Raw genomic sequence first — 56,247 nt, forward strand, 5'->3', positions numbered from 1 at the left:
GAGCTCAAGCACACCCTGCTCGGCGTCGACGCCGAGCTGCTGGCGGCGCAGGGGCCCGTGCACCCGGAGGTGGCGCGCCAGCTCGCGTCCGGCGTCCGCGCGCGCCTGGCCGTCGGCGGCAGGGCCGCCGACCTCGGGGTCGCGACGACCGGCGTCGCCGGTCCCGACCCGCAAGGCGGTCGGGCCGTCGGAACGGTCTACATCGGCATCTCGTCGGCCGCGGGGACGCGCGCGGTCGAGCTCGCGCTCGCCGGCGACCGCGCTGCCATCCGCGAGCAGACCGTCGAGCGCGCGGTCGCGGAGGCTCTGGCCGAGCTGCGGAACGCGGCGCCGGGGACCGCGGAGTGACGCGGGAATACCCACTGTTACGGTCCCGTTACACCCATCGGCATTAACAACAAAAGCCCAGTCGTCACCGATATCGTGTGGGACACGGATGCGGTACATTGGCATCCACCGATTCGTCGGCAGGGTAGAGAAGGAGGCTCCGAATGATTCTTGTACGTCAGGAAATCGGCGACGTGCTCAGGGACTTCCGCCTGCAGAAGGGGCGCACGCTGCGCCAGGTCGCCAGCAAGGCGAGTGTCGCCCTCGGCTACCTCAGCGAGGTCGAGCGGGGACAGAAGGAGGCGTCCAGCGAGATCCTCGCGTCGGTCGCCGAGGCGCTGGACACGCCGGTGTCGGTCATCATGCGCGAGGTCGGCGACCGCATCGCCGTGCTCGAGGGCATCGAGCCGGTCATCCCGGACACCGTCCCCGACGAGTTCGTCTCGGCTCTCGACGCGAACCTCGTCGCCCGCTGATTCCGATAACAAGCTCGCGAACGCCCCGCCTCGTGCGGGGCGTTCGTCCGTCCGAGGTGGTTTCATGAAGCTCAGCGAGTTCCAGCGCGCGATGGCCGACGAGTTCGGCGGCGGCTACGGACAGGCGCTGCTGTCCGACCTCGTGCTCCCCGAGCTCGGCGGCCGGACGGGGAAGGCCGCGATCGACGCCGGCATCCCGCCGCGCGAGGTCTGGCTCGCGCTCTGCAAGGAGATGGGCGTCCCGCAATCGCACTGGTACGGGGCCGGGAAGCCGGCGCCGAAGCGCTGATCGGGCCGACACGCCGTCCGAAATGTCTCGAAGATATGTTCGGAAACTGAGTAGACTCCTGCACAGCGGCAATCGAAAACGAGTTGTCCACGAATCGGGCATCCGGCTCTTCGGGTGTCGGACGTTCCCCATACAGTCGAACTCGTCAGCGAAGCCCACGAAGGAGAACCGCAATGCCATCACCCGCAGACCGCGAGAAGGCGCTCGAGACCGCACTCGCGCAGATCGACCGTCAGTTCGGAAAAGGCTCGGTCATGCGACTGGGCAGCGACGAGCGCGCGCCCGTCGAGATCGTCCCGACCGGGTCGATCGCGCTGGATGTCGCGCTCGGCATCGGCGGTCTGCCGCGTGGCCGCATCGTCGAGATCTACGGCCCGGAGTCCTCGGGTAAGACCACGCTGACGCTGCACGCCATCGCCAACGCCCAGCGGGCCGGCGGCATCGCGGCGTTCATCGACGCCGAGCACGCGCTCGACCCGGAGTACGCCCGCAAGCTCGGCGTCGACATCGACGCGCTCCTCGTCTCCCAGCCGGACACCGGTGAGCAGGCGCTCGAGATCGCCGACATGCTCGTGCGGTCCGGCTCCATCGACCTCATCGTCATCGACTCCGTCGCGGCGCTCGTGCCCCGCGCCGAGATCGAAGGCGAGATGGGCGACGCGCACGTCGGTCTGCAGGCCCGCCTCATGTCGCAGGCGCTGCGCAAGCTGACCGGTGCGCTGAGCTCCACCAACACCACGATGATCTTCATCAACCAGCTCCGCGAAAAGGTCGGTGTGTTCTTCGGCAGCCCCGAGACCACCGCCGGTGGTAAGGCGCTCAAGTTCTACGCGTCCGTCCGGCTCGACATCCGTCGCATCGAGACGCTCAAGGACGGCACCGACGCGGTCGGCAACCGCACGCGCGTCAAGGTGGTCAAGAACAAGATGGCTCCGCCCTTCAAGCAGGCCGAGTTCGACATCCTCTACGGCGTCGGCATCTCCCGCGAGGGCAGCCTGCTCGACTTCGGTGTGGAGCACGGTCTCGTGAAGAAGTCCGGCGCCTGGTACACGTACGAGGGCGACCAGCTCGGTCAGGGCAAGGAGAACTCGCGCAACTTCCTCATCGCCAACCCGGACATCGCCGCCGAGATCGAGACCAAGATCAAGATCAAGCTCGGCATCGTCCCCGACCCGAACGCCGTGGCGGAGACCGCCGCGCCGGTCGGCTCGATCGAGGAGAAGCTGCAGGCCCGCAAGGGCGCCTGATGAACCGGGTGACGCGCACGAGGAGGTCTTCATGGTCGTGAGGTTCCCGTCCGGGTCACAGGGAGACCCGGGGGAGGACGCCGTTGGTGCGTCCGCCCCGGGCTCCGACGCCGACGAGCGTCTCGCGCCGGTCACGCCGCTGCGTCGCGCGGCGGGTGCCGGCTCGGGCTCGGGAGCGGCGGCCGGTGCGGCACGCGGCGCCAGGCGCGCGTCCTCACCGCGGCCGGTTGCGGAACTGCCGTTCGGCGGGGGCGCAGGCACGGGTGTCTCGGGAGCCTCCGACCGCGACGACGCTGCCGCGTCCGCTCCGCGCGGACGGCAGCGCGGGGAGGTGGCGAGCGGGCATCCGGCCGGCCGCGGCCCGCGCTGGAACAACACGTGGGGCGAGGACGCCGGCGCGGGCGGCGCTGCCGAGACGGCTGAGACCGCGGCGCCCGGGCCGACGGACGAGGAGAGCGAACGGCTGAGCCGCAAGGCGAACGCGGTCACCATCCGTCAGCTCGCCCGGCGCGGCATGTCCCGGTGGGAACTCGAGCAGGTGCTCCGCAAGCGCGACATCGAGCCGGAGGTCTTCGGTCCCGAGCTGGATCGGCTGGAGGCTCTCGGTGTGATCGACGACGCGTCGCTCGCGACCAGCCTGGCGTTCACCCAGCACAGCAGGAAGGGCCTCGGCCGCTCGGCGATCGAACTCGACCTCAAGCGCAGGCACATCGCGCCGGAGCTGATCGAGGCTGCTCTCGCCGACATCGAGGACGAGGACGAGCTGGAGATGGCGACCGAGCTCGCGATCAAGCGGATCGGACAGCTCGCGTCATACGACGACGAGACCGCGCGGCGTCGCCTGCACGGCTTCCTCGCACGCAAGGGCTACGGGTCCGGCGTCGTGCGCCAGGCGATGGACGCCGCCTTCGCGACGCGTCGCCGTCGCGGCGTGCGCTTCGAGTAGCGTCCCCGCGGGTGGCGGGGAGCGGCGCGTGCGGCTGGGGGCGATCCCGGTTCGTGCGCGCGGAAAGGCGAACGTAGAATTGTCCGCATCATGAGCATCATCGAACAGCGCAGCGTCATCGAGCCGTCCTCCGCGGCGGTCGCGCCGGACGGGCGGCCCCGGACGTACGAGGTGCGCACGTTCGGGTGCCAGATGAACGTGCACGACTCCGAGCGGCTGAGCGGTTCCCTGGAGGCGGCCGGTTACGTGCCCGCCGACGGTGCGGAGCCGGACATCGTCGTCATCAACACGTGCGCCGTGCGCGAGAACGCGGACAACAAGCTCTACGGCAATCTCGGCCACCTCGCCGGGGTGAAGCGCCGCCACGAAGGGATGCAGATCGCCGTCGGCGGCTGCCTCGCCCAGAAGGACAAGAACGTCATCCTGGAGAAGGCGCCGTGGGTGGACGTCGTCTTCGGCACGCACAACATGGGCTCGCTTCCCAGCCTGCTCGAGCGCGCGCGGCACAACGACGCCGCCGAGATCGAGATCCTCGAGTCGCTGGAGACCTTCCCCTCCACGCTCCCCACCAAGCGCGACTCCTCGTACTCGGGCTGGGTGTCGATCTCGGTCGGCTGCAACAACACCTGCACCTTCTGCATCGTCCCGTCGCTGCGCGGCAAGGAGAAGGACCGCCGCCCCGGCGACATCCTGGCCGAGATCCAGGCGCTGGTCGACGACGGCGCGATCGAGGTCACCCTGCTCGGCCAGAACGTCAACTCCTACGGCGTCGAGTTCGGCGACCGCCAGGCGTTCAGCAAGCTGCTGCGCGCCGCGGGCGAGATCCGCGGGCTCGAGCGCATCCGCTTCACCAGCCCGCACCCGGCGGCGTTCACCGACGACGTGATCGACGCGATGGCGGAGACCCCGAACGTCATGCCGCAGCTGCACATGCCGCTGCAGTCCGGCTCCGACCGCATCCTGCGCGCCATGCGCCGGTCCTACCGCTCGGAGAAGTTCCTCGGCATCCTCGACCGGGTGCGCGCCAAGCTGCCGGACGCCGCGATCAGCACCGACATCATCGTCGGCTTCCCCGGCGAGACGGAGGAGGACTTCCAGGAGACCCTGCGCGTGGTCGAGGCCGCCCGGTTCGCCTCGGCCTTCACCTTCCAGTACTCGATCCGGCCCGGGACGCCCGCGGCGACGATGGCCGACCAGGTGCCGAAGGAGATCGTCCAGGACCGCTACGACCGGCTCATCGCCCTGCAGGAGCGCATCTCGCTCGAGGAGAACGAGAAGCTCGTCGGCCGCGAGGTCGAGCTGCTGGTCGCCAACGGCGAGGGCCGCAAGGACGCCGACACCCGGCGCCTCAGCGGCCGCGCGCGCGACAGCCGCCTGGTGCACTTCGAGCTGCCGGAGGGCGCGGAGGCGCCGCGACCCGGCGACATCGTGACGGTCCGCATCACCCAGGCCGCGCCGCACTACCTGATCGCCGACTCCGACGGCTCGCCCCTGGTGGTCCGCCGGACGAGCGCCGGCGACGCCTGGGACCGGGCCGAGGCCGAGTCCTGCGCGGTCCCCGCGCACGGGTCGGGACAGGCCGCGGAGGGCGGCCGCGTCTCGCTCGGGCTGCCGACCCTGCGCACGCGCGAACCGCTCACCTCGCCCGGCGTCGGGACGATGCCGATCTACGACCCGACGGACGGGCAGCGCTGACCGCGGAGGAGCCGCCCGCCGACGGCCCCGGGATCGTCGCGATCGTCGGGTCCACCGGCACGGGCAAGACCGAGCTGTCGCTCGGGCTGGCGGAGGCGATCCGGCGGCGCGGCGGCGAGGCGGAGATCGTCAACGCCGACGCCATGCAGCTCTACCGGGGCATGGACATCGGCACCGCGAAGCTGCCGCCGTCCGAGTGGCGCGGCATTCCGCACCACCTCTTCGACGTGCTCGACGTCACCGACGAGGCGACCGTCGCCTGGTACCAGCCGGAGGCGCGCCGGATCGTGGACGGGATCCGCGGACGCGGCGCCACGCCGATTCTGGTCGGCGGCTCCGGCCTGTACGTCTCGAGCGTCGTGTTCGACTTCCGGTTCCCCGGCACCGATCCCGCGGTGCGGGCGCGCCTGGAGGCGGAGCTGGCCGCGGTCGGGCCGGGGATGCTCTACCGCCGCCTGCGCGAGGTTGATCCGGAGTCGGCGCGGCGCATCGGCTCGACGAACGGCAGGCGCATCGTGCGGGCGCTCGAGGTCGCGGAGATCACCGGGGAGCCGGTCAGCGGCGCCCTGCCCGACGAGCCGCAGCCGTGGCGACCGCTGACGCTGATCGGCCTCGCCGCGCCCCGCGAGCAGCTCGTGCGCCGGCTCGACGAGCGCGTCGAGCGGATGTGGCGGGACGGCCTGCTCGACGAGGTCGAGCGGCTGCGGACGCTCGGGCTGGAGCGCGGCGTCACCGCGAGCCGCGCCATCGGCTACGCGCAGGCGCTCGGCGAGCTGCGCGGCGAGCTCGGCCGCGCGGAGGCGATCGCGCAGACCCAGCAGCTCACCCGCCGCTACGCGCGCCGCCAGGTCAGCTGGTTCAAGCGCTACCCCGGCATCCACTGGCTCGACTACGACCGCGCGGACCTCGTCGCCGCGGCGCTCGATAGGCTGTGAGCATGGCGACGCTCCACTTCACCAAGGGTCAGGGGACCGGGAACGACTTCGTGCTGTACGCGGACCCGGACGGACAGCACCCGCTGAGCGCCGCCCAGATCGCCGAGATCTGCGACCGGCACTTCGGCGTCGGCGCAGACGGCGTCATCCGCGCGGTCCGCTCCACGCACCTCTCGGAGGGCGCGGAGGCGCTGGCGGAGGACGAGGCCGCCGAGTGGTTCATGGACTACTACAACGCCGACGGCTCGCCGGCGGAGATGTGCGGCAACGGCATCCGCGTGTACGTGCGCTTCCTGCTGGAGACCGGGCTCGTCCAGCTCGCCGACGGCGACACCCTCCCGATCGGCACGCGCTCCGGCGTCCGCGATGTGCAGCGCAACCTCACCGGGTTCCAGGTCGACCTCGGCCGGTGGCGGCTCGACGGCGGCGAGCCCCTGGTGCGCGCCAAGGAGCTGCCGGTCGCGCGTCCCGGCCTCGGCATCGACATGGGCAACCCGCACGTCGTCGTCGCTGTGGCGGACGAGTCCGAGCTGGAGGCGGCGGACCTCAGCTACATCCCGCACGTCGAACCGACCCCGGAGCACGGTGCAAACGTCGAGTTCGTGGTGCCGCACGAGCCGCTCGTGAAGGACGGCATCGGCCGGATCCGGATGCGCGTGCACGAGCGCGGCAGCGGCGAGACGCTCTCCTGCGGCACGGGTGCGGCCGCGGCGGCGCTCGCTGTGCGCTACTGGGCCGGCGCCGGTGCGCCCGACCAGTGGCGCGTCGACGTGCCGGGCGGCACGGTCGGCGTGCGGATGTTCCCGACCGAGGACGGCGAGCACGTCGCCCTCTCCGGTCCCGCCGAGCTCGTCTACACCGGCACGCTCGAACTCGCCTGACCGGCAGCGCTACCACGCCATCCGTTCCGGAGTTCTTCACGCAACACGCCGTGCGCGAGCGTGCACAACTCCGGACGCGATGGCGGGGGAGTTGCGGAAGCGAAGACGGGGAGTCGTCAGGAGGCGCGACGGGCGCGCAGCACCCGGAAGCCCTTCGAGATCGCGGCGCGGGTCGTCGTGAGCTCGGGGAAGGTCGCCTCCATCCAGCGGTGCAGCGAGTCGCTGCCGAGGTTCCGCTGCACGACGAGCCACGCGTCCGAACCCGGCTCGAGCCGCGGCAGCCAGCGCTCCAGGATGGCGTGCAGCTCGTTCTTGCCGACGCGGATGGGCGGATTCGACCAGATCGTCGTGAAGGCGACGTCGTCGGGAACATCCTCCGGCGCCACCGCGTTGATATTGTCGAGACCGAGCTTCTGCGCGTTCCTGCGCACCACATCCAGGGCTCGGGTGTTGACGTCGACCGCCCAGACGGTCGCATGAGGGGATTCGAGAGCAAGTGTGAGAGCCAGCGGCCCCCAGCCGCAGCCGAGGTCGAGGAACTGACCGCCGGGCGGTGCGGAGGGCACATGGTCCAGGAGCACTCGCGTACCCGTATCGATGCGCTCGGGGCTGAAGATCCCGTTGGCCGTCACCAGCTCGTACGTCTGGCCCGCCAGGCGCGCGGTGAACGGCCGCAGATTCAGTTCGCTCCCGGGCGCCGGGGAAAAGTAGTGATCTCCCGAAGCCATAAGAGGACCGTACAGGACAGACACGAACAGACAAACTAGGGTTGACCCGGATCGGGGACGATATATGACCGAACGAACGAACATCGAAGAACACACCGCGGACGACGTCGTCGCGCGGGTTCTGGCGACCGAGGACAGCCGGGCGGCGGTGACGCTGTTCGGCGCGGACACGCAGGGCAGGCGGGCGCAGGCACTGCAGGAGCAGGACGCCGACGGCGGCCTGCACGACGGCGAGCAGTTCGACAGGGAGGAGCGCGCGGCACTGCGCCGCGTCTCCGGCCTCTCGACCGAGCTCGAGGACGTCACCGAGGTCGAGTACCGCCAGCTGCGGCTCGAGAACGTCGTGCTGATCGGCGTCTACTCGCAGGGCTCCCTGCAGGACGCCGAGAACTCGCTGCGCGAGCTCGCGGCGCTCGCCGAGACCGCCGGCGCCGCGGTGCTGGACGGGCTGCTGCAGCGCCGTCCGCATCCCGACCCGAGCACGTACCTCGGCCGCGGGAAGGCGCAGGAGCTGGCGGGGATCGTCGCCTCGCTCGGCGCCGACACCGTGATCGCCGACACCGAGCTCGCCCCGAGCCAGCGCCGCGCGCTGGAGGACGTGGTGCGGGTCAAGGTGATCGACCGCACGGCCGTGATCCTGGACATCTTCAGCCAGCACGCCAAGAGCCGTGAGGGCAAGGCGCAGGTCGAGCTCGCGCAGCTGGAGTACCTGCTCCCTCGCCTGCGCGGCTGGGGCGAGTCGATGTCCCGGCAGGCCGGTGGCCAGGTCGGCGGCGCGGGAGCCGGAATGGGCTCGCGCGGTCCCGGTGAGACGAAGATCGAGCTGGACCGCCGCCGCATCCACTCGCGGATGGCGAAGCTGCGCAAGCAGATCGCCGGGTTCAAGCCCGCCCGCGAGGCCAAGCGCGCCAACCGCAACCGCAACGCGGTGCCCTCCGTGGCGATCGCCGGCTACACCAACGCCGGCAAGTCCAGCCTGCTGAACCGCGTGACGAAGGCCGGCGTGCTGGTCGAGAACGCGCTGTTCGCGACGCTGGACGCCACGGTGCGCCGCTCGGTGACGGCCGACGGCCGGCTCTACACGCTGGCCGACACCGTCGGCTTCGTGCGCAACCTGCCCCACCAGCTCGTCGAGGCGTTCCGCTCGACGCTGGAGGAGGTGGCCGACAGCGACGTGATCCTGCACGTCGTCGACGGCTCGCACCCGGACCCGGCGTCGCAGCTCGCGACCGTGCGGGACGTGATCGGCGAGGTCGGCGCCAGGGACATCCCGGAGATCGTGGTCTTCAACAAGGCCGACCTGATCCCCGCGGACGACCGGCTGGTGCTGCGCGGCCTGGAGCCGGGCGCGATCTTCGCGTCCGCGCGCACCGGCGAGGGCATCGACGAGGTGCTCGCGGCGATCGCGCGACTGCTGCCGGACCCGTCCGTCGAGGTGGAGCTGGTCGTGCCGTACGACCGCGGCGACCTCATCTCCGCGCTGCACGAGCGCGGACGGGTGCTGGAGACGGCGTACGTGGAGGAGGGGACGCGCGTGAAGGCGCGCATCCTGCCGGAGTACCAGGCGGCGTTCGAGCCGTTCGCCGTGTAGCGATCACGCGCTGCAGCGCGCCGCAACAGGCGCCGGACGAAGGCCGGGCGGACCCAACGTGTCGGAAGATGACACGAGGGGTTTCCGCCCGGCCTTCCGCGTTGCTAGGGTGCCGTATCAACGCGAAGCGGGCGACCGCTGACGTGGTGCGACAGCCGAGCCCGGCACCCGCTGACTGAATCCCCGCCGTCCGGCCGGACGGCGGGAGTCCGTGCCGCTGATCGACCACCTGAGGACGCCATGAGCTGTACCACCGCGCGGTTCTCGTTCGAGCTCTACCCGCCCCGCTCCGAGCGAGCCGCAGCCGCCCTGCCCGCGACGATCGACCGTCTGGCCGCAGCCGGTCCCGACTTCATCTCGGTGACCTACGGCGCGAACGGATCCTCGCGCGGTTCCTCCCTCGACGTGCTCCGCTACATCCTCGAGAACACCGACGTGAGCCCGATGGCGCACCTCACGTGCGTCGGATCGTCGCACGAGGAGACCAACCGGCTGATCCGGGAGTTCCTGGACGCCGGGATCCGGCGCTTCCTCGCGGTGCGCGGCGACCCGCCCGCCGGGCTCGCGGCGGGGGACGAAGGCCTGGGCGACATCCGCAGCTCCGCCGAGCTCGTCCAGCTCATCCACCGGGTGCAGGCCGAGCGCGTCCCCTATGGCGAGCTCCCTGTCCCCGGGCTGCCGGCCAGGACGGTGCTGGAACACCGCGAGCACGTGCAGATCGCCGTCGCGGCGTTCCCGAACGGGCACCCGGCGTCGCGCTCGGTCTCTCAGGACATCGATGCTCTGCTCGCCAAGCAGGCGGCCGGTGCGAACCTCGGGATCACACAGCTGTTCTTCCACGCCGAGGACTACCTGCACTTCGCCCAGCGCGCGAAGGAGGCGGGCGTGACGTTCCCCATCCTGCCCGGCATCATGCCGGTGACCTCGCCCGCGCGCCTGAACCGGATGCTGGAGCTCAGCGGCGAGGACCTGCCGAGCGACCTGGCCATCCAGCTGGAGGTCGAGCCCACGGAGGAGGGCCGTCACGAGATCGGCGTCGCCTGGGCCGCTGGGCTCGCGCAGCGCCTGCTCGACGGCGGTGCCCCCGGCCTCCACCTCTACACGTTCAACCAGCACGCCGCCGTGCTGTCCGTCCTCGAGCGCGTGGGCATCGGGCCCGTCGCCGCCGACACCTCCACCACCCCAACCGAAAGCGAACCAGCATGACCGACACCACCACCCGCTCCGCCTTCCCGGTCGGGACGATCATCGGATACCCGCGCATCGGGCGGCGCCGCGAGCTCAAGAAGGCCGTCGAGAGCTTCTGGGCGGGGAGCATCGACGAGGCCGAGCTGGAGGCGACCGCGGCGTCACTGCGCGCGGCGACCCGCGAGCGGCTCGCGGTGCTCGGCCTCGGCCGCGACGACGCCGCCATCCCGGAGACCTTCAGCTACTACGACCAGGTGCTCGACGCCGCCGTCGCGGTCGGCGCCGTGCCGAGCCGCTTCGCGGGCCTCGTCGGCGCGGACGGCTCCGTCGACCTCGCCGGCTACTTCACGATCGCGCGCGGCGAGGGCGAGAACGCTCCGCTGGAGATGACCAAGTGGTTCGACTCCAACTACCACTACCTGGTGCCGGAGATCGGTCCGGAGACCCGGTTCCGCCTGGCCTCCGACCGCATCGTCCGCCAGTTCGAGGAAGCGAGGGAGGCCGGCTTCGTCACGCGGCCGGTCATCGTCGGCCCCGTCACGTTCCTGCTGCTCAGCAAGGCGTCGGACGAGGCGCCGGAGGCCTTCCGCCCGCTGTCGCGGCTCGACGACCTGCTCCCGGTCTACCGGGAGCTGCTCGCCCGCCTCGCCGCCGCCGGCGCGCCCTGGGTGCAGCTGGACGAGCCCGCGCTGGTGAGCGAGAGCATCGAGGACGAGCGCGCCGCCGTGCTGGCGGCCACGCGTCGCGCGTACGCGGAGCTGGGGGGCGCCGCCGAGCGTCCCGGCCTGTTCGTGGCAGCGCCGTACGGCAGCCTGGACGACGCGCTCCCCGTGCTCGCCGGCTCTCCGGTGGAAGCCATCTCGCTCGACCTGGTGCGCGGCAGCATCCCGAGCGGGCTGGACGCGGAGACCGCGAAGGCGCTCGCCGGGAAGACGATCGTCGGCGGCGTGATCGACGGGCACAACATCTGGCGCGGCGACCTGGAGGGCGCGTTCGGCGCGCTCACCGAGCTGCTGTCGCTCAGCCCGGACGTCGCGGTGTCCACCTCCACGTCCCTGCTGCACGTGCCGCACGACGTCGAGGACGAGCCGGAGCTCGATTCCCGGCTGGTGAGCTGGCTCGCCTTCGCCGATCAGAAGGTCGCCCAGGTCGCGACGCTCGCCCGCGGGCTGGTCGACGGCCACGAGGCCATCCAGCCGGAGCTGAGCGCGGCGACGGCGGCGCTGGCCGACCGCGCGGGCGCGCCCGGCGTGCGCGTGCCGGCGGTGCGCGAGCGCGAGGCCGCGCTCACCCGCGCCGACTTCCGCCGCGGCCACTATGAGGACCGGCTGGCGGCGCAGGAGCAGGCGCTCGGCCTGCCGTTCCTGCCGACGACGACGATCGGGTCGTTCCCGCAGACCTCCGACATCCGCCGGGCACGGGCCCAGCTCGCCGCCGGCGCGCTGAGCGAGGCGGAGTACCTCGGCCGGATGCAGGCGGAGATCAAGCGGGTCGTCGACCTCCAGGAGGAGATCGGGATCGACGTCATCGTGCACGGCGAGCCGGAGCGCAACGCCATGGTGCAGTACTTCGCCGAGAACCTGGCCGGCTTCGCGGTGACGAAGAACGGCTGGGTGCAGTCGTACGGGTCCCGCTGCACGCGTCCCTCCATCCTGTGGGGCGACGTCTCGCGGCCCAAGCCGATCACGGTGGACTGGTCGACGTACACGCAGTCGCTCACGGCGAAGCCGGTCAAGGGGATGCTGACCGGGCCGGTCACGATCCTCGCGTGGTCGTTCGTGCGCGACGACCAGCCGCTCGGCGAGACCGCGCGGCAGGTCGCGCTCGCGCTGCGCGACGAGATCGCCGACCTGGAGGCGGCGGGCATCCGCGTCGTCCAGGTGGACGAGCCGGCGCTGCGCGAGCTGCTGCCGCTCAAGCGTGCGGCGCAGCCCGAGTACCTGGAGTGGTCGGTCGGCTCGTTCCGGCTCGCGACCTCCGGTGTCGCGGACGCCACGCAGATCCACACCCACCTCTGTTACTCGGAGTTCGGCGTCGTGATCGACGCGATCAGGAACCTGGACGCCGATGTCACGAGCATCGAGGCGGCGCGCAGCCGCATGGAGGTCGTGCATGACATCCAGCGCTCGGGCTTCGAGCACGGCATCGGCCCCGGCGTGTACGACATCCACTCGCCGCGCGTGCCGTCGGTCGCCGAGGTGACCGAGCTGCTGCAGACGGCGCTCAGCGCGATCCCCGGCCGTCAGCTCTGGGTGAACCCGGACTGCGGCCTGAAGACGCGCGGCTACGACGAGACGGTGGCGTCGCTGCGCAACATCGTCGAGGCGACGCGGGGCGTGCGGGCGACGGCGGGCGCGCAGGTCTGACCTCCGCGCGTTCCACGCGTGCCGTGATCCGCGCCGTGCGTCAGGATGGACGCATGGTGCGGATCACGGACGCCGAGTTCGAGGCGCTGGTGGGCGAGGTGTTCGACGCGCTGCCGGAGGACATGGTCCGGCCGCTGGAGAACGTCGCCATCCTGATCCAGGACCAGCCGGCGGGCGCGAGGCCGCGGCTGTTCGGGCTGTACAGCGGGCACCCGCTAACGCGGCGCGGGGTGTACGGCTTCGGCGAGCTGCCGGACCGGATCACGCTGTTCCGCAACAACCTCGAGGCCAGCTGCTCCACCGTCGAGGAGCTGCGCGGCCGGGTGCGCGTCACCCTCGTCCATGAAATCGGCCACTACTTCGGCCTCACCGACGCCCGCCTCCACGACCTCGGCTGGGCCTGACGCGGGCGAGTACGCAGAAAGTCCGGACCTGAACCGATTCAGATCCGGACTTCCTGCGTACTCGACTGCTAGACGGCGCGGAGGACGGCCACGACTTTGCCGAGGACCTGGGCGTAGTCGCCGAGGATGGGCTCGAAGTTGGAGTTGCGGGGCAGCAGCCAGGTGTGGCCGTCGCGCTGGCGGAACACCTTGACCGTCGCCTCCTCGTCGAGCATGGCGGCGACGATGTCCCCGTTCTCGGCCGTGTTCTGCGCGCGGACGACCACCCAGTCGCCGTCGCAGATGGCCGCGTCGATCATCGACTCGCCGACCACCTTGAGCATGAACAGCTCGCCGTTCCCGACCAGCTGACGGGGGAGCGGGAAGACCTCGTCCACCTGCTGCTCGGCGGTGATCGGCACGCCGGCGGCGATGCGGCCGACCAGAGGGACCATCGCGGCGTCGCCGACCGGGGTCTGGTTCTCGAAGTCCGGAGTGGGGGCGGACGGCAGGTCGATCAGGATCTCGAGGGCGCGCGGGCGGTTGGGGTCGCGGCGCAGGTAGCCGCTCAGCTCGAGCTGGTTCAGCTGGTGGGTGACGGAGGACAGGGAGGAGAGGCCGACGGCGTCGCCGATCTCGCGCATGCTCGGCGGATAGCCGCGCTGGCTGACCGAGCGCTGGATCACGTCGAGGATCGCGAGCTGCTTCTCGCTGAGGTTCTTGCGCCTCCTGGTGCCCCGCGGAGCCTGATTCTCGTTCGACACGCTCGTCCCTTCGTGACCGTCGCCGCACCCGGCGGACCCGAATGTCGGTGGTGCCTGGTTACCTGAACCCCAGACAATCGAAACTGTATCCACGATGCAGCGGCAGAACAAACATGTGTTCGAGTGTGTCTCGAAATTCATGCGGAATTCCTTCGCGGCCTCGCTCTTGCGGTTTCGAACATTCGAAGATACATTCGGAACAAAGCTTCGCAAGAGGCCTGAGGAGGTCACGACCATGAGCAGCACAGCGCTCAGCCACGGGGCGGTCATCGACGCAGCGTTTCTCTCCGCCGCGGATGCCGCTCCGGCCCGCACCACCGCCCAGCCGTCCGGCGCACGCGTCCGGCTGCGCCTCACCCGCCGCGGCCGCGCGGTCCTCACCGCGCTCGTCGCCCTGCCGATCGTCATCGGCGCCTTCGTCTTCGCGCTCAACGGTGGCGGAGCCGCCGCCTCCGGCGACCGCACGCACGTCTCCTTCCAGCACGTCACTGTCGAGTCCGGCGACTCCCTCTGGACCGTCGCCGAGCGCATCGCCCCCAACGCCGACCCGCGCGACGTGATCGCCGCGCTCGTCACCCTCAACGGCCTGGACTCCGCGGTGGTCTCGCCCGGCCAGGACCTCGCCATCCCGACGCAGTACGCGCACTGAGCGCGCTGCCCGGCCGGAAGGCGCCGAGGGGCACGTACTTGTCGCTTTCGCGGTCCGGAAGCGACGACGACTCGCCCCTCGCGAGCCGGTGGGGGAGCGCGGCGTAACGCGGGGGCGGCGCTGACTACCATGGAACGGTGACCTCTCTCTCCGATCTCCCGATCCGCGACGACCTGCGCGGTCGCACCCCGTACGGTGCGCCGCAGAAGGTCGTCCCCGTCGCGCTGAACGTGAACGAGAACACGCATCCGGTTCCCGAGGACGTCGCCGCCGACATCGTCGCGCGGGTCGCCGCCGCGATCGGCGGGGTCAACCGGTACCCCGACCGCGAGTTCACCGAGCTGCGGACGGCCTTCGCCGGCTACCTCGGCCACGGGCTCACCGCCGAGAACATCTGGGCGGCCAACGGATCCAACGAGGTCCTGCAGCACATCCTGCAGGCGTTCGGCGGCCCCGGCCGAAGCCTCCTCGGCTTCGCGCCCACGTACTCCATGTACCCGCTGCTCGCCTCGGGCACCGGGACGGACTGGATCGCCGCGCGCCGCGACGCCGGGTTCGAACTCAGCCCCGAGACGGCGGCCGAGCAGATCGCGCGGCTCGACCCGGACATCGTGATCCTGTGCTCGCCGAACAACCCGACCGGCACGCCGCTGTCCCTCGCCACCATCGAGGCCGCGTACGACGCCGCCCGCGGCATCGTGATCGTCGACGAGGCGTACGCGGAGTTCATGCCGGAGGGCGAGCCGTCCGCGCTCACGCTGCTGCCCGGCCGCCCGCGCCTGCTGATCTCCCGCACCATGAGCAAGGCGTTCGCGTTCGCGGGCGCCCGCGTCGGCTACCTCGCCGCCGACCCCGCCGTCGTCGACGCGCTGCGGCTCGTCCGCCTGCCGTACCACCTGTCCGCCATCACGCAGGCGGCCGCCCTCGGCGCGCTCGCGCACGCGGACGAGATGCTGGCGATGGTCGGCGAGATCCGCTCGCAGCGCGACCGGCTCGTCTCCGAACTGGCCCGGCTCGGCTACACGCCGCACCGCAGCGGGAGCAACTTCGTCCTGTTCGGGAACGTCGCCGACCCGCACGCGGTGTTCGAGGCGCTGCTGGAGCGCGGCATCCTCATCCGCGACGTCGGCATCCCGAACCACCTGCGCGTGACCGCGGGCACCGAGGCGGAGACGACCGCCTTCCTCGAGGGCCTCGCCGCGCTCGGCCGCCCGGCGCCTGTGGATGCGGAGCGGACGTCCAACCCGGCCCCAGTAAACTCGCAGTCATGACGAATCGCACCGCCACGCTGCAGCGGGAGACCAGCGAGTCGAGCATCGAGCTGAGCCTCGACCTCGACGGGACCGGCTCCTCCGACATCTCCACGTCGGTGCCGTTCTACGACCACCTGCTCACCGCGTTCGCCAAGCACTCGCTCACCGACCTGCGCGTCCGCGCGACCGGCGACACCGACATCGACGTGCACCACACCGTCGAGGACGTCGGCATCGTGCTCGGCCAGGCCATCCGGCAGGCGCTCGGCGACAAGTCCGGCATCTCCCGGTACGGGGACGCGCTCGTCCCGCTGGACGAGGCGCTGGTGCAGGCCGTCGTCGACATCTCCGGCCGCCCGTACCTCGTGCACACCGGCGAGCCCGCCGGCTTCGAGCTGCACCTGATCGGCGGCCACTTCACCGGGTCGATGGTGCGTCACGTCTTCGAGGCGATCTCCTTCAACGCCGCCATCACCACGCACGTCACCGTGGTCGGCGGACGCGACCCGCACCACATCGCGGAGGCCGAGTTCAAGGCCTTCGCGCGCGCGTTCCGGCAGGCGAAGGCGTTCGACCCGCTGGTGTCCGGCATCCCCTCGACCAAGGGCGCGCTGTGAGCGCCCCCGACGTCGTCGTCTTCGACTACGGCAGCGGCAACGTCCACTCGGCCGTCAAGGCACTCGAGGAGGCCGGCGCGAACGTCGAGCTCACCGGCAACCGGCGCCGAGCGCAGGAGGCGGACGGCCTGCTGGTGCCGGGCGTCGGCGCGTTCACCGCGGTGATCGACGCGCTGCGCGCCTCGCACGGCGATGAGGTCATCGACCGCCGGCTCGCGGGCGGGCGGCCGGTGCTCGGCATCTGCGTCGGGATGCAGGTGCTGTTCGAGCGCGGCGTCGAGCACGGCATCCAGGCCGAGGGCCTCGGCGAGTGGCCGGGACAGGTCGACCTGCTGAAGGCGGACGTCGTCCCGCACATGGGCTGGAACACGGTGCAGGCGCCGGAGGATTCCGTGCTGTTCGACGGCATCCGCGACGAGCGCTTCTACTTCGTGCACTCCTACGCCGTCCAGGACTGGACGCTGGAGGTCACCGGCCCGTTCCCGAAGCCGCGCGTGACGTGGGCCGAGCACGGGGCCCCCTTCGTCGCCGCGGTGGAGAACGGCCCGCTGACCGCGACGCAGTTCCACCCGGAGAAGTCCGGCCAGGCCGGACTGCGCCTGCTGCGCAACTGGATCGGCTCCCTGTAGCCGTCTCACGCCCCACCCGTCCGCGCCGCGGACCAGAGCGAGGAAACACATGAGCGAATTCAACACGACGCCCCGGCTCGTCCTGCTGCCGGCGGTCGACGTCGCCGACGGCAAGGCGGTGCGCCTCACGCAGGGCGAGGCCGGCAGCGAGACCAGCTACGGCGACCCGGTGGACGCGGCGGCCGAATGGGCGGACGCCGGTGCGGAGTGGATCCACCTGGTGGACCTGGACGCGGCGTTCGGGCGCGGCAGCAACCGCTCGCTGCTGAAGAAGGTGATCCGGCAGACCAAGGGCGTCAAGATCGAGCTCTCCGGCGGCATCCGCGACGACGAGTCGCTGGAGCAGGCGCTGGAGATCGGCGCGACGCGCGTGAACCTGGGCACCGCCGCGCTGGAGAACCCGGAGTGGGCCGCCAACGTGATCGGCCGGTTCGGCGAGGCGATCGCTGTCGGGCTGGACGTGCGCGGCACGACCCTCGCGGCCCGCGGCTGGACCCGTGAGGGCGGCGACCTGTGGGAGGTGCTGGAGCGGCTGGAGGACGCCGGCTGCGCCCGCTACGTGGTGACCGACGTCACCAAGGACGGCACGCTCAAGGGCCCGAACCTCGACCTGCTGCGCCAGGTGATGGACCGGACCGCGCGTCCGGTGGTCGCCTCCGGCGGCATCTCGAGCCTCGACGACATCGCCGCGCTGCGCGAGCTGGTGCCGCAGGGCCTCGAGGGCGCGATCGTCGGCAAGGCCCTGTACTCCGGCGCGTTCACCCTGCCGGAGGCGCTGGATGTCGCCGGAGACTGACCCGGCGGACGACCGGGCGGCCGGCGAGGCCGTCCCGCCGCGCGCCCACGGCGTCCCGACCGAGACCGGCGCGGGCCGGCTCGCCGGTTTCGCGGCGTCGCTCGCCGACTCCGCCGGCCAGCCCTGGGCGGGGCGCGCGTTCGACGACAACCCGTTCGGCGACGACGACGGCTCCGCTCCGCTGCCGCTGCTCGGCGCGCTCGCGGCGTTCCGCGCCGGGGAGGCCGGGCCGGAGGCGGTCGTCGACGCCGTGCGCACGTCGCGGCTGCTGATCCCGCTGGTCGCCGAGCTGGGCGACGAGGGGGTCAGCGACGCGGGGCTCACGGTGGACAAGACCCAGGAGCTGTCGATCGTGACGGTCGCCGGACCCGATGGCCGCACGGTTCTGCCGGTGTTCTCGTCGGTCACGGCCATGCAGACCTGGAACCCGCAGGCGCGGCCGGTGCCGGCCGCGGGTCCGCGGGCCGCGCTGGCGGCGGCGTCCGAGGGCACGGAGCTCGTGGTCCTCGACCCGACGTCGGAGACCGAGTTCGTGCTGCGCCGGCCGGCCGTCTGGGCGCTCGCGCAGGGGCAGCCGTGGCTGCCGAGCGACAGGGACCCCGAGGTCCTCGCGGCGTTCCGCGCGTCCCTCGGGTCGGAGCTCGGGGTGCTCGACGTGGAGCTGGTGGCGGGGGACCCCGCGAGCCGGCTGACCGGTCCCGAACTGGTGGTCCGGCTGGTGCTGGCGACCGGGCTGACCAGGGAGGAACTGGACGCCGTGCTCGCACGGCTCGCCCAGCGCTGGGCGGCGGACGACGTGATCGCGACGCGCGTGGACTCCCTGCGCGTGCAGCTCGTCGCCGCGGAGTAGCGAGGGTCGCTCGCGCCGCGTGCGGCCTCGCGACCCGTGCCCGCGGGGGCCGAGCGCGCGGCCGACGCGCGACGCCTATGCGGCCGAGCGCAGCATCCGGAGTCCCGCGAGCAGCGAGAGCACCCCGACGACGGCGACGAACACGACCAGCACCGGCACCAGCGGCCAGACGATGAGCGCGACGCCGACCAGCAGCACCGGCAGCGCGAGCCCGACGTAGGCGACCAGGAAGATCGCGGCCAGCACCTCGCCGCGGCGCTCCGGCTCCGCGAGCGAGGCGGCGACGCCGACGGCGGAGCGGAAGAGCAGTCCGACCGCCGCGCCGGCCAGCACGCCGCTGACGACGAAGACCGCGAGCGAACCGCCCAGGACGCCGGTGGCGAGGCCGCCGAGGCCCGCGACGACGAGCACCAGCGCGAGCACGAGCTGGCTGCGGGTGCGCAACCGGGCGAAGACGATCTGGGAGAGCGCGGAGGCCGCGAACACCGAGAACGGCACGGCCCCGGCGGCCAGGTGCGATTGCACGTGGTAGGTTCCCGCGAGCACGCTCGGCGCGAGCGAGGTGAAGAGCCCGAACACCGCGAAGCCGGCGAACGCCGCGACGGCCGCCGCGGAGAACGCGCCGCGCGCTGAGGCCGGGAGCGACACGCGCTGCGGGCGGTAGGCCGGGCGCTCCTCCGCGCGCTCGACCGTCTCCGGCACCAGCGCCACGGCGAGGGCGGCGACGGCGAGCAGCACGAGGAACACCGCGTACGGCAGCAGCAGGGGAGCGGGCAGGAACGCGGCGAACAGGCCGCCGATCAGCGGGCCAACGGCCAGGCCGCCGGTGTTGACCACGGTGGACACGGTCCCGGCCAGGCGCGGTCCCTCCTCGGGCCGGGCGACCGCGCGCAGTTCGCCCAGGTGGGCGGTCGCGCTCGCCGTCAGGGCGCCGACGCCGACGCCCGAGATCAGGCGAGCGACGATGAGGCCGGTGACGTCGTTCCAGACCAGGAACAGCGCCGCCGCCACGATCTCCAGCAGGATCGCGACCAGCACCATCCGCCGCCGCCCTGCCCAGTCGCTGAGGTGCCCGATCAGGAACAGGCTGGCGATCACGCCGACCGCGTACGCGGCGAAGACGACCGTGACCACCCAGGTGGGGAAGCCGTCCCGCGCCTGGTACAGCGCGTAGAGGGGAGTGGGGATGGTGGAGAACGCCATCACCGCGAGGAACGCGGCGGCGATCACCCAGAAGCCGGCGCCGTGCCGCAGCCGCCAGGGGCGACGGGAGGCGGGGGAGATCGTCTCGCGATCCAGTGTGTTCGTCATGTCCATCATCCTGCGCCGGGAGTGCGATCGAGTCCAACGGATGGTGTTGATGGGTGCGATCGATAGATACGATTGCAACCGTGGACACCCGACAGCTGGAGTACTTCGTCGCCGTCGCGGACGAGCGCAACTTCACGCGCGCGGCCGAGCGCGTGTTCGCCGCCCAGTCGACCGTGTCGGCGGGCATCAGGGCGCTGGAGCGCGAGCTCGGCGCCGCGCTGTTCGAGCGCGACCCGCACGGCGTCCGGCTGACCGACGCGGGACGCGCGGCCCTGGAGGAGGCCAGGGCGGGCATCGACGCTCTGGAGCGCATGCGTCAGGCGGCCGCGGGCGACGGCGAGCTGCGCGGAACGGTGCGCGTCGGCATCTTCACGAACCTCACGACGATCGACCTGCCGGGGATCATGGGCGAGTTCCACCGCAGGCACCCGCTCGTCGACCTCCGGCTCGGTCCGTCGCCGAGCGGCTCGACCGGGCTCGCCGAGGACGTGCGGCAGGGCAGGATCGACGTCGCCTTCCTCGGCCTGCCCGACCGCGTCCCCGGCGTGCTGACGCTCCCGCTGGCGCAGTCCCCGTTCGTCGCGATCCTGCCGGCCGGGCATCCGCTGGCCGGAGCGTCGTCGGTGTCGCTGGCGCGCCTCGCCGACGAGCCCTGGGTGGATGCGCGCGAGGGCTTCGGCAACCGGGTGCGGCTGGACCGCGCGTTCGCGGCGGAGGGCCTCACCCGCCAGGTGCCGACCGAGCTCGCGGACCTCGGCGAGATCCCGCGCTTCGTCGCCGCCGGGCTCGGTGTCGCCGCGCTGCCCGAGCTGACGGTCATCCCGGCCGCGGGGACGGTCACGGTGCCGCTCGCCCCCGAGGTGCTCTGGCCGCTCAGCGTGATCGCCCGGCCGCGACCGGGCGCGGCGGCGCGGGCGCTGCTCGACCTCCTGGCCGAGCGGTTCGGCTCCCCGGCGTCGCCTACGCTGGGATGACCATGAGCATCTTCGCTGCGATCGTCCTGTTCCTGAACGCGCTGTTCAACGTCGTCGCGTGGCCGCGGTTCTTCGCCAGGGTGCGCAACGACGCGCGGGCGCGGGATGCCGCGGGCAGGGCCACCCCGTTCCTGATCGTGCACGGCGTCCTGCTCGGCGTCGCGCTGCTGCTGGCGGCGCTGTCCGTCGTCGCCGGGGTGCTGTTGCTCCTCGTCTGACCGCGATGGCAGCATGAGGGCATGGCTCTGAACATCACCGGGGATCCCGAGGCGGATGCCCTGCTCGACACCTCCTCGTTCGCCCTGCTCGTCGGGATGCTGCTCGACCAGCAGGTGGCGATGGAGACGGCGTTCGCCGGTCCGGCGAAGCTGCGCGACCGGCTCGGCTCGCTCGACCCGGCCGGCGTCGCCGCGATGGACCCCGACCGGCTCGCCGAGGTGATGAAGCAGCCGCCGGCGGTGCACCGCTTCCCCGGCTCGATGGGCGGACGCGTTCAGGCGCTCGCCGCCGCGATCGTCTCGGACTGGGACGGCGACGCCTCCGCGATCTGGACGCGCGGGGAGCCGGACGGCGCCGAGGTGCTGCGCCGGCTGAAGGCGCTCCCCGGCTTCGGCGACCAGAAGGCCAGGATCTTCCTGGCGCTGCTCGGCAAGCAGAAGGGCCTGACGGCGCCCGGCTGGCGGGAGGCCGCCGGCGACTACGGCGCGGACGGGTACCGCTCGGTCGCCGACATCGTCGACGCGGGCTCGCTCGCCAAGGTGCGCGAGCACAAGCGCGCCGTGAAGGCCGCCGCCAAAGCCTGACCCCGCCCGCCCGCACGCACGCGACTGCGCCCTGCGGGAACGTGTGCTGCTGCGCGCGCACGCGCAGTCGTGACCGGAGGGCGCACTCGCGGCCGTGCGGGCGGCCGTGTCGGTGGCGGTCGGTAGCGTGGGGGGAGCGCCGCACGGTGGCGCGGGAAGGGAGCGCCGCGTGTTCCTGCTGGACGGCGTCATCGTCACGAGCGCGAGCGACCTCACCGAGGCCTCGAAGTGCGAGTTCGCGTTCCTGCGCTCCCTCGACGTCAAGCTCGGCAGGCTCGAGAAGACGGAGGAGATCGAGGACCCGATGTACGTGCGGTCCTCGCGCCTCGGCGACGAGCACGAGCACCACATCCTCGAGCGCTACCGCGAGCGGTTCGGGGAGGGCGTCGCCGAGATCCCGCGGCCGGAGCAGCTGACCGCCGACGCGCTCGCGGGCGCGGTGCGGCAGACGGCCGACGCGTTCGAGCGGGCCTCCGAGGTGGTGTTCCAGGCGACGTTCTTCGACGGCGCGTTCGTCGGTTTCGCTGACTTCGTCGTCCGGCTCCCCGACGGCCGCTACCGCGTCCAGGACTCGAAGCTCGCCCGCAGCGCGCGCGTTACGGCCCTGCTGCAGCTGGCCGCCTACGCCGAGCAGCTGCGCCGCGTCGGCGTCGACGTGGACGGCACGGTCGAGCTGCTGCTCGGCGACGGCTCGGTGAGCGAGCACCGGCTCAGCGACATCGAGCCGGTGTACCGCAAGCGCAGGGCGCGGCTGCTGGCGATCATCGACGAGCACGTGGCCGATCCGGGACCGGTCGCGTGGGGCGATCCGCGCTTCACCGTGTGCGGCCGCTGCGACACGTGCGATGCGGAGATCCAGGCTGCACGAGACGTGCTGCTGGTCGCGGGGATGCGCGTCACCCAGCGCGAGCACCTGTTCGCCGCCGGCATCACGACCATCGACGCGCTCGCCGCGTCCACCGGGCCGGTCGACGGCATCCCCGAGGGGACGCTCGACGGGCTCCGCGAGCAGGCCCGGCTGCAGCTGCAGGCGCAGCCGGGGTCGCCGCCGCCGGTGCGCGTGTTCAACGCGCCCGTGCTCGCCGTGCTGCCAGAGCCGGACCCCGGCGACATCTTCTTCGACTTCGAGGGCGACCCGCTCTACACCGAGGGCGCGGGGGAACGCTGGGGGCTCGACTACCTGTTCGGCATCGTGGACCAGGAGGCCCGGTTCACGGCGTTCTGGGCGCACGACTTCGCCGCGGAGCGCACGGCCCTGGAGGACTTCCTCGCCTGGGTGCGCGAGCGGCGCGCCCGGTACCCGCGCATGCACATCTACCACTACGCGGCCTACGAGCAGACCCACTTGCTCGCCCTCGCCGCCCGGCACGGCGTCGGCGAGGAGGAGGTGGACGGGCTGCTGCGCGACAACGTGATGGTCGATCTCTACCCGCTGGTGCGCAAGTCCGTCCGGGTCGGGTCGCGGTCCTACTCCATCAAGAAGCTCGAGCCGCTCTACATGGGCGACGAGCTGCGTGAGAGCGCGGTGACCAACGGCGCGGACTCCATCACGGAGTACGCGAACGCGCGCGACCTGCTGGCGCTCGGCCGGCCGGAGGAGGCGCAGCCGATGCTGGATGCGATCGGCGACTACAACCGCTACGACTGCGTCTCCACGCTGCGGCTGCGCGACTGGCTGATCGACCGCGCGACCGAGAACGGCGTCCCGATCGGCGCCGCGCCCGCCGAGGAGCCGGAGGTCGCGCCGGAGGAGTCGCCGCTGCGCGCCGGCCTGCTCGGCTTCGCCGGCGATCCGCTCGATCCGCACCGCACGCCGGACCGCGAGGCGATGGCGCTCGCCGCCGCCGCGATCGACTTCCACCGGCGCGAGCAGAAGAGTTTCTGGCAGTCGCACTTCGCCCGGCTCATCCAGCCGATCGAGGAGTGGGCGGACACCAGGGACGTGCTGGTCGTCGAGACGGCGACCGTCGTCCGTGACTGGTACCTCGACGAGGGCCAGCGCGTGGAGCGCCGCGAGCTGCTGCTGACCGGGCAGTGGGGCGCGGGCAGCGCGATCCGGGTGAGCGAGAGCTCCGGGCCGTTCCTGCTCTACGAGTACCCCGGCCCGTTCCGGATGCTGCGCTCGCAGCCCGGTTCGCGCACCGTGCGCTCGGTGCCCGTCGTCGACGTCACCGCCGACGGCTCGGTGCTGGTGCGGGAGACATTGCCCGAGGACGTGCCGGCCTACCGGCACCTGCCCACCGCGCTCACCCCGGCGCCGCCGCCCAACACCCGGCCGCTCGCGGAGGCGATCCGGGAGTGGGGGTCGGCGCTGCTCGACGCCCGCAGGGCGGACGGCTGGCCGCGGAACGCGACCGTCGACCTGCTGCGGCGCACGCCGCCGCGCACCCGGTCGGGCCGGCTCGCGCCGGAGGGAGCCGAGGACGGCAGCGGTCGCATCGACGCGGTCACCGCGAGCCTGCTCGACCTCGACGCGTCCTACCTCGCCGTGCAGGGCCCTCCCGGCACCGGCAAGTCGTACCTCGGAGCGCACGTGATCGCGCGGCTGGTCGCCGAGCACGGCTGGCGCGTCGGGGTGGTCGCGCAGTCGCACGCGGTCGTCGAGAACCTGCTCGAGCGCGTCGTGAGGACCGGGCTGGACCCGGCGCTCGTCGGCAAGGTGCCGAGCGGCGCGGGCGACGGGGTCGCCTTCACCGCCCTGCGCAGGAACGGCCACCTGGAGTTCGCTGGCGAGCGGGAGGCGAGCGGCTTCGTCCTGGGCGGTACCGCCTGGGACTTCGCCAACCCGGCCAGGGTGCCGCGCGAGAGCCTCGACCTGCTCGTGATCGACGAGGCGGGCCAGTTCTCGCTCGCGTCCACGATCGCGGTCGGCGTCGCCGCCCGCTCCCTGCTGCTGCTCGGCGACCCGCAGCAGCTTCCGCAGGTGAGCCAGGGGCGGCATCCCGAGCCCGTCGACGGGTCCGCGCTCGGCTGGGTGAGCGACGGCCACGACGTGCTGCCGCCCGAGTACGGCTACTTCCTCGCCGAGACCCGGCGGATGCATCCCGCGCTCGCCTCCGCGGTCTCCACGCTCTCCTACGAGGGCCGGCTGCGCGCCCACGCGGGCGCCGCCGAGCGCGAGCTGGGCGGCGTCGAGCCCGGGCTGCACCCGGTCCCGGTGCTGCACACCGGCAACGCGACCGCGTCGCCCGAGGAGGCCGATGTGGTCGTCGAGCTGGTGCGCGGGCTGATCGGCCGCTCGTGGACGGATCCCGAGACCGGGCGCGACGACGACCCGCTACGCGGCGCCGACGTGATCGTGGTCACGCCCTACAACGCCCAGCTGGCGGAGGTGCGCGCGGCGCTCGACGCGGCGGGCTTCCGCGACGTCCGGGTGGGCACGGTCGACAAGTTCCAGGGCCAGGAGGCGGCGATCGCGATCGTCAGCCTCGCCGCGTCCTCTGCCGCCGACGTGCCGCGGGGGATGTCGTTCCTGCTGATGAAGAACCGGCTCAACGTCGCGGTCTCGCGCGCCAAGTGGGCCGCGTACCTCGTGCACTCGCCGCTGCTCACCGAGTTCCTGCCCACCACGCCGGACGGGGTGGGCGAGCTCAGCGCCTTCATCCGTCTGGTCGAGCCGGCCTGAACCGGGATACGGTGGACCCGTGTCACCGGAAGAGATCGCGGAGCTGACGACGCTGCGCCGTGCGCGGGACTTCATGGACCGCGAGTACGCGCAGCCGCTCGACGTGCCGACGCTCGCCGCCGGCGCGTTCATGTCGCCGTCGCACTTCTCGCGGCGGTTCCGCGCCGCGTACGGCGAGACGCCGTACAGCTACCTGATGACGCGCAGGATCGAGCGCGCGATGGCGCTGCTGCGCGAGGGGATGAGCGTGACCGACGCGTGCATGGCCGTCGGCTGTACCTCGCTCGGCTCGTTCAGCTCGAAGTTCGCCGAGGTGGTGGGGGAGAGCCCCACCAGCTACCGGGCCAGGGAGCACGCCGCGGTCGAGGCGATGCCGAACTGCATCGCCAAGCAGCGCACCCGGCCGGTGCGGTCGCGTCCCGCCGCGTCGTGAATCGCGATCCGAGCAGTTTTGGAGAAGCGCGCGCGGCCGCGGATTCCTAGGCTGATGCCATGACCCTTTCGCTTCAGTACTCGCACATCACCGTGACCGACCCCGAGGCGGCGCTCGCGTTCTACCGCGACGCCCTCGGCCTCGACGTTCTCAACGACGTCGCCTCCGGCGGCCACCACTGGATCACGCTCGGCGCCGCGGGCGGCGGCACCCAGATCGTCCTCTCCGACCCGTACGCGGGACGCTCGCAGTCGGACGGCGACAGCATCCAGGAGCTCGTCACCAAGGGCGTGCTCACCAACGTGGTCTTCAACACCGAGGACGACCTCGACGAGGTGTTCGAGCGCGTCCGCGCGTCCGGCGCCGAGGTGCTCCAGGAGCCGAAGGACCAGCCGTGGGGACCCCGCGACTGCGCCTTCCGCGACCCCTCCGGCAACATGGTCCGCATCCTGCAGTCGACGCAGCAGCCGCAGGAGGCCTGAGCCGCGCGTCCGTGCCGGCGCGAATCCGTGCCGGCACGGATGCCGCCCCACCCGCACGCGCGCACACTGTCGCCGTCGGCGCCGGCCGGGCGCCGCGGAGCCGAGGAGGCGCACCGTGCTCACCGTCGCGACCTGGAATCTCGAGAACTTCTTCCCCGCCGGGACCCCGTTCGGGCCGGACACGCAGTCCGTGTTCGACCACAAGGTCCAGCTGCTCGCCGCCACCATCCGCTCCTCCGGCGCGGACGTTGTCGCGACCCAGGAGGTCGGCGACCCCGCGGCGCTCGACGCCCTGCTGACCGAGCTCGGCCCCGGCTGGACCGGCGAGCTGTCGACGCACTTCGAGGCAGCGCACCCGATCCGGGTCGGCTTCCTCACCCGGCTGCCGGTCGTGGAGACCGAGCAGTACTCCGACATCCCCGCGCGGCTGCACGGCGTGCCCACCGGCGACGACGGTGCCCGGCTGACCGCGATGGGGCGCGGGGCGCTGCGGCTGCGGGTGACCACAGGGGGCGGCGACGCCGACCTGGTGTCGGTGCACCTCAAGTCGAAGCTGCTCAGCTTCCCCGGCGGCGGCTTCCAGCCGCACGACGAGGACGAGCGCGCCCGCTACGCGGCGTACGCGCTGCTGCGCAGAGCGGCGGAGGCCGCGGCGGTGCGCACGTTCGCCGACGCGCTGCTCGACGGTCACGGCGCGGAGCGCCGGCTGTTCGTGATGGGCGACTTCAACGACGGCGTCGAGGCCGCGACCACCCAGATCGTGAACGGTCCTCCCGGGTCGGAGATCGGCACCTCCGGCGAGACCCAGCCGGACCGGGGAGACGGCTGGCGGCTGCTCAACCTGGCTCCGCTCATCCCGCCGGAGAAGCGCTTCAGCCGCGTGTTCCGGGGGACCGGCGAGCTGATCGACCACATCTTCGTCTCGACGGCGCTGCGGCCCGCCGTGCAGTCGGTGACGACCATCCCCGGCGCGAGCGCGCTGCCGTCCATCACCGAGAACGCGACCGCCCGCAAGGACGCACCGGTCTCCGACCACGCGATGGTCGCCGCCGTCCTCACCCTCTGACCGCTGGGGCCGCGCGGAGGGTGGGCGCGCGGTCAGTGGACGGCGACGGGGACGAACTCGCGGACGGGGTGCGCGAGCGTCGCCGCGCAGGTGCTGAGCAGCGGCTCGGAGAGGCGCTCGCCCACCTCCACCACGACCGACTCGCCGCGGTGGTCGAGCTCGACCGTCCAGCCGTGCGGATGCGGGCGCTCGGCGATGACCCGGTAGGCGTCGATCCGGGTGTCGCCGGAGGCGTCCCTGGCGAACGCCTCGGCCGCCTGCGCGACCGTGCTGAGGGAGGTGCGGCCGCGCAGGTAGCGCGGCTCGATGCGGTCCTCCGCGAAGGCGGCGACGATGCCGTCCGCCTCCGCGGCCGGGACCGCCCCGTAGAGCAGGCCGTGCGGGAAGAGGACCATCGTGGCGGCGAACCGGTCGCCGCCGAGGTGCGAGCACTCCCAGGTCTCCTCGGGGTGGCTGCGCGCGAGCGCCTCCACGACCGGGCGGCCGCGCACCGCGCAGCACTGGTCGTGCCTGGCGTGCGTGCAGACCGCGAACACCGGCCGGTCGGAGGGCGTGCCCGCGCTGCCGACCAGGGGCAGCGACAGCAGCTCCGCCGGGTCGTCGGCGACGCCCCAGCGGATCGACGCGCGGCCGGGACGTGCGTCCACGAGCGCCCAGCGCCAGCTCGACTGCGCCCGGCGCTCGTCCGCGCGCAGCCGCGTGCGCCGGATCGCGAGCGGCCGGATGCCCGCCGCCTCGGCGCGCGCGACGATCGCGGCCCCGAGCGCAGAGTCGAGCGCCGAGTCGAAGAACGCGTGCCTGCCCCACGCGCTCTCCAGCTCCACCAGCAGCCAGCGGTCGCCGCGCCCCGCGGTCCCGGGCAGCGGGTCGCCGCGCTCGCGCGCGCGGTCGCTGCACGGGAGCCAGGTGCCGGGATCGGTCGTCGTCACGGCCGCTCGACCACCACGATCCCCTCGCGCAGCAGCCGCCGGGCGACCACCACCGCGGACGCCTCGTCCAGCTCCGGCAGGTCGCCGACGCGCACGGGGCGGCCGTCCAGCAGCCGGTCGATCGCGGCGGCGGCGGCGACCGGGAACGTCACGGTCTTGGCCGGCAGCCGCACGGACACCGCGTCCGAGTCCGCGTCCAGGACCTGCACCGCGCGGAGTCCGTCCCGCAGCACCACGACGGACTCCGCCGTGAGGGCGCCGGCCGCCGCGATGGTGGCAAGCGGCCGCACCGGCTCCGGGCGGATGTCGGAGGCGCGGCGGCGGGCGAGGCGCGCGGAGACGCTGTCGACCACGGCGTCCCGCATCCCGGGATCGTCGAGCGCCGCGCGCAGGGTGTCCAGGGCGTCCGCGACGATCGGCGCGAGCGCATCGGAGTCGTCCGGGTCGAAGCCGAGCGGCAGCGAGGCGCGCAGGGCAGCCGTGTCCGCGGCACGTGCGATGGCGGCGCGCACGATCTCGTCGCGCGTGTAGGCGGCGACGCCGATCGTCAGGTGCACCGAGACGCCGCCCAGCGCCTCCGCCGCGTGGATCCAGCCGCGCGGCAGGTAGAGCGCGTCGCCCGGGCGGAACACCTCGTCGATCGCCGGCGTCTCCCGCGCGCGGGCGGCGACCGCCTCCCGGTGGTCGCTCCAGGGCTGGTCGCGCAACGGGTCCGTGTGGACCGGCTCGTGGATGCGCCAGTGCTTCTCGCCGGCGATCTGCAGCACGAACACGTCGTGCACGTCGTAGTGCGGGTCGAAACCGCGCGAGGATGCCGGCGTGATGTAGGCGTTCACCTGACACGGATGCCCGAGCTCCTCGGCGAGGCGCCGGGAGAACTCCGCGATCGGCGGCCAGGTGCGGTGCAGGCCCTGCAGCACGAGAGTGGCGCCCGCGCCGAACTCGGCGAGCACCTTGTCGGCGTCCAGCTGGTCGCCGATCTCTGCGCCGAAGCCGCCCGGGCCCGTGAACCGGCCGGGGGAGAGCACGTCGCCCTCCTTCGCCATCCGCACGAACGGCGTGCGCAGCGCGCGGGAGGAGACCAGCGCGTCGACATCGTCCGGGCCGAACAGGTCGGAGAAGTCCTGGCCGAGCGCGGCGGCCGGCGTGAACAGGGGCAGCCGGCCCCAGCGCTCACGCGCGAACGTCTCGGCGTCGAGCGTCGTGCAGCGCGAAAGCGCGGGCCGGTCGCCCGGCCCGCGCTTCTCCGTCGCCATCAAGCGGACCCGTCGGCTCCGCCGTCGTGTCCGCCGGGGTTGGCGCCGCCGTCGGCGGGGCCTTCGCCGCCGGCCGAGCCGTCGGCTCCGCCGTCGTGTCCGCCGGGGTTGGCGCCGCCGTCCGCGGGGCCTTCTCCGCCGCCGGGCATGCTCGTGCTGATGTCGTCGTCGTCGATCGCGCCCATCTCATCTCCTTCTCGCTGCCGGCCGCGAGGGGCACATCGTTGCCGCTCTCGCGACGCGAAAGCGACGACGACGTGCCCCTCGCGGAGGGATGCGGCTCACAGTACGCGCGCGCGTCACATTTCGGAACGCGTTTTGACCCGTGCCGGAACGCTTGCAATTCTCGAAGGGCCGCCAACCGTCCGCCGGCATCTCCCACCCCTTCACGAGAGGCACAGCCATGTCCGACGTCACCCCGCCCGTCCCGTCGCTCCCCGAGAAGCCGAAGAAGTCCAAGACCGGCTGGATCGTCGGGATCGCGATCGCGCTCGTCGTCGTGATCGTCGCCGTCGTGCTCGTCGCCGTGAACCTGAGCGGAACCGGATCGTCGGAGGCGGCGGGCAAGCGCGTCACCGTCAAGATCGGGACCACCGAGCAGGCGGCGCCGTACTGGCCGATCCTCAAGCGGGAGGCGGCGAAGGAGGGCATCGACATCCAGGTGGTCGGCTTCCGCGACTACACGCAGGCCAACCCGGCGCTCGCGGACGGCCAGCTCGACCTGAACCTGTTCCAGCACCTGCAGTTCCTCGCGAACTACGACGTCCAGGCCAAGCAGAACCTGGTCCCGATCGCGTCCACGCTCGTCGTGCCGCTGCCGCTGTACTCGAAGAAGTACACCTCGCTGGAGTCGATCCCGAAGGGCGCGCAGGTCGCCATCCCGAACGACCCCACCAACCAGGCGCGCGCCCTGCTGGTGCTGCAGAAGGCCGGGCTGCTGAAGCTGAAGAACGGCGGCAACACCCTCGCCACCCCGGCGGACATCGACGCGTCCGCGTCCCGCGTCACGGTCATCCCGGTGGACGCCGCCCAGACCGCCCCGGCGCTGGACTCCGCCGCCGCCGCGATCGTGAACAACAACTTCGCGCTGACCGCGGGCCTCGACCCGAAGTCCCCGCTCTTCCAGGACGACCCCAAGGCCGCCGCGGCCGAGCCGTACATCAACGCGTTCGTCGCCCGCGAGAAGGACAAGGACAACAAGACCTACCTCAAGATCGCGGAGCTCTACCACACCAAGGCGGTCGAGGACGCGGTGCTCGCGGACTCCAAGAACACCGCGGTGATCGTCGAGAAGTCGCAGTCCGACCTGATCGGCATCCTCGACGACCTGAAGAAGACGATCGAGGCGGCGAAGTAGGCGCGTGGCACCTCACATCGAGTTCCGCGGCGTCACCAAGAGCTACCGCTCGGGTGACGCCGCGGTCGCGGCGGTCGAGGACCTCGACCTGACGATCGAGCGCGGCGAGATCTTCGGGATCATCGGCTACTCGGGTGCGGGCAAGAGCACGCTGCTGCGGCTCATCAACGCCCTCGAGCATCCGACCTCCGGGTCCGTCATCGTCGACGGCCGCGACCTGACGACGCTGCGCGAGCGCGAGCTGCGCGGCGTCCGGGCCGGCATCGGCATGATCTTCCAGCAGTTCAACCTGTTCCGGTCGCGCACCGTCTTCGGCAACATCGCCTACCCGCTGACGGTGGCCGGCTGGCCGGCGGACAAGCGCAAGCAGCGCGTCGCCGAGCTGCTCGCCTTCGTCGGCCTCACCGAGAAGGCCTGGTCGTATCCCGACCAGCTCTCCGGCGGCCAGAAGCAGCGCGTCGGCATCGCCAGGGCGCTCGCGACCAACCCGTCTATCCTGCTCGCCGACGAGGCGACCAGCGCCCTGGACCCGGAGACCACGGCCGACGTGCTCGCGCTGCTCAAGCGCGTGAACGACGAGCTCGGCATCACGATCGTGGTGATCACCCACGAGATGGAGGTGGTGCGCTCGATCGCGGACAAGGTCGCGGTGCTCGACGGCGGCCGGGTGATCGAGACCGGCAGCGTCTTCGACGTGTTCTCCGACCCGCAGACCCCGACCGCGCAGCGCTTCGTCGGCACCGTGCTGCGCAACCAGCCGGGCGCCGCGGACATCGAGCGGCTGCGCGGCAAGCACGCGGGCCGGATCGTGTCGGCGCGCATCCACGACGACGGCCGGCTCGGCTCCGTGCTCTCGGACGCGGTCGGGCGGCACGGCGTGCGGTTCGAGATCGTCTACGGCGGCATCTCCGCGCTGCAGGGCCGCTCCTTCGGCAGCCTCACGCTCGAGCTGGTCGGCGAGCCGGCGGCGGTGGACGCGCTGATCGAGGAGCTGCGGACCGTCACCGAGGTGGAGGAGGTGGCCGCGTGACCGACTGGTCGACACTGTGGCCGGTGTACTGGACATCCATCGGGCAGACGCTCTGGATGGTGCTCGCCACGCTCGTCCTCGGCGGCATCCTGGGTCTCGCCCTCGGCGTCCTGCTCTACACGACGCGTGCGGGCGGTCTGCTCGAGAACCGGCCGCTCTCGGCGGTGCTCAACGTGCTGGTGAACTTCATCCGGCCGATCCCGTTCATCATCTTCATGACGGCGGTCGCCCCGCTGACGCAGTTCGTGCTCGGGACGTTCCTCGGCACCCCGGCGGCGATCTTCCCGATGACGATCGCGGCGACGTTCGGCCTGTCCCGGATCGTGGAGCAGAACCTCGTGACGATCGATCCCGGCGTCATCGAGGCGGCCCGCGCGATGGGATCGAGCCCGCTGCGGATCATCCTCACGCTGCTCATCCCGGAGGCGCTCGGCCCGCTCATCCTTGGCTACACGTTCGTGTTCGTCGCGATCGTGGACCTGTCGGCCGTGGCCGGCAGCCTGGGCGGCGGCGGCCTCGGCGACTTCGCGATCTCCTACGGTTACCAGCGCTACAACTGGGTGGTGACGTGGATCGCGGTCCTCACCATCGTGGTCCTCGTGCAGGCCGCCCAGTTCCTCGGCAACTCCCTCGCCCGCCGCGCCCTCCGGCGCTAGCCCCACCCGCCCCCACCCGCCCCACAGCGGGCCGCCGAGCACAGGAAAACCGGCGCGAGCCCGGCCGGACCGCGACGTTTTTCCTGTGCTCGCGGGCCTGCGGGGCGGGGGGCGCGCGGGGCGGGGTTAGGCGGAGGGGCCGGCGTAGCGGCCGACGGGGCGCAGGCGCAGGGGGCGCTCGGCGTACTCGGCGATGGCGTGCACGATCCAGCCGACCGAGCGGGCGGTCGCGAACAGCACCTCGCCCGCGTCGTCGCGCATCCCGGAGGCCAGCGAGAGGGCGGCGAGGGCGAGGTCCACGTTCGGCCGCGCGCCGGTGCGGTCGCTCATCACGGCCGACACCCGGGCAACGGCGTCGACGACGGGGGCCGCGGCGGGATCCTCCGCGAGCATCCCGAGCAGGATCCGCGCGCGCGGGTCGCCCGCCGGGTACAGCGGCTGGCCGAAGCCGGGAAGCGGCCCGCGGCCGTCGACCACCGCGTCGGCCACGGCGCGCGCCGGCTCGTCGCCGGCGAGCACGCGCGCGAGCAGCCGTTGGGCGGCGCGGCTGGCGTTGCCGTGCAGCGGGGAGTCGAGCGCGCCGAGGCCGGCGACCACGACCGCGTACGGCGTCGCCCTGGCCGACGCGGCGGCGCGCGCCGCGAGGGTGGACACGGCGAGGTCGTGGTCGAGCAGCAGCACGAGGGCGGCGTTCAGGGCGCGCAGGCCCAGCGGTCGGGAGGGCGACGCCGAGAGCGTCGTCCACAGCCGTTCCGCGAGCGACGCGGGGGACACGGAGGCCGCCCCGTTCCGCTCGTCCGCCTCCCCGCCCGGGAGCGCCGCCACCATCCCGGCGACCAGTCGTTCGGCCGCACCGGCGACGTCCGCCGGGTCGAGCGAGGTCCGCAGCGGGTCGGCGGCGGCCAGCGCGGTCACCGCCACGAGCTGCCGGTCGCGGTCGCCCGCGGCCGGAGGCAGCGCGGCCGCGACCGCGCGTGCCGCGTCGAGCCCGGGGCCGGAGGAGAACCGCGCCCCTGCGTCCCAGCGGCCGGTGAGCGCCCAGCGTGCGACGGTCTCGAACGGCTCCCCGGCCAGCTCCTCGGCCGGCCGGCCGCGGAAGGACAGGTCGCCGTCCTCGATCAGCGCGAAGTCGGTGTCGATGACCATGAGCGGCCGTCCCTCCGAGGGCCGGCCGGCCGGAACCGGCCGGCGTCGCCGGGAGGCGGCGAAGCGCTCGACCTCGAGCGGGTCGAACGTCGACCCGTCCGCGGTCCGCTCGCGCGCCAGCCGCCCGCGCGCCACGTAGGCGTACAGCGTCTCGAGCTTGACGCCGAGCCGCTCGGCGGTCTGCTCCGCGGTGAGGCGAGGGAGCACGTCCATATTGATCCAATCAACGTTGACTCACGAAAAATCCACGTCGATACTACCCACATGGACCGCATGAACGACACCTTGATCGACGTCCCGCGTGGGCTCACGAACGTCGTCGCCGCGAACACTCGGCTCGGCGACGTGCGCGGGCACGAGGGCTTCTACCACTACCGCCAGTACTCGGCGATCGACCTCGCGCGCGAGCGGACGTTCGAGGAGGCGTGGTACCTGCTGCTGTTCGGCGACCTGCCGGACGCCGAGCAGCTGTCGGCGTTCCGCACCCGGGTCGCCGCGGCCCGGCGCCTCCCGGACGCGGTGCGCGAGCTGCTCCCCGCCATCGCCCGGCTCGCCGCGGACGATGCCCTCGCCGGGCTGCGGATGGCGCTCGCCGCGGTCGCGGCCGCCGACGGTGCGCGCCCGGTCTACGACGAGGACGAGGACGCCCGGCTGGCCGACGCCGTCCGCATCGCCGCCGTGACGCCGGTGCTGCTCGCGACGCTGCACACGCTCGCGCGGGGAGAGCAGCCGCGCGAGCCGCGCGACGATCTCGGTCACGTCGCGAACTACCTCTGGCTGCTCACCGGAACGGAGCCGGACGCCGCCCGCGAGCACGCGCTCAGCGCCTACATGACCGCGGCCATCGACCACGGCTTCAACGCGTCCACCTTCACCGCCCGGGTCATCGCGTCCACCGGCGCCGACGTCGCCGCGGCGGTCGGCGGTGCGCTCGGAGCGCTCTCCGGCCCGCTGCACGGCGGGGCGCCGAGCCGCGCCCTGGAGACGCTGGATGCGATCGGGACGCCCGACCGCATCGACGCGTGGGTCACCGACGCGGTGACCTCGGGCGGCCGGGTGATGGGCTTCGGCCACGCCGTCTACCGCACCGAGGACCCGCGCTCGCGGATGCTGCGCGAGGTGGCCGAGGGATTCGGCGGCCCGCGCGTCGACTTCGCGGTGACGGTAGAGCGGCGCGTCCAGGAGCTGCTGGCCGAGCTGAAGCCCGGCCGCGAGCTGCACACCAACGTCGAGTTCTACGCGGGCGTCGTGATGGAGCTGTGCGGCGTCGACCGCCCGATGTTCACGGCCACGTTCGCCGCGGCGAGGGTGGTGGGCTGGAGCGCGCACATCCTGGAGCAGGCCGCCGACGGGAAGATCGTGCGGCCGTCCGCGCGGTACGTCGGTCCCGCGGCACCCGTACCGCTCGCCGCCGCCTGATTCAGACCGCGAGCGCGGCGACGAGCGAGGCCGCGCCGACGAGCGACACCGCTCCGCGCGCAGAGTTCGCCCGCCGCCACGGCCGCTCGAACGCGGCGAACGCCGCCGCGTCGTCGCCCGAGGCAGCGAGCCGGTTGTTCAGCGGGATGTTCACGGCGGCCGTGATCGCGAAGCCGGCCACCCCGAGCACCGCCCCGAGCAGCGCGAGGAGCGCGTCGAGCGCCGGCAGCCGGCCGAGCACCAGCACGCCGGCGGCGACGCACGCGAGCGCGGAGCCCAGGAACGCGATCAGGAACGACGAGCGCGGCGCGAGCACGTTGATGCGGTTCATCGCCGCGGCCGCGCCCGCGCCGTCCCGCGACCGGGCGAGCGCGGGCATCACCAGGGCGCTGAAGCCCAGGTAGACCCCGCCGGCCGCGGCGGTGGTCAGGGCGGCGATGGCGATCAGGATGGTCGTCGCTGTCTGCATGGCGTGAGCGTATCGTTTCGGGAAGAGGACAGGGGAGGACTCGTGACCGCAGCCACCGACCTTCTGACGGACGCCTTCGGGCGGATCGCCGCGACCGTCCGGCACACCGTGCGCGGGCTGGATGCGGAGACGCTCGCCGCGCGCCTGGACCCGGACGCCAACTCCATCGCCTGGCTGGTCTGGCACCTGACCCGCATCCAGGACGACCATGTCTCGGAGGTCGCCGGCCGCGAGCAGGCCTGGACGGCGGAGGGCTGGGCGGAGCGCTTCGCGCTGCCGTTCGACCCGGCGGACACCGGATACGGCCACAGCTCGTCCGACGTCGCCGCGCTCGCCGGCGTGAGTGCGGGCGACCTGGCGGGCTACCACGCTGCGGTGCACGCGCGCACCGTGGAGTACCTCGGCGGCCTGACCGACGACGACCTGGCCAGGGTCGTCGACCGGTCCTGGGATCCGCCGGTGACGCTCGGCGTCCGGCTGGTCAGCGTCATCTCCGACGACCTGCAGCACGTCGGTCAGGCCGCGTACGTGCGCGGCGTCCTGGAGCGGAGGTGAGCGGGATGCGCGGAGCAGTGCGTCACGTCGAGTGGCTGGGCGACGAGGATCCGGAGCGTCTCGAGGCGGCGGTGCTCACGCTCGCGAGCGACCGGCTGGACGCGCTCGGCACCTCGCGCACGACCGACTACGTCACCAGCTGGGCGCTCGAGACCGGGCCGGACTGGGTGACCTCGCGGCTCTCGGTCTCCGTCGCCGGGCGCGGCTTCACGCGCTGGCTGGTGCTGGAGCGGGACGGTCACGGCCGCTGGAGCGCGGAGTCCTTCGCGCACGGCGACACGGAGTACCACGGCGAGCCGATGCCGGAGCCGGGCGTCGCCGATCCCGCGTCCCTCGACGGCGCGCTGGACTGCGACCTCGCGCTCTGCCCGGTGACGAACACCATGCCGATCCTGCGCCTCGGCGCCCGCGACGGGCTGGAGGAGACCGAGCTGACGATGGCGTGGGTGGACCTGCCGTCTCTCGCCGTCACCGCCAGCAGGCAGGCGTACAGCGCGGCGGAGCCGTTCGATCCCGCCTCCGGGCGCAGCGTCGTCCGCTACCGCAGCGTCGGCTCGGGGTTCACCGCCGACCTGACCGTGGACGAGGACGGTGTGGTCGTCGACTACCCGCGGCTGGCCCGCCGCATCCACCCGCGCTGAGCGCCGCCACCCGGTGCGCGGACGCGGGTCACGGGGTGGGGGCGAGCGCGTCGTAGCGGCGGAAGGCGCCCTGGACGCGCACGATCGTCGCGACGAGCACCACGATCACCAGCCCGCCAAGCAGCGGCGGGAACCAGAGGGCGCCGGTCAGGGCGAGCAGTCCGACGTAGAGGTCGCCGAGCCGCGGGCCGCCGGTGACGACGACGGTGAACACGCCCTGCAGCCGCCCGCGCATCACGTCCGGCGCTGACGCCTGCAGGATGGTCATGCGGAAGATCGAGCTGACGTTGTCCGCCGCGCCGGAGGCCGCCAGCAGCAGCGTCGCGAGCACCAGGGCCGGGAGGTTCGCGTCGGCGATCGAGGCGCCGCCTCCCGTCGTGCCGGTGGCCGCGACCACCGCGAGCACGATGCCGAAGCCGAGGATGGCCGCTCCGTAGACGATGATGGCGCGCTCGACGGCCCTGCCCTGCCAGCGGACGTGGCCGAGCCGGCCGGAGAACACGCTGGAGAGCAGCGTCCCGACAGCGCCGGCGGCGGTCAGGATGCCGACGGTGACCGGGCCGCCGCCGATCAGCAGCGCGCCGACCGCGGGGAAGAGCGCACGCGGCTGGCCGAAGGTCATGGCGATCACGTCCAGCACGAAGGTCATGCTGAGGTTCGGGGCGGTGCGCAGGAAGCGCAGCCCTTCCAGCACGGAGGAGAGGCCGGCGCTCTGCCGTTCGCCCTCCGGCACGATCGACGGCAGGGTGAAGATGCCGAGGAAGGCCGCGGTGAACAGCAGGACGTCGATCGTGTACGTCCACGGGATGCCGACGCTCGCGACCAGCAGGCCCGCCAGGGCGGGGCCGACGGTCACCATGACGCCCATCCCGATGCCGCCGAGCGCGCTCGCCGCCGGCAGCAGCCGCGCGGGCAGCAGCCGCGGCGTGATCGCCTGCCTGGTGCCGCCGATCATCACGGTCGCGACCGCGTTGACCGTCGTCAGCACGTACAGCGGCCAGACCACCTGCACGTCGAACCAGGCGAACAGCGCGATGCCGGCGGTGGACGCCCACGCGACGATCGCCGTGACGAGCGCGACCGTCCTGCGGTCGAAGGCGTCGGCGAGCACGCCGCCGTACAGCCCGAACACGATCATCGGACCCAGCGCGAACAGCGCGACGAGGGAGACGGCGAGGGTCGAGTGGGTGAGGTCGTAGATGTGCAGACCGACCGCGACGACCGTCATCTGGCCGCCGATGCCCGAGATCGCGCCGCCGAGCCACAGCCGCGCGAACGCGGGGGACTCCCTCAGCGGGCTGAGGTCGACGAAGTGGCGCCGGCGCGCCAGGGTCGTATCGTCGGGCTCCTTGGTATCCGGCGTCTGCTCGGAACTCAGAAGCGGGGCTTCTTGCTGAGCGCGACGGCCGCGGTCGAGAACACGACGCCGGCGAGCATGAGCGTGACGGTCAGCGACTGGAGGAGCACCATCCAGAACGGCTGGAACGGGGTGACCGACACCCAGAGCCAGAGGATGGCGCCGATCAGCGTGATCACGTAGCTGAAGGTGCGGCGCGCGTAGATCGCGTTGAGGCTCACCACGGTGCCGGCGACGACCATCTGGAAGAACGGGAGCGCGGCGCCCGGGTTGCCGCTCCAGGTGGCGACGAGGCTCCAGATGCCGAGCACGAGCGTGACGAGCACCACGAGCGTGGCGATCAGGTTGCCGAGCGCCTTCGGGAGGGTCGCGCTGAGGCTGCGGACGAGGCCGCCGTTCTCGTCGTCGACGACGGGACGATCGGCTGCGGTCGTGTTCTGTGCGGTCAGGTGCGTGCTCACGACGACGATCCTACCGCCGAGACGCCGGCCGCCGCGCACCCGCCGCGAATGGCGGGGGATACGGTGGGGGCATGCCCGCATCCCGCCGCCGCCCGCCGCTCCCGCGCCGCATCGCCCGTGCCGACGAGGCCGTCGCCCGCCGCATCAACGCCCGCCGCACCGGAGTGGGCGCCGACGCGTTCTGGCGGCTGTTCACCGGGGCCGCCGACCACGGCAAGCTCTGGTTCGCTGTCGCCGGGCTGCTGGTCGCCATCGGCAAGCCGAAGGCGGCGGCGCGCGGGCTCGCGTCGCTCGGTCTGGCCAGCCTGGTCGCCAACGTGGTCGGCAAGCGGCTGGTCGGCGGCCAGCGCCCGGCGCTCACGTCCATCCCTGTCTCACGGCGGCTCGACCGCTCGCCCACCTCGCCGTCGTTCCCGTCCGGGCACACCGCGAGCGCCGTCGCGTTCGCCGCCGGGGTCGCGCTGGAGTCGCCCGCGGCGGGGGCCGCGCTCGTGCCGCTCGCGGCCGGTGTCGGCTACTCGCGGCTGCACACCGGGGCGCACTGGTTCTCGGACGTCGCCGGCGGCGCGGCGATCGGGGCGGGCGCGGCGCTGGCGCTCAAGGCGGTCACGGCGTCCCGCCCCCTGATCCCGACCCAGGAGCCGACGGCGGAGACCATCGCGCTGCCGGTCCTCGCCGACGGCGCGGGCCTCTTCATCCTGGTCAACCCCGGATCGGGCAAGGGCCTCGGCCGCCCCGACCCGGAGCCCCTGCTCGCCGAGCGGCTGCCCGCCGCGGACGTGCACGTGCTGGGTGACGGCGACGACATCGCCGCGCTCATCCGGGATCGCCTCGCCGGGGCCGCCCCGCCGACGGTGCTCGGCATCGTCGGCGGCGACGGGTCGGTCGGCGCGGTCGCGCACGAGGCGCGCCTGGCCGGGCTGCCGCTGCTCGTGCTGCCGGGCGGGACGTTCAACCACTTCGCCAAGGCCGCGGGCCTCGAGACGTTCGACGCGGCGCTCGACGCGTTCGCGGCCGGGACGGGACGGGAGGTCGACGCCGCGGAGCTCGCCTTCCCGACCGGGGAGCGCAGGACCGTGCTGAACACGGCCTCTGTCGGCGTCTACCCCGCGTTCGTCGCCGAGCGCGAGCGGCACGAGGACCGCTGGGGCAAGCCGCTGGCCGCGCTGATCGCCGCCGTGCGCGTGCTGCGCAGGAGCGAGCCGTTCGAGGTGGAGGTGGACGGCAGCGTCCGCAGGATCTGGTCGGTGTTCGTCGGCGTCGACCGCTACTACCCGCTCACCGTCGCGCCCATCGAGCGCCGCCGCCTGGACGACGGGCTCCTGGATGTGCGCATCCTCGGCGCCGGGCGCACGCCGAGGACCCGCGGTGCCCTCGCGCTGGCCTTCGGCGGCCGCGCGGACACGTTCGTCGCCCGGCTGCCGTTCCTGCAGGGACCGCCCGCCGTCGACGGCTTCACCGCCCAGGAGCTGAGCATCGCCGCCCACGGCGAGGACCCCGGCTACGCGCACGACGGCGAGGCCGCCACCGACACCCCGGGCGACGCGCTGCGCCTCACGCTGCTGCCCGCTGCGCTGCGCGTCTACGCTCCCTGAGCGCGCCGCCACCGGCGCGCTGCCCGCAGCACAAGGGCGAGGCCGCACAGGGTGAACAGTGCCGCGACCCCGACGCCGATCCGGTTCTCGGCCGCACCGGTGCTGGCCAGGTCACCGGAATCGCTGTCCTTCCCGTCGACGGGAGAGGCGGCGTCCGTTGTTCCCGGCTGCTCGGAGACGAGTCCCTCGGTTCGGAACGTCGCAGAGGTCTGCATGATGGCCTGAGTGCGCGTCGTCCTGGCGGCGCCTGCTGCGACATAGGTGTCTCCGGGAGCGGCCCCGTGGATGTCGACGCCCATCGAGAACGACCAGATGTCGCCGTAGGCGAGTGGGCCGTAGACCACGCGCACCGCCGTCGCGGCATCGGGGTAGACCGTCGACCACATCGAGGTCGGCGCTCCCGGCTCGCCGTTGCCTGCGTCGTCGGGGTCCACGCTCACGGCGGAGGGGTCGGCCGTCGTGTAGAAGACGGTCGCGCCGGTCGGCGCCTCGACGGGACTGCTGAGGGTCGCCGTGCCGGAGAAGCCGCTGCCCCTGCCGTCGCCGTCGCGCGGGAGGACGACGATGGTGTCCGTGCTCTCGGAGACGTAGGGGTCCCGCGAGGACATGGTCACGGTCCAGGCATTCGTTCCGTCGCCGTCACGGTCCAGCTCGACGACCGCGGCGGAGGCCGCCATCGTCAGCTCGTCGTGGCCTCCGTCGGGGACGACGAATTCCGTGCTCGCGTCGCGGCTGAGGCCCTGACTCGCCGCGCTCACGTCCGTTCCGAACGCCCTCCCCGCCGCGGCGTCCTCCGGCACCGTCGCCCGGAATTCCACGACACCGGGCGGATCGTTCGGCAGGACGTCGTCGAACGTCCAGGTCAGCGTCTGTCCGTCGGCTGCCGGATCGCCGCCGACGACCGGCTCGACCGTGGCGCTCCCTTCGACGTACCGCAGGCCGGAGGGCAGCTCGGCGGTCACCGTGACCGAGTCCCTGGCCGGATGGGGCATCACCGTCTCCAGGCCGTAGCTCAGCCGGTAGTCGGCGACCTCTCCGGGGCCATACTCCCGCTGCGCCACGTCGACTGCGATCAGCGGTTGCGACCCGACGACCTCGAGCACATCGCGACCGGGACCGGCGTAGTCGTAGCGATAGCCTTTCGCCGCGATGAGGCCGTTCGGACCGTACGGATTGTGGTCGATCGAGTCGAGACGGCTCTGGGCGCTCCGCCGCGACGTCGTCCACGCCCAGTCGGTCTTCCCCTGGTCGAGGAACGACGTCCACGTCCAGATGTCCTGCCCCGCCTCGACGTCGGGACGGATCCGCTGCTCGACGGCGAGGTAGACGAGTCCGTATGGCATCTCGGATTCTCCGCCCATCCCATAGCTGAGCTGCACCTTGACCGCTTTCACAGTGGAGAGGTCCGCCGGGGGCGTGGTCGACCAGCCGGCGGGGTTTCCGGCCGCCGGGTCTGCAGCGGAGGTCACGGTGCCGCAGGCGAACCCGTTCGGGTCGACGTCCTCGCCCGTGACCGCATCGACCATACCCCCCGTGTAGTACCAGATCGGATAGCGGTCGGAAGAGTCCTCGTAGTACAGCGCGTCGCCAGGCGTCATCACGACGCGAGCGGCCTCGAACGTCGCGTACTCGGTGTCGATCACCGAGCACATCCAGTACGGACTGACGCCGGGCCGCGGCGGTGTGCCGTCGGCCGCCACCGAGAGGACGGTCGCGCCGGCGGGAACGCGCCAGGTGGACTGCCACGGGCTGCCGGGGTAGGTGTCCGGTTGCTGGACGTTCAGCGCCCACTGATGGGTCCACGCGCCGCGGACGATGGCCACCGTGTTGTCGTTGTTCGCGCCGTCGTCGGTGGCGGTCTGGCCGTCCGCCGCTGTGTAGGTGATGGGCTCGGCCGAGACCGTGACATGAGAGCTCATCGCCGTGGTTCCGGTACCGATGGTGTCGACGGCCAGCTGGAGCTCGCCGGCGGCGACCACAGCCATCCCGCTCGGCAGCGGTTGGCCGTTCGAATCTGTGGTCGGTGCGGCCGCCCCGTACTGCAATCCGGTGAGCGTGAGCTCGAACTGCCTGGCGCTCACCTTGGTCAGTCTGCACTCGGGGAACGGAGCAGTCTGAGCCGGCGGGTGATGGTCGCCGGAGAACGGATATCCCGGTTGGCGGCGGTCCTGGGGGACACAGCCGCCTCCGCGAACCTCGACCTCGGGAGGCAGGTTGTTGGCGATCGTGAGCGGATAGGTCACCGTGTCCGGTCCGGCCGCCGCACCGGCGGCGTGTCTCAGCGCGAACGGGAAGGAAAGGTCCTGGTTCCGGTTCAGAGACGGGCTGATCAGCGCCGCCGGAGCACCGTCACTGAACGTGGCGTCCATGCTGAACGGCGCCGTGATCGGGATCGGCGGCAGTTGAGCGCGGTGACTCCCGAACTCGGCGATGGCCGAGACCTGGGCCCCTGCCGGGCCCGTCGCCACCACGCCGGTGAGCGCGAGCTGAGCTGTCCCCTGGTTCCTGGTGCCCAGGTTGCACGTCAGCGTCGTCCCCTCCGCCGAGAGAGCGGACCGTGGCACGACGTCGTTTCCGGCGCTGTCCGTCTCGGTTTCCAGGCACAGCGAGGGCACCTTCGTGAACCGGGCGTTCTGCACGGTCACGGTGAGCACGTTGTTGGCGACCGGATCGTTCGACGGCGCGGGCCGTCCGTCGTTGATGTCGAAGCGCCAGACCGCGGCGACCACGCCAACGCCGGAGAGCAGCTCGTCGGGCGGCTCGATCCAGTCCCCGCGCAGCTCGTAGCTCGTCGGCGCGGCGGCCGCGCCGCGAGGGTCGGCCGCGATGCCGGCGAGTGCGGTCGCTATGACTGCCGTGCCGACGACGATCGTCCGGCCCAGCGTGGACGAGCCCTCGCCGGATCGTCCTCGTGAGGGACGGGTGTGCCCGCGCATGTTCGGCTCCTCCCGGCGCCTTGGCGCAGAGCAATCGTGTCGGTGGAAGGCGCGGACCGCTCCCGGCTGCGTCGGACCGCTCGACCAGCATGACCGGCTGGGATCCGTCCTGACGCCGGTGGGCGAGGGAAGCCGCATGCCGATCGGTGAAAACCAGTGCCGTCGATGGCCGTCTCCGTAGTGCGTCGCCTACGCGTCCGCAGGGCTGCGCCGCGTGCCACCGCGACCTTCCGGACCTCGGCCATCGGCACATCATGCGGAGAGCGCGAACGCCTCCGGTGGCGCCGCGTCAGCCCTCGCGGACCACCTGGTCGGGTCGCTTGTCCGGCCGCAGGCCGCGCCAGGACGGTTGCCGCAGCCGCTCGGTGCCCGTCCACTCGGCGAACTCGACCTCGCCGACGAGCTCGGGGCGCACCCAGTGCGCGCCGCGCGCATCCACCGACGGCACGCCGTCGAGCGGGGGCGTCTTGCGCTCGTGCGCGCCGAGCTTGGCCGTCAGGTCGTCGAGCATCGTGTCGGTGAAGCCGGTGCCCACCTTGCCGACGTAGCGCAGGCCGTCGCCGTCGGGGATGCCGAGCAGCAGGGCGCCGATCGTGTTCGCGCGGCGGCCGTTGCCGGGCGTCCAGCCGCCGATGACGACCTCCTGCGTGCGGTGGTGCTTGATCTTGATCCAGCTCCGCGAGCGGCGCCCGGTGGAGTAGCCGCTGTCGCGCAGCTTGGCGACGACGCCCTCCAGCCCCAGCTCCTTGGACGAGGCGACCGCGTGCGCCAGGTCGCCGTCGAACGCGGGAGGGACCTGCACGGGGTCGCTCTTCGACGGCCGCAGCGCCGCGCGCAGCGCGGCCCGCCGGTCGTCGTACGGCTGGCGCCGCAGGTCGTCGCCGTCGCGCTCCAGGATGTCGAACACCATGTAGTGCGCGGGGGCGCGCTTGGCGGCGACCTCGACCTCGGCCGGCTTGGTGAGGCCCATCCTGGTCTGCAGCAGGCCGAAGTCCGGCCGGCCCTGCCGGGTGAGCGTGACGATCTCGCCGTCGAGGACCAGGTCGTGCCCGTCCGCGAGCGCGATCAGGCCCTCCAGGTCCGGGTAGGTGCGGGTGACGTCGTTGCCGTTGCGCGTCGTGAGCCGGAGCCTGCCGCCGCGGATCTCGGCGATCGCGCGGATGCCGTCCCACTTCATCTCGAACGCCCAGTCGTCCTCGTCGTGGATCTCGCCGGGGGAGCCGAGGGTGGCGAGCATGGGGGAGACGGGGGTGCCGGTGATCGGGCGGCCGGGGGAGGCGGCGGGCTTCTTCGCGGCGGGCGAGGCGTTCTTCGGGGGCGCGTCCTTCTTCGTGGGCGCCGCGTCCTTCTTCGCCGCCTCCTTCTTCGCCGGCGCCGCGTCCTTCATCAGGTGGATCAGCCAGTTCTTCTCGTCGCCGCCCTGCTTCGTCGCGATCAGCGCGAACTTCCGCGGCTCGCCGCCGAGACCGCCGTCCGGCTGCCCGTGCAGGGTCGCGATCACCTCGTCGTCCCGCCACTTCTCCAGCTCGTACTCGCCGTGGTCCCAGATCTCCACGTGCCCCGCGCCGTACTCGCCGTGCGGGATGTCGCCGGCGAACGTCCCGTACTCCAGCGGGTGGTCCTCCACGTGCACCGCCAGGTGGTTCTGCTTTGGGTCGGTCGGCGGCCCCTTCGGCAGCGCCCAGCTGACCAGGACGCCGTCGTGCTGCAGCCGGAAGTCCCAGTGCAGCCGCCGGGCGTGGTGCTCCTGGATGACGAACGAACGGCCGTCCGCCGCGTCCGGGCTCACCTCGAGCGGCACCGGTTCCGGCGTCTTCTCCGCGTCGCGCATCGAGCGGTAGGTGCTGAGCCGGTCCGCCCCCGCGGCCGCGGCCGCGCCCGCACGGCCCGCCGAGAGGTCGGCGAGCGGGTCGCCGCGGCGCTTCACGCGCTGGAGCACCTCGGTGTAGTCGAGGTGCCGCAGGTCCTTCGACGCGAGCTCCCGCCAGGTGCGCGGCGCTGCGACCGTCGGCCGGAAGCGTCCGCGCAGCGAGTACGGGGCGATGGTCGTCTTCGCGCCGTTGTTCTGGCTCCAGTCGACGAGCACCTTGCCGACCCGCAGCGTCTTCTTCATGTCGCTGACCACCAGGTCGGGATGGTCCGCCTCCAGCGCCCGCGCCAGCTCGTGCGCGACCGCCGACACCTGGTCGCTGGTCTGCGAGCCGTCGAGCGCGGCGTACAGGTGGATGCCCTTGGAGCCGCTGGTCACCGGCATCGGGTCGAGCCCCATGTCGTCCAGGATGGCCTTCGCCCACCTGGCCACCTCCGCGCACTCGGCGAGCGTCACGCCGTCGCCGGGGTCCAGGTCGAGCACCAGGCGGTCCGGGTTGCGGCGCTCGCCGCCCTTCCCGACGCGCCACTGCGGCACGTGGATCTCCAGCGACGCGATCTGCGCCAGCCAGATCAGCGTCGCGGTGTCGTTGACCAGCGGGTAGCTGTTGGTGCTCGTCTTGTGCGTGACCGTGCTCTGCACCACCCAGTCCGGAGTCGAGGCGGGGTCCAGGTTCTTCTGGAAGAACACCTGGCCGGGATGCTCCGGGGTGCCGACGCCGTGCACCCAGCGCTTGCGGGTCGCGATCCGGTCGCGCACGTGCGGGATCATCACCTCTGCGATCGCGCTGTAGTAGCCGATCACGTCCGCCTTCGTCGTCCCGGTCTCCGGATACAGCACCTTGTCGAGGTTCGTCAGCCTCAGCCGGTGCCCGTCGATCGAGACCGTCTCGGTGTCCTCAGCAGCCATGCGAGTAACGTACGCCCGCCCCCACCGCGCCCGCCTCCCGAGTACGCAGAAAGTGGGCCGGAAACGGTCGAGTACGCGGATTGTCTGCGTACTCGGCTGTTGATAAACCCGTACTTCGCGGACACGATGGGGGCATGAGGGCCATATGGACGGGTGCGATCACCTTCGGTCTGGTCAATGTGCCGGTGAAGGTCTACAGCGCGACCGAGGACCACGACGTCGCGCTGCACCAGGTGCACGACGCGGACGGCGGGCGGATCCGCTACAAGCGCGTGTGCGAGATCGACGGCAAGACCATCCCGTACGAGCACATCGCGAAGGCGTACGACGACGGCGAGCGGACGGTCATCCTGACCCCGGAGGACCTGGAGTCGCTGCCCGCGGAGCGCAGCAGGGAGATCGACGTCGTCGAGTTCGTGCCGAACGACCAGCTCGACCCGCTGATGTTCGACCGCAGCTACTACCTGGAGCCGGACTCCAAGTCGCTCAAGGCGTACGCGCTCCTGCGCAAGACGCTGGAGGACGAGGACCGCACCGCGATCGTGAACTTCGCGCTGCGGCAGAAGACCCGGCTCGGCGCCCTGCGCGTGCGCGGCAACGTGCTCGTGCTGCAGACGATGCTCTGGCACGACGAGATCCGCGAGGCGGACTTCCCGTCGCTGGAGTCCACCCCGCGCATCACCGACAGGGAGCTGTCGCTCTCCGCCGCGCTGATGGAGAGCTTCGCCGGCGACTTCGAGCCGGAGAAGTTCTCCGACGAGTACCAGGAGGAGCTCCGCAAGCTGATCGACGCCAAGCTGGAGCAGGGCGAGAGCATGGACACCGCGGCCACCTTCGGCGAGGAGGAGACCGAGAAGAAGGGCGGCGGCGAGGTCATCGACCTGATGGAGGCGCTGCAGCGCAGCGTCGAGCGCAGCCGCACGGCCAAGGAGCCGGCGAAGAAGACCGGCACCGGCACCGCGAAGTCCGGCGCCGGCTCGGCCAAGAAGCCGGCGGCCAAGAAGACGGCCTCCACGTCCTCCGCCGCGAAGAAGGCGCCCGCGAAGAAGGCAAAGAAGCCCGCGTGACCCGGCTGAGACGAAGCGACCCGTCCGGCCCGGGGTACGCGCGCCGCACGACGGCGAAGGGGCCGGTGTACGAGGACGAGGCGGGGAACCGCATCGTCGATGAGCGCGAGCTGGAGCGCATCCGCTCGCTCGTCATCCCGCCGGCTTGGCAGGACGTCTGGATCTCGCCGGACGCGCGCGGCCATATCCAGGCGGTCGGCACCGACGGGGCCGGCCGGCGGCAGTACCTCTACCACGAGTCGTGGCGCATCCATCAGGACCGGATCAAGTTCGAGCGGGCGGCGCAGCTGGCCGAGACGCTGCCCGCTGCCCGGCGCAAGGTGACGATGGACCTGCGGAGCGATGGCTTCGGCCGCGACCGCATCCTGGCCGCCGCATTCCGGGTGATCGACCTCGGATCGCTGCGGATCGGCAGCGAGGAGTACCTGCACGCCAACGGCAGCCGCGGGCTGACCACGCTGCTGTGCCGGCACGCCGACATCGACGGGGACGCGGTGACGCTGACGTTCCCTGCGAAGTCCGCCCAGAAGTGGGCGAGCACGATCGAGGACGAGGACCTGGCGGCGCTGCTGGGCGAGATCGTGGCGCTGCGCGGCGCGCGCTCGCGGCTGTTCTCGTGGAAGGACGGCACCTGGCACACCATCCGTCCGGCCTCGCTCAACGAGTACATCCGGCGGCAGAGCGGCGGGGAGTTCACGGCGAAGGACTTCCGGACGCTGCACGGGACGATCGTCGCGGCGAAGGCGCTCGCCGAGCTCGGCACCGCCGACACCGAGGCGAAGCGCAAGAAGCGCGTGAGCGCCGCCGTGATCGAGGCCTCCCAGGCCCTCGGCAACACCCCGGCGATCGCGCGCAACAGTTACATCGACCCGCGCGTCTTCGACCGTTACCGCTCGGGCGAGGTCATCGACACCTCGGGCGGCCGCGCTCCCGAGCCCGCCCTCCTCGAACTCCTCTCCACCTCCTGATCCGCTCCCGCCACAGCTAGTCGGAGGACGGGGAGGAGAGCGGGGAGGCGATCTCCTCAAGGGACTTGCGCTCGGCGTCGACGCCGAGGAAGAGCTCCACGAGGCCCGCCGCGATCATCAGCCCGGCGCCGATGTAGTAGCCGATGACGACCGCGTGGATGCCGCCGCCGATCAGCTGCCCGAACAGGATCGGCCCGACGATGCCACCGAGGCCGGTTCCCACCGCGTAGAAGAACGCGATCGCCATCGCCCTGGTCTCCATCGGGAAGATCTCGCTCACCGTCAGATAGGCACTGCTCGCGCCCGCCGACGCGAGGAAGAACACGGCCATCCAGCATGCCGTCAGCCAGAACGCGTCCAGGACGCCGCTGTCGAACAGGACGGCCGTGCCGACCAGCAGGACGCCGGAACCGATGTAGGACAGCGTGATCATGAACCGCCGGCCGATCGCGTCGAACAGGTGGCCGAGCACGATCGGCCCGAGGAAGTTGCCGATCGCGATCGGCACCAGCGACCACGGCGCGACATCGTCGGGGACGCCGAGCAGCTTGGTCAGCACGAGCGCGTAGGTGAAGAACACCGCGTTGTAGAGGAACGCCTGGCCGATGAACAGCGACAGCCCGAGCACGAACCGCTTCGGGTACTTCGTGACAGCGACGCGCACGATCTCGCCGAAGCCGGTCGTGCGGCGCTGCCGGATCTCGATGGCGCGGTCGTCTGGCACCGCCTCCAGCGGCCGGCCCTTCTCCTCCTCGATGCCGTGCTCGATCTCGCCGACCACCGTCTCGGCGTCATCGTCACGGCCGTGGATGAACATCCAGCGCGGCGACTCCGGAACGTTCCTGCGCACCAGCAGGATGACGAGGCCAAGTACGGCGCCGAGGCCGAACGCGATGCGCCAGCCGATGTCGGCCGGGAAGATCGCGGTGTTCAGCAGGAACACCGTCAGGATGGCGCCGAACGCGGTGCCGAGCCAGTAGGAGCCGTTGATCGCCAGGTCCACGACGCCGCGCCGGCGGGCGGGGATGAGCTCGTCGATCGCCGAGTTGATCGCCGCGTACTCGCCGCCGATGCCGGCGCCGGTGAAGAACCGGAAGACGAAGAACATCCAGGGCGTCACCGAGAACGCGGTGAGCACCGTCGCGAGCAGGTAGAGGCCGAGGGTGATGATGAACAGCTTCTTCCGGCCGAACCGGTCGGTGAGGTATCCGAACACCAGTGAGCCGACGCACGCGCCCGCGACGTAGATCGCCGCCGCGAGCCCGACCTCGCCGGTGGTCAGCCCCAGGCCGGAGGCCGGATCGGTGAGCCTGCTGCCGATCGCGCCGACGATGGTGACCTCGAGCCCGTCGAGGATCCACACCGTCCCGAGGCCGATCACGACGAGCCAGTGGAAGCGGGACCAGGGCAGCCGGTCCATGCGTGCGGGGATGAGGGTCTTGATCGTCTTGAGTTCCCTGGGTGTCGCCCGGGAATCGGATGCGTGTGTGCTCACGACGGCACCGTACGAGGACTCCCTCGCGCGAGGCAGGCCCTTGACATCGGCGACGCCTGCGAGGTAAGCGACGACACGCCTAGCGGCCCCCCGTGCGACTGTCAACCCCTTGTTGGGGGAGAGCGCACTCTGCCTAACCTGTTATCGGATCGAGGCAGAAGTACTGCTGTACGAGACGCAAGGGATGACACCATGACTGTGCTCGAAGTGACCAACGACCCGGTGCGCGACTACCTCAATTCGATCGGACGGACGCGGCTGCTGACTGCCGATGAAGAGGTCGCGCTCGCGAAGCGGATCGAAGTGGGTGTGCTGGCGGGCGAGCGTCTGGCGACGCGGCCCGGACTGACCCCGATGGAGAAGCGCGAGCTGCGCTACCTGGAAGAGGACGGCAAGCGCGCGTTCGAGCGCTTCATCGAGGCGAACCTCCGCCTGGTCGTCAGCATCGCCAAGCGCTACGCGGGCCGCGGGCTCGCCGTGATGGACCTGATCCAGGAGGGCAACCTCGGCCTGGTGCGCGCGGTCGAGAAGTTCGACTACCGCACCGGCAACAAGTTCTCCACCTACGCGACCTGGTGGATCCGACAGTCGATCCTGCGCGGCATCGCCGACACCGCCCGGCTGATCCGCATCCCGGTGCACACCGTGGAGAAGATCGACAAGCTGGACCGCATCCGCCGCGACCTGGGCGGCGAGCTCGGCCGCACGCCGACGCTGGAGGAGATGGCGGAGGCCGCCAACCTCACCCCGGCCGAGGTGCACAAGCTGCAGATGAGCGACTCCGAGACCGTGTCGCTGGCCGTTCCGGTCGGCGAGAACGAGGGCGCAGAGCTGGGCGACCTGATCGAGGACGGCGACGCCCCTGGCCCGTCGGAGTCCGTCGAGGTCGAGTTCCGCCACCGCGACCTGGAGGAGCGCCTGCGCGAGCTGCCGCCGCGCGACGCCAAGGTGGTCCGGATGCGCTTCGGCCTGGACGGCCAGAAGCCGATGACTCTGGACGAGGTCGGCGAGGTGTACGGCATCACTCGCGAGCGCGTCCGCCAGCTCGAGACCCGCAGCCTCAAGCGCCTGCGCTCGCCCGAGCTTCTCGAGTACCTCCGCTAGAGGCTCGCGAGCACACGAAAGACGTCGCCGTCCGCTCGGATCGGCGACGTTTTTCCTGTGCTCGGCGGCCCCGCGAGGGGAGGGGGCGTTAGCCGCGGGTCAGCGGCCGGGAGGGGAGTCGGCGTCGACCTCGTCGGCGCCCAGGGCGCCGATCTCCTCGGTCAGCTGCAGGCCCTGCGCGCTGTTCGACGACAGCGTCAGCTGCTCCAGCCAGGTCTTGTTGATCTTCGGCATCCGGCCCCCGCTGTAGCGGAACAGCAGCGGGATGGCCGGATCGATCCAGATCGCACTGCGACCGTCCCCGACGCCCTGCTCGTCGCGCCAGGAGAAGAAGAAGCCTTCCTTGCGCCGTAGCTTCAGTCCGACGACGATCTGCAGGTGCGCGAGGACCCGGTCCTCGAAGCCGATCTCGGTGGTTCCGCCGTACACAAGCTTGCCCATGTCGAAACCGTACCCGACGCGGTCCAAAAACTTGCATTCCCGTCTCGCGCGACGCGCGGGCGTATGGTCGGGCGGTGAAGCAGCGCATCCTCGTCACCGGAGCCACCGGCTACATCGGCGGGCGCCTCGTCCCGCGCCTGCTCGAACGCGGCCACACGGTGCGGGTGCTCGTGCGCTCGCCGCAGAAGCTCACCGATGTCCCGTGGGCGCAGCAGGTGGAGGTCGTGCAGGGCGACCTCGGCGACCCGCGCGCGGTCGAGGCCGCGGTGGACGGTGTCGACACCGTCTACTACCTGGTCCACGCCATGCGCGCCCGCGGCGACTTCGAAGAGGAGGAGTCGGCCGCTGCCCGCGCCGTCGCGACCGCGGCGAAGCGAGCGGGCGTTCGCCGGATCGTCTACCTCGGCGCCCTGCACCCGGACGGCCCGCTCTCGCGGCACCTGCGCTCGCGGGTGGCGGTGGGCCGCATCCTGCTGGAGTCCGGGGTCCCCACCGTGGTGCTGCAGGCCGGCGTGGTGATCGGCTCCGGGTCGGCATCGTTCGAGATGATCCGGCACCTCACCGAGGTGCTGCCGTACATGCCTGCTCCGCGCTGGGTGCGCAACCGCATCCAGCCGATCGCCGTGCGCGACGTGCTGCATTACCTGCTGGAGGCCGCCGAGCTGCCGAGCGAGGTGTCGCGCGCGTTCGACATCGGCGGCCCGGACATCCTGCGCTACGGCCAGATGATGAACGGCTACGCCGTTGAGGCGGGGCTCCCGCAGCGGCCGATCGCCTCCCTCCCGGTCTTCACGCCCTGGCTCGCGTCGCAGTGGGTGAACCTGGTGACGCCGATCCCGCGCGGCCTGGCCGTGCCGATCATCGAGTCGCTGCAGTACGACTGCGTGATGCGCGAGCACGACATCGACGCCGTGATCCCGCCGCCGCCCGGCGGCCTGACCGGGTACCGTGCCGCGGTGCGGCTCGCGCTGGCCAGGATGCGCGCGGGCAGCGTCGAGACCAGCTGGCAGGACGCGTCCGTCGCGGGCGCGGCGAGCGACCCGCTGCCGAGCGACCCGGACTGGGCCGGCCACACGGTCTTCACCGACCTGCGCGAGCGGGACAGCCGCGCCGCCCCGGACGCGGTGTGGCGGGTGATCGAGGGCATCGGAGGCGAGCGCGGCTGGTACTCGTTCCCGCTCGCCTGGGCGCTGCGCGGCTGGGCCGACAAGCTGGTCGGGGGAGTCGGCCTGCGTCGCGGGCGGCGGGATGCCGACAAGCTGCAGACCGGCGACGCCCTCGACTGGTGGCGCGTCGAGCACCTGGAGCGCGGCTCCCGGCTGCGGCTGCGCGCCGAGATGCGGGTGCCGGGCCGGGCCTGGCTGGAGCTCGGCGTGGAGCCGCGGGTGGGCGGCTCGCGGTACCGGCAGCGCGCGGTGTTCTTCCCGCGCGGGCTGTCGGGCCGGCTCTACTGGTTCGCGATCCTGCCGTTCCACGGCATCATCTTCAACGGCATGGCGAACCGGATCGTGCTGGAGGCGGAGGGCGGGCGTCAGGCGCTCACGCGTCGGACGGAGCGGCGATCAGCGTGGTCGCGCTGAGGTCGTCGAGGAACCGGGTCACCGTCTCGCGCTCGGCGGGCGTCAGCTTCTTGACGACCTCGAACCGGCGGGCGTGCTGCATCCCCATCGTCCTGCGGACCTCGCGGTGCGTCTCCGGGGTGATCTCCACCGTCACCGCTCTGCGATCGGTCGGGTGCGGCTTGCGCACGACGTGCCCCGCCTTCTCCAGCCGGTCGAGCAGCTTGGTCACCGACGCGGTGGAGACGTGCAGGTGGTCGGAGAGCGCGCCGGCGGTCACGGGAACGTCGGCGTTCATGGAGGCGATGACGTACCGCAGTGCCTTCATGTCGGTCTCGTTGAGCTTCATGTGGTTGCGCGAGAGGAAGCTGAGCCGCTGCTCGGCCTCCCGCCAGTTGCGGATGGCCTCGAGCAGCCGGACGACCTGCGCGAGCTCGGCATCGTCGAGGTCGTCGTGGCGGACGAGCTCCTGGCGCGGGTCGATCACGCGGGGGTCGACGAGCGACCGCGAGATGCGCCGCGCGTCGTCCTTCGAGCTCATGCGGACATCCTATTCCCAACTGTAAGATGCGTGCTAAGTTATTTACTAACTTGGCTAGACATGGGAGGGCGGACCATGACCCAGCTCCACCCGATGGCGCCGCCGTCGGCGCCGCTGAACAGACTGGTCGCGCAGACCGCGGCGACGCTCAGCGAGGTCGAAGCGGCGCTCGACTCCTTCTTCGACGAGCAGGTCATGGCGGCGGCCGAGCACGGCGACGATTACCGCCGGCTGTGGCAGGCCGCCTGGGACGCGTCCCGGGGCGGCAAGCGCATCCGGCCCCGGTTCGTGCTCACCGCCTTCCACGGCCTCGACGGCGCCGAGACGGCCTCCGCCGTCCGGGTGGCCGTCGCCTTCGAGCTGCTGCACACCGCCTTCCTGCTGCACGACGACGTGATCGACGGCGACACCGTCCGCCGCGGCCGTCCGAACGTCGCCGGCGAGTTCACCGCTGACGCGCTCTTCCGCGGGGCCGGGCTTCCCCGGGCCCGGCTCTGGGGGGAGTCCGCAGCGATCCTCGCCGGCGACCTGCTGCTGCACGCCGCGACCGGGCAGGTGGCCAGGATCGAGGCTCCGGCCGCCGTGCGGGAGCGGCTCCTCGACGTGCTCGAGCGCGCGATCTCGGTCACGGCGGCGGGCGAGCTCGCCGACGTCGGGCTCGCCACCGGGATGACCGGCGCCGACATCGCCGAGGTGATGGCCATGACGGAGCGCAAGACCGCGGACTACTCGGTGTCCGGACCGCTCGTCGCCGGCGCCCTGCTGGCCGGTGCCCGCGACGACGACGGCGGACTGCTGGAGGCGCTCGCCGGCTACGGCCGTCTCGTCGGCGTCGCCTTCCAGCTCGGCGACGACCTGCTCGGCGTCTTCGGCAACGAGGTCGTGACCGGCAAGAGCACTGTGAGCGACCTGCGCCAGGGCAAGCAGACCTCGCTGGTAGCCTTCGCCCGCGGCACCGACGCGTGGCCGCGGATCGCGGACGGCTTCGGCGACGACGGCCTCGGTCGCGAGGGCGCGGACCGCATCGCGACCGCCCTGGAGGACTGCGGCGCCCGTGCCTTCGTGGAGCGGCTGCTGCACGAGCACGTCCAGGAGGCGGTCGACGCGCTCGACGAGCCCTCCGTCCCCTCCGCTCTGGCCACGGAGCTCGCGCTCGTGGCACGCTCGTGCATCGGGAGGATCGCATGACACGGACAGCACCGGCAGCGCCCGTCGTGGCGCCGCCCAGCGACCTCGCCCTCTACACCAGGGCGGCACGCCGCAGCGCCGCGACGATCATCCACGAGTACTCGACATCGTTCAGCATGGCGACCCGGCTGCTCGCGCCCGAGGTGCGGCCGTGCGTCGAGGACGTGTACTCGCTGGTGCGGGTCGCCGACGAGATCGTCGACGGCGCGGCGGCGGAGGCCGGCCTCGACCTCGACGACCAGCGCGCGCTCCTGGACGCGCTGGAGGACGACACCGAACGAGCGATGCGCACCGGATACAGCGCGAACGTCGTCGTGCACGCGTTCGCGGCGACGGCGCGGGATTGCGGCATCGGGGTCGAGCTGACCCGGCCGTTCTTCGCCTCCATGCGACGGGACCTGAGCCCCGTGGACTTCACGGCGGAGGAGCTGCGCGAGTACGTCTACGGCTCGGCCGAGGTGGTCGGGCTGATGTGCCTGGCCGTCTTCCTGCACGACAGCCCGGTCCCGGATGCGACCCGGCGGCGGCTCGAGAACGGCGCGCGGAGGCTCGGCGCCGCCTTCCAGAAGATCAACTTCCTGCGCGACCTCGCCGTCGACTACACCGAGCTGCACCGCAGCTACTTCCCCGGGATCGACCCGGCCCGGCTCACCGAGCGGCAGAAGCTGGCGCTCGTGGTCGACATCGATTGCGATCTCGGCGCCGCGGCGGACGTCATCCCGGAGCTCCCCGACAACTGCCGCCGCGCCATCCTGGCCGCGCACGGCCTGTTCGCGGAGCTGAGCGACCGGATCCGGGCGACGCCCGCGCCCGAGCTGCTCGCGCACCGGGTCAGCGTGCCGACGCGCGCCAAGCTCGCCGTCCTGCTGCGCGCGACCACCGGGACGTTGCGGTGACCGGTCCGCAGCGCGTCGTCGTGATCGGGGGCGGCATCGCCGGTCTCGCCTCCGCCGCGCTGCTCGCGCGCGAGGGCCACCGGGTCACCCTGCTGGAGCAGCGCCGCGAGCTCGGCGGCCGGGCGGGCAGCTGGGAGGCGGACGGCTTCCGGTTCGACACGGGACCGTCCTGGTACCTGATGCCGGAGGTGTTCGACCACTTCTTCCGGCTGCTCGGCACGAGCACGGCCGAGCAGCTGCGGCTCGTCACACTCGACCCCGGCTACCGCGTGTTCGGCGAGGGCGCGGACGCGCCCCTGGACGTGCGCGCGGACGGCGCAGCCAACCGCGCGCTGTTCGAGAGCGTCGAGCCGGGAGCGGCCGCGGCGCTCGACCGCTACCTGACGAGCGCCCGCGAGACCTACCGGCTCGCCGTCGACCGCTTCCTGTACGCGACGTTCGCCTCCTACCGGCCGCTGCTGGCCGGGGAGGTGCTGGCACGGACCGGCCGGTTGCTGCGGCTGCTGTTCGAGTCCCTGGACCGGCGCGCGGCCGCCACCGTGCGGGACACCCGGCTGCGGCAGATCCTCGGCTACCCTGCTGTGTTCCTCGGCACCTCGCCGAAACGCGCGCCGAGCATGTACCACCTGATGAGCCACCTCGACCTCGACGACGGCGTCCGCTATCCGCTGGGCGGCTTCGCCGCCCTGATCGACGCCGTGGCCGGCCTCGCCGCCGCGGAGGGCGTCGACATCGTGACGGGCGCGCGGGTCACCGGCATCCGCACCAGCCCGGCCGGCCGGCGCCGACGCCGCAGCCGCGCGGGCGTGACGGGTGTGACCTACCTGGACGCCGCCGGAGTCAGCCACCGGCACGACGCCGACGTCGTGGTCTCTGCCGCCGACCTGCACCACACCGAGACCGCCCTGCTCCCTCCTGAGCTGCGCAGCCACCCCGAGCAGCGCTGGGAGCACCGCGACCCGGGGCCTGGCGCGGTGCTGGTGATGCTCGGCGTCCGCGGCGAGCTGCCGCAACTGGCCCACCACAGCCTGTTCTTCACGCGCGACTGGGATGCGAACTTCGACCGGATCTTCGGCGCGGACCCCGGCATCCCGGACC

General features: G+C 72.3%; 54 protein-coding genes (1 of these 54 only partly in view). 39 read left to right on the forward strand and 15 right to left on the reverse strand.

Annotated features, from left to right (window positions below; genetic code table 11):
• The 8 genes from ACTHMF_RS10935 to dapF all read left to right on the forward strand — a co-directional run.
• On the forward strand, positions 1-348 hold a 348-nt coding region (locus ACTHMF_RS10935; RefSeq protein WP_440317529.1), incomplete at its 5' end, for a CinA family protein.
• Between the two features lie 143 nt (positions 349-491).
• Positions 492-803: a helix-turn-helix domain-containing protein gene (locus ACTHMF_RS10940; RefSeq protein ID WP_314149867.1), complete on the forward strand. Its 312-nt coding sequence runs from the start codon at positions 492-494 to the stop codon at positions 801-803.
• 64 nt (positions 804-867) lie between these two features.
• Complete coding sequence (locus ACTHMF_RS10945; protein ID WP_314149866.1) at positions 868-1,092, forward strand: DUF3046 domain-containing protein; 225 nt, start codon at positions 868-870, stop codon at positions 1,090-1,092.
• A 173-nt stretch (positions 1,093-1,265) separates the two neighbouring features.
• Complete coding sequence (recA, locus tag ACTHMF_RS10950; RefSeq protein ID WP_314149865.1) at positions 1,266-2,339, forward strand: recombinase RecA; 1,074 nt, start codon at positions 1,266-1,268, stop codon at positions 2,337-2,339.
• 31 nt (positions 2,340-2,370) lie between these two features.
• The gene (locus ACTHMF_RS10955) at positions 2,371-3,285 is read left to right on the forward strand and encodes a regulatory protein RecX (RefSeq protein WP_440317532.1); all 915 of its coding nucleotides are present in this window, start codon (positions 2,371-2,373) and stop codon (positions 3,283-3,285) included.
• A 90-nt stretch (positions 3,286-3,375) separates the two neighbouring features.
• Entirely contained in the window at positions 3,376-4,980 is a 1,605-nt protein-coding gene (gene miaB, locus ACTHMF_RS10960) for a tRNA (N6-isopentenyl adenosine(37)-C2)-methylthiotransferase MiaB (RefSeq protein WP_314148880.1), read from the forward strand.
• Positions 4,977-5,915, forward strand: a complete 939-nt coding sequence (gene miaA / locus ACTHMF_RS10965; protein ID WP_440317623.1) for a tRNA (adenosine(37)-N6)-dimethylallyltransferase MiaA — start codon at positions 4,977-4,979, stop codon at positions 5,913-5,915. The genes miaB and miaA overlap by 4 nt, the downstream gene beginning before the upstream one ends.
• A 2-nt stretch (positions 5,916-5,917) precedes the next feature.
• Positions 5,918-6,796, forward strand: a complete 879-nt coding sequence (gene dapF / locus ACTHMF_RS10970) for a diaminopimelate epimerase (RefSeq protein ID WP_440317535.1) — start codon at positions 5,918-5,920, stop codon at positions 6,794-6,796.
• Positions 6,797-6,912: 116 nt separating this feature from the next.
• Here dapF and ACTHMF_RS10975 read toward each other — a convergent pair whose 3' ends face one another.
• The gene (locus ACTHMF_RS10975) at positions 6,913-7,524 is read right to left on the reverse strand and encodes a class I SAM-dependent methyltransferase (protein WP_440317537.1); all 612 of its coding nucleotides are present in this window, start codon (positions 7,522-7,524) and stop codon (positions 6,913-6,915) included.
• Positions 7,525-7,588: 64 nt separating this feature from the next.
• On the opposite strand from ACTHMF_RS10975, the gene hflX reads away from it, so the two are divergent.
• The 4 genes from hflX to ACTHMF_RS10995 all read left to right on the forward strand — a co-directional run bounded on the left by hflX (position 7,589) and on the right by ACTHMF_RS10995 (position 13,073).
• Entirely contained in the window at positions 7,589-9,115 is a 1,527-nt protein-coding gene (gene hflX, locus ACTHMF_RS10980; RefSeq protein WP_314148884.1) for a GTPase HflX, read from the forward strand.
• Between the two features lie 240 nt (positions 9,116-9,355).
• Positions 9,356-10,321, forward strand: a complete 966-nt coding sequence (locus ACTHMF_RS10985; protein WP_440317540.1) for a methylenetetrahydrofolate reductase — start codon at positions 9,356-9,358, stop codon at positions 10,319-10,321.
• Complete coding sequence (metE, locus tag ACTHMF_RS10990; protein ID WP_440317542.1) at positions 10,318-12,669, forward strand: 5-methyltetrahydropteroyltriglutamate--homocysteine S-methyltransferase; 2,352 nt, start codon at positions 10,318-10,320, stop codon at positions 12,667-12,669. The genes ACTHMF_RS10985 and metE overlap by 4 nt, the downstream gene beginning before the upstream one ends.
• A 53-nt stretch (positions 12,670-12,722) precedes the next feature.
• Positions 12,723-13,073: a metallopeptidase family protein gene (locus ACTHMF_RS10995; RefSeq protein ID WP_440317544.1), complete on the forward strand. Its 351-nt coding sequence runs from the start codon at positions 12,723-12,725 to the stop codon at positions 13,071-13,073.
• Between the two features lie 68 nt (positions 13,074-13,141).
• Here the strand turns inward: ACTHMF_RS10995 and lexA are convergent, their stop codons facing one another.
• On the reverse strand, positions 13,142-13,816 hold the full coding sequence (gene lexA, locus ACTHMF_RS11000; protein WP_314148888.1) for a transcriptional repressor LexA: 675 nt from the start codon (positions 13,814-13,816) through the stop codon (positions 13,142-13,144).
• Positions 13,817-14,051: 235 nt separating this feature from the next.
• Between lexA and ACTHMF_RS11005 the strand changes: the two genes are divergently transcribed.
• From ACTHMF_RS11005 to ACTHMF_RS11030, 6 genes are all read left to right on the forward strand, one after another.
• Positions 14,052-14,465 (forward strand): LysM peptidoglycan-binding domain-containing protein, encoded by a 414-nt coding sequence (locus ACTHMF_RS11005; protein ID WP_314148889.1) that lies wholly within the window; start codon positions 14,052-14,054, stop codon positions 14,463-14,465.
• 137 nt (positions 14,466-14,602) lie between these two features.
• Positions 14,603-15,736: a histidinol-phosphate transaminase gene (locus ACTHMF_RS11010; protein ID WP_440317547.1), complete on the forward strand. Its 1,134-nt coding sequence runs from the start codon at positions 14,603-14,605 to the stop codon at positions 15,734-15,736.
• Positions 15,733-16,335 (forward strand): imidazoleglycerol-phosphate dehydratase HisB, encoded by a 603-nt coding sequence (gene hisB, locus ACTHMF_RS11015; protein WP_440317549.1) that lies wholly within the window; start codon positions 15,733-15,735, stop codon positions 16,333-16,335. The genes ACTHMF_RS11010 and hisB overlap by 4 nt, the downstream gene beginning before the upstream one ends.
• The gene (gene hisH, locus ACTHMF_RS11020) at positions 16,332-16,964 is read left to right on the forward strand and encodes an imidazole glycerol phosphate synthase subunit HisH (RefSeq protein WP_440317551.1); all 633 of its coding nucleotides are present in this window, start codon (positions 16,332-16,334) and stop codon (positions 16,962-16,964) included. Before hisB ends, hisH begins: the two co-directional genes overlap by 4 nt.
• 49 nt (positions 16,965-17,013) lie before the next feature.
• Positions 17,014-17,760, forward strand: a complete 747-nt coding sequence (gene priA, locus ACTHMF_RS11025; RefSeq protein ID WP_314148893.1) for a bifunctional 1-(5-phosphoribosyl)-5-((5-phosphoribosylamino)methylideneamino)imidazole-4-carboxamide isomerase/phosphoribosylanthranilate isomerase PriA — start codon at positions 17,014-17,016, stop codon at positions 17,758-17,760.
• A complete protein-coding gene (locus ACTHMF_RS11030) occupies positions 17,744-18,610 on the forward strand; it encodes an SseB family protein (RefSeq protein WP_440317553.1) in 867 nt (288 codons plus the stop codon). The genes priA and ACTHMF_RS11030 overlap by 17 nt, the downstream gene beginning before the upstream one ends.
• A gap of 75 nt (positions 18,611-18,685) precedes the next feature.
• On the opposite strand, the gene ACTHMF_RS11035 is transcribed toward ACTHMF_RS11030, so the two are convergent.
• On the reverse strand, positions 18,686-19,921 hold the full coding sequence (locus ACTHMF_RS11035) for an MFS transporter (protein WP_440317555.1): 1,236 nt from the start codon (positions 19,919-19,921) through the stop codon (positions 18,686-18,688).
• 80 nt (positions 19,922-20,001) lie between these two features.
• Between ACTHMF_RS11035 and ACTHMF_RS11040 the strand changes: the two genes are divergently transcribed.
• From ACTHMF_RS11040 to ACTHMF_RS11070, 7 genes are all read left to right on the forward strand, one after another.
• Complete coding sequence (locus ACTHMF_RS11040) at positions 20,002-20,895, forward strand: LysR family transcriptional regulator (RefSeq protein WP_440317557.1); 894 nt, start codon at positions 20,002-20,004, stop codon at positions 20,893-20,895.
• Between the two features lie 2 nt (positions 20,896-20,897).
• Positions 20,898-21,113, forward strand: coding sequence for an SCO4848 family membrane protein (locus tag ACTHMF_RS11045; protein ID WP_314149359.1), 216 nt, complete (start codon positions 20,898-20,900; stop codon positions 21,111-21,113).
• A gap of 21 nt (positions 21,114-21,134) precedes the next feature.
• Entirely contained in the window at positions 21,135-21,698 is a 564-nt protein-coding gene (locus ACTHMF_RS11050) for an HhH-GPD-type base excision DNA repair protein (RefSeq protein WP_440317559.1), read from the forward strand.
• A gap of 169 nt (positions 21,699-21,867) precedes the next feature.
• Positions 21,868-25,323, forward strand: a complete 3,456-nt coding sequence (locus ACTHMF_RS11055) for a TM0106 family RecB-like putative nuclease (protein WP_440317561.1) — start codon at positions 21,868-21,870, stop codon at positions 25,321-25,323.
• A gap of 19 nt (positions 25,324-25,342) precedes the next feature.
• Positions 25,343-25,756 (forward strand): helix-turn-helix transcriptional regulator, encoded by a 414-nt coding sequence (locus tag ACTHMF_RS11060; RefSeq protein WP_314149356.1) that lies wholly within the window; start codon positions 25,343-25,345, stop codon positions 25,754-25,756.
• 59 nt (positions 25,757-25,815) lie between these two features.
• Positions 25,816-26,238 (forward strand): VOC family protein, encoded by a 423-nt coding sequence (locus ACTHMF_RS11065; protein WP_314149355.1) that lies wholly within the window; start codon positions 25,816-25,818, stop codon positions 26,236-26,238.
• A 115-nt stretch (positions 26,239-26,353) separates the two neighbouring features.
• On the forward strand, positions 26,354-27,304 hold the full coding sequence (locus tag ACTHMF_RS11070) for an endonuclease/exonuclease/phosphatase family protein (RefSeq protein WP_440317563.1): 951 nt from the start codon (positions 26,354-26,356) through the stop codon (positions 27,302-27,304).
• A gap of 32 nt (positions 27,305-27,336) precedes the next feature.
• Here ACTHMF_RS11070 and ACTHMF_RS11075 read toward each other — a convergent pair whose 3' ends face one another.
• Genes ACTHMF_RS11075 through ACTHMF_RS11085 form a run of 3 tightly spaced genes read right to left on the reverse strand, consistent with a single transcriptional unit; the run spans position 27,337 to position 29,674 of the window.
• A complete protein-coding gene (locus ACTHMF_RS11075; RefSeq protein ID WP_440317565.1) occupies positions 27,337-28,233 on the reverse strand; it encodes a sucrase ferredoxin in 897 nt (298 codons plus the stop codon).
• Positions 28,230-29,489, reverse strand: coding sequence for a cupin domain-containing protein (locus tag ACTHMF_RS11080; RefSeq protein ID WP_440317567.1), 1,260 nt, complete (start codon positions 29,487-29,489; stop codon positions 28,230-28,232). The genes ACTHMF_RS11075 and ACTHMF_RS11080 overlap by 4 nt, the downstream gene beginning before the upstream one ends.
• Positions 29,489-29,674: a BatC protein gene (locus ACTHMF_RS11085; protein ID WP_440317569.1), complete on the reverse strand. Its 186-nt coding sequence runs from the start codon at positions 29,672-29,674 to the stop codon at positions 29,489-29,491. Before ACTHMF_RS11085 ends, ACTHMF_RS11080 begins: the two co-directional genes overlap by 1 nt.
• A 218-nt stretch (positions 29,675-29,892) precedes the next feature.
• Here ACTHMF_RS11085 and ACTHMF_RS11090 point away from each other — a divergent pair, with 218 nt between their 5' ends.
• From ACTHMF_RS11090 to ACTHMF_RS11100, 3 genes are read left to right on the forward strand one after another with little or no spacing between them, the layout of a single operon-like run.
• Positions 29,893-30,846: a MetQ/NlpA family ABC transporter substrate-binding protein gene (locus tag ACTHMF_RS11090; protein WP_440317571.1), complete on the forward strand. Its 954-nt coding sequence runs from the start codon at positions 29,893-29,895 to the stop codon at positions 30,844-30,846.
• 4 nt (positions 30,847-30,850) lie between these two features.
• The gene (locus tag ACTHMF_RS11095; protein WP_440317573.1) at positions 30,851-31,876 is read left to right on the forward strand and encodes a methionine ABC transporter ATP-binding protein; all 1,026 of its coding nucleotides are present in this window, start codon (positions 30,851-30,853) and stop codon (positions 31,874-31,876) included.
• Positions 31,873-32,532, forward strand: a complete 660-nt coding sequence (locus tag ACTHMF_RS11100; protein WP_314149891.1) for a methionine ABC transporter permease — start codon at positions 31,873-31,875, stop codon at positions 32,530-32,532. Before ACTHMF_RS11095 ends, ACTHMF_RS11100 begins: the two co-directional genes overlap by 4 nt.
• A 126-nt stretch (positions 32,533-32,658) precedes the next feature.
• On the opposite strand, the gene ACTHMF_RS11105 is transcribed toward ACTHMF_RS11100, so the two are convergent.
• Positions 32,659-33,891, reverse strand: coding sequence for a citrate synthase (locus ACTHMF_RS11105; protein WP_440317575.1), 1,233 nt, complete (start codon positions 33,889-33,891; stop codon positions 32,659-32,661).
• A 51-nt stretch (positions 33,892-33,942) separates the two neighbouring features.
• On the opposite strand from ACTHMF_RS11105, the gene ACTHMF_RS11110 reads away from it, so the two are divergent.
• Positions 33,943-35,097 (forward strand): citrate synthase, encoded by a 1,155-nt coding sequence (locus ACTHMF_RS11110; RefSeq protein WP_440317577.1) that lies wholly within the window; start codon positions 33,943-33,945, stop codon positions 35,095-35,097.
• Between the two features lies 1 nt (position 35,098).
• Here ACTHMF_RS11110 and ACTHMF_RS11115 read toward each other — a convergent pair whose 3' ends face one another.
• Entirely contained in the window at positions 35,099-35,566 is a 468-nt protein-coding gene (locus ACTHMF_RS11115) for an anthrone oxygenase family protein (RefSeq protein ID WP_440317578.1), read from the reverse strand.
• Between the two features lie 42 nt (positions 35,567-35,608).
• Here ACTHMF_RS11115 and ACTHMF_RS11120 point away from each other — a divergent pair, with 42 nt between their 5' ends.
• Positions 35,609-36,121 carry a mycothiol transferase gene (locus ACTHMF_RS11120; RefSeq protein ID WP_314149647.1) on the forward strand — a complete coding sequence of 171 codons (513 nt, stop codon included), beginning with the start codon at positions 35,609-35,611 and terminating at the stop codon, positions 36,119-36,121.
• A 5-nt stretch (positions 36,122-36,126) separates the two neighbouring features.
• Complete coding sequence (locus ACTHMF_RS11125; RefSeq protein ID WP_314149648.1) at positions 36,127-36,762, forward strand: putative glycolipid-binding domain-containing protein; 636 nt, start codon at positions 36,127-36,129, stop codon at positions 36,760-36,762.
• A gap of 28 nt (positions 36,763-36,790) precedes the next feature.
• Here ACTHMF_RS11125 and ACTHMF_RS11130 read toward each other — a convergent pair whose 3' ends face one another.
• Both ACTHMF_RS11130 and ACTHMF_RS11135 read right to left on the reverse strand, forming a co-directional pair.
• Complete coding sequence (locus tag ACTHMF_RS11130) at positions 36,791-38,092, reverse strand: MFS transporter (protein ID WP_314149650.1); 1,302 nt, start codon at positions 38,090-38,092, stop codon at positions 36,791-36,793.
• Positions 38,093-38,136: 44 nt separating this feature from the next.
• The gene (locus ACTHMF_RS11135) at positions 38,137-38,580 is read right to left on the reverse strand and encodes a hypothetical protein (RefSeq protein ID WP_314149649.1); all 444 of its coding nucleotides are present in this window, start codon (positions 38,578-38,580) and stop codon (positions 38,137-38,139) included.
• 71 nt (positions 38,581-38,651) lie between these two features.
• Here ACTHMF_RS11135 and ACTHMF_RS11140 point away from each other — a divergent pair, with 71 nt between their 5' ends.
• Positions 38,652-40,175 carry a bifunctional phosphatase PAP2/diacylglycerol kinase family protein gene (locus tag ACTHMF_RS11140; protein WP_440317580.1) on the forward strand — a complete coding sequence of 508 codons (1,524 nt, stop codon included), beginning with the start codon at positions 38,652-38,654 and terminating at the stop codon, positions 40,173-40,175.
• Here the strand turns inward: ACTHMF_RS11140 and ACTHMF_RS11145 are convergent.
• Complete coding sequence (locus ACTHMF_RS11145; protein ID WP_440317582.1) at positions 40,163-43,111, reverse strand: isopeptide-forming domain-containing fimbrial protein; 2,949 nt, start codon at positions 43,109-43,111, stop codon at positions 40,163-40,165. The two genes, ACTHMF_RS11140 and ACTHMF_RS11145, sit on opposite strands and share 13 nt — an antisense overlap.
• A gap of 289 nt (positions 43,112-43,400) precedes the next feature.
• Positions 43,401-45,890, reverse strand: coding sequence for an ATP-dependent DNA ligase (locus ACTHMF_RS11150; RefSeq protein WP_440317584.1), 2,490 nt, complete (start codon positions 45,888-45,890; stop codon positions 43,401-43,403).
• Positions 45,891-46,024: 134 nt separating this feature from the next.
• Between ACTHMF_RS11150 and ku the strand changes: the two genes are divergently transcribed.
• Together ku and ACTHMF_RS11160 are read left to right on the forward strand one after the other, a co-directional pair.
• Entirely contained in the window at positions 46,025-46,957 is a 933-nt protein-coding gene (ku, locus tag ACTHMF_RS11155) for a non-homologous end joining protein Ku (RefSeq protein ID WP_314146347.1), read from the forward strand.
• Positions 46,954-47,925 carry a DNA topoisomerase IB gene (locus ACTHMF_RS11160; RefSeq protein ID WP_314146348.1) on the forward strand — a complete coding sequence of 324 codons (972 nt, stop codon included), beginning with the start codon at positions 46,954-46,956 and terminating at the stop codon, positions 47,923-47,925. Before ku ends, ACTHMF_RS11160 begins: the two co-directional genes overlap by 4 nt.
• Positions 47,926-47,941: 16 nt before the next feature.
• On the opposite strand, the gene ACTHMF_RS11165 is transcribed toward ACTHMF_RS11160, so the two are convergent.
• Positions 47,942-49,345 (reverse strand): MFS transporter, encoded by a 1,404-nt coding sequence (locus ACTHMF_RS11165; RefSeq protein WP_440317625.1) that lies wholly within the window; start codon positions 49,343-49,345, stop codon positions 47,942-47,944.
• 267 nt (positions 49,346-49,612) lie between these two features.
• Here ACTHMF_RS11165 and ACTHMF_RS11170 point away from each other — a divergent pair, with 267 nt between their 5' ends.
• On the forward strand, positions 49,613-50,524 hold the full coding sequence (locus ACTHMF_RS11170; protein WP_314146350.1) for a sigma-70 family RNA polymerase sigma factor: 912 nt from the start codon (positions 49,613-49,615) through the stop codon (positions 50,522-50,524).
• A gap of 99 nt (positions 50,525-50,623) precedes the next feature.
• Here ACTHMF_RS11170 and ACTHMF_RS11175 read toward each other — a convergent pair whose 3' ends face one another.
• Entirely contained in the window at positions 50,624-50,965 is a 342-nt protein-coding gene (locus ACTHMF_RS11175; protein WP_314146351.1) for a DUF7882 family protein, read from the reverse strand.
• Positions 50,966-51,039: 74 nt separating this feature from the next.
• Between ACTHMF_RS11175 and ACTHMF_RS11180 the strand changes: the two genes are divergently transcribed.
• Entirely contained in the window at positions 51,040-52,545 is a 1,506-nt protein-coding gene (locus ACTHMF_RS11180) for an SDR family oxidoreductase (protein WP_440317587.1), read from the forward strand.
• On the opposite strand, the gene ACTHMF_RS11185 is transcribed toward ACTHMF_RS11180, so the two are convergent.
• Positions 52,505-53,065, reverse strand: coding sequence for a MarR family winged helix-turn-helix transcriptional regulator (locus ACTHMF_RS11185; RefSeq protein ID WP_440317589.1), 561 nt, complete (start codon positions 53,063-53,065; stop codon positions 52,505-52,507). The genes ACTHMF_RS11180 and ACTHMF_RS11185 overlap by 41 nt on opposite strands.
• A gap of 75 nt (positions 53,066-53,140) precedes the next feature.
• On the opposite strand from ACTHMF_RS11185, the gene ACTHMF_RS11190 reads away from it, so the two are divergent.
• The 3 genes in view from ACTHMF_RS11190 to crtI are tightly spaced (each overlapping or abutting the next) and all read left to right on the forward strand, a layout consistent with a single transcriptional unit that may run on beyond the window.
• Positions 53,141-54,253 (forward strand): polyprenyl synthetase family protein, encoded by a 1,113-nt coding sequence (locus tag ACTHMF_RS11190; RefSeq protein ID WP_440317591.1) that lies wholly within the window; start codon positions 53,141-53,143, stop codon positions 54,251-54,253.
• Entirely contained in the window at positions 54,250-55,149 is a 900-nt protein-coding gene (locus ACTHMF_RS11195; RefSeq protein ID WP_314146355.1) for a phytoene/squalene synthase family protein, read from the forward strand. The genes ACTHMF_RS11190 and ACTHMF_RS11195 overlap by 4 nt, the downstream gene beginning before the upstream one ends.
• Positions 55,146-56,247, forward strand: partial view of a phytoene desaturase family protein gene (gene crtI / locus ACTHMF_RS11200; RefSeq protein WP_440317593.1) — the 5' portion only. 512 nt of this gene lie beyond the right edge of the window; only the first 1,102 of its 1,614 coding nucleotides appear in the window; its start codon is at positions 55,146-55,148; its stop codon lies beyond the right edge, outside the window. Before ACTHMF_RS11195 ends, crtI begins: the two co-directional genes overlap by 4 nt.

It is taken from the genome of Leifsonia sp. (genome assembly GCF_051955155.1).
Lineage (GTDB): Bacteria > Actinomycetota > Actinomycetes > Actinomycetales > Microbacteriaceae > Leifsonia.

Coding starts and splice junctions, on each gene's coding strand:
- ACTHMF_RS10940 (WP_314149867.1), top strand. CDS start 492: ATGATTCTTGTACGTCAGGAAATCGGCGACGTGCTCAGGGACTTCCGC.
- ACTHMF_RS10945 (WP_314149866.1), top strand. CDS start 868: ATGAAGCTCAGCGAGTTCCAGCGCGCGATGGCCGACGAGTTCGGCGGC.
- recA (WP_314149865.1), top strand. CDS start 1,266: ATGCCATCACCCGCAGACCGCGAGAAGGCGCTCGAGACCGCACTCGCG.
- ACTHMF_RS10955 (WP_440317532.1), top strand. CDS start 2,371: ATGGTCGTGAGGTTCCCGTCCGGGTCACAGGGAGACCCGGGGGAGGAC.
- miaB (WP_314148880.1), top strand. CDS start 3,376: ATGAGCATCATCGAACAGCGCAGCGTCATCGAGCCGTCCTCCGCGGCG.
- dapF (WP_440317535.1), top strand. CDS start 5,918: ATGGCGACGCTCCACTTCACCAAGGGTCAGGGGACCGGGAACGACTTC.
- ACTHMF_RS10975 (WP_440317537.1), bottom strand. CDS start 7,524: ATGGCTTCGGGAGATCACTACTTTTCCCCGGCGCCCGGGAGCGAACTG.
- hflX (WP_314148884.1), top strand. CDS start 7,589: ATGACCGAACGAACGAACATCGAAGAACACACCGCGGACGACGTCGTC.
- ACTHMF_RS10985 (WP_440317540.1), top strand. CDS start 9,356: ATGAGCTGTACCACCGCGCGGTTCTCGTTCGAGCTCTACCCGCCCCGC.
- metE (WP_440317542.1), top strand. CDS start 10,318: ATGACCGACACCACCACCCGCTCCGCCTTCCCGGTCGGGACGATCATC.
- ACTHMF_RS10995 (WP_440317544.1), top strand. CDS start 12,723: ATGGTGCGGATCACGGACGCCGAGTTCGAGGCGCTGGTGGGCGAGGTG.
- ACTHMF_RS11005 (WP_314148889.1), top strand. CDS start 14,052: ATGAGCAGCACAGCGCTCAGCCACGGGGCGGTCATCGACGCAGCGTTT.
- hisB (WP_440317549.1), top strand. CDS start 15,733: ATGACGAATCGCACCGCCACGCTGCAGCGGGAGACCAGCGAGTCGAGC.
- priA (WP_314148893.1), top strand. CDS start 17,014: ATGAGCGAATTCAACACGACGCCCCGGCTCGTCCTGCTGCCGGCGGTC.
- ACTHMF_RS11030 (WP_440317553.1), top strand. CDS start 17,744: ATGTCGCCGGAGACTGACCCGGCGGACGACCGGGCGGCCGGCGAGGCC.
- ACTHMF_RS11035 (WP_440317555.1), bottom strand. CDS start 19,921: ATGACGAACACACTGGATCGCGAGACGATCTCCCCCGCCTCCCGTCGC.
- ACTHMF_RS11045 (WP_314149359.1), top strand. CDS start 20,898: ATGAGCATCTTCGCTGCGATCGTCCTGTTCCTGAACGCGCTGTTCAAC.
- ACTHMF_RS11050 (WP_440317559.1), top strand. CDS start 21,135: ATGGCTCTGAACATCACCGGGGATCCCGAGGCGGATGCCCTGCTCGAC.
- ACTHMF_RS11065 (WP_314149355.1), top strand. CDS start 25,816: ATGACCCTTTCGCTTCAGTACTCGCACATCACCGTGACCGACCCCGAG.
- ACTHMF_RS11080 (WP_440317567.1), bottom strand. CDS start 29,489: ATGGCGACGGAGAAGCGCGGGCCGGGCGACCGGCCCGCGCTTTCGCGC.
- ACTHMF_RS11085 (WP_440317569.1), bottom strand. CDS start 29,674: ATGGGCGCGATCGACGACGACGACATCAGCACGAGCATGCCCGGCGGC.
- ACTHMF_RS11090 (WP_440317571.1), top strand. CDS start 29,893: ATGTCCGACGTCACCCCGCCCGTCCCGTCGCTCCCCGAGAAGCCGAAG.
- ACTHMF_RS11105 (WP_440317575.1), bottom strand. CDS start 33,891: ATGGACGTGCTCCCTCGCCTCACCGCGGAGCAGACCGCCGAGCGGCTC.
- ACTHMF_RS11110 (WP_440317577.1), top strand. CDS start 33,943: ATGGACCGCATGAACGACACCTTGATCGACGTCCCGCGTGGGCTCACG.
- ACTHMF_RS11115 (WP_440317578.1), bottom strand. CDS start 35,566: ATGCAGACAGCGACGACCATCCTGATCGCCATCGCCGCCCTGACCACC.
- ACTHMF_RS11125 (WP_314149648.1), top strand. CDS start 36,127: ATGCGCGGAGCAGTGCGTCACGTCGAGTGGCTGGGCGACGAGGATCCG.
- ACTHMF_RS11140 (WP_440317580.1), top strand. CDS start 38,652: ATGCCCGCATCCCGCCGCCGCCCGCCGCTCCCGCGCCGCATCGCCCGT.
- ACTHMF_RS11145 (WP_440317582.1), bottom strand. CDS start 43,111: ATGCGCGGGCACACCCGTCCCTCACGAGGACGATCCGGCGAGGGCTCG.
- ACTHMF_RS11150 (WP_440317584.1), bottom strand. CDS start 45,890: ATGGCTGCTGAGGACACCGAGACGGTCTCGATCGACGGGCACCGGCTG.
- ku (WP_314146347.1), top strand. CDS start 46,025: ATGAGGGCCATATGGACGGGTGCGATCACCTTCGGTCTGGTCAATGTG.
- ACTHMF_RS11165 (WP_440317625.1), bottom strand. CDS start 49,345: ATGGACCGGCTGCCCTGGTCCCGCTTCCACTGGCTCGTCGTGATCGGC.
- ACTHMF_RS11170 (WP_314146350.1), top strand. CDS start 49,613: ATGACTGTGCTCGAAGTGACCAACGACCCGGTGCGCGACTACCTCAAT.
- ACTHMF_RS11175 (WP_314146351.1), bottom strand. CDS start 50,965: ATGGGCAAGCTTGTGTACGGCGGAACCACCGAGATCGGCTTCGAGGAC.
- ACTHMF_RS11185 (WP_440317589.1), bottom strand. CDS start 53,065: ATGAGCTCGAAGGACGACGCGCGGCGCATCTCGCGGTCGCTCGTCGAC.
- ACTHMF_RS11190 (WP_440317591.1), top strand. CDS start 53,141: ATGACCCAGCTCCACCCGATGGCGCCGCCGTCGGCGCCGCTGAACAGA.
- ACTHMF_RS11195 (WP_314146355.1), top strand. CDS start 54,250: ATGACACGGACAGCACCGGCAGCGCCCGTCGTGGCGCCGCCCAGCGAC.